The organism is Kitasatospora sp. NPDC056273 (genome assembly GCF_042268845.1).
GTDB lineage: Bacteria > Actinomycetota > Actinomycetes > Streptomycetales > Streptomycetaceae > Kitasatospora.
This window is the reverse complement of record NZ_JBHJSJ010000067.1, coordinates 1-43772: the sequence shown is the minus strand read 5'-3', so window position 1 is coordinate 43772 and position 43772 is coordinate 1. Positions and strand designations below refer to the sequence as shown.

The 43772-nt window shown below is 73.2% G+C and carries 39 protein-coding genes; 24 read left to right on the top strand and 15 right to left on the bottom strand.

Going from position 1 to position 43772, the window contains the following annotated elements; genetic code table 11:
* Window positions 1–401 precede the first annotated feature (401 nt).
* The 14 genes from ACFCY1_RS36415 to ACFCY1_RS36350 all read left to right on the top strand — a co-directional run bounded on the left by ACFCY1_RS36415 (window position 402) and on the right by ACFCY1_RS36350 (window position 18174).
* The gene (locus tag ACFCY1_RS36415; RefSeq protein ID WP_375877311.1) at window positions 402–3764 is read left to right on the top strand and encodes a type 2 lanthipeptide synthetase LanM family protein; all 3363 of its coding nucleotides are present in this window, start codon (window positions 402–404) and stop codon (window positions 3762–3764) included.
* Window positions 3761–5989, top strand: a complete 2229-nt coding sequence (locus ACFCY1_RS36410) for a peptidase domain-containing ABC transporter (RefSeq protein ID WP_375877310.1) — start codon at window positions 3761–3763, stop codon at window positions 5987–5989. The genes ACFCY1_RS36415 and ACFCY1_RS36410 overlap by 4 nt, the downstream gene beginning before the upstream one ends.
* A 124-nt stretch (window positions 5990–6113) precedes the next feature.
* Window positions 6114–6305, top strand: coding sequence for a hypothetical protein (locus ACFCY1_RS36405; RefSeq protein WP_049659012.1), 192 nt, complete (start codon window positions 6114–6116; stop codon window positions 6303–6305).
* Between the two features lie 40 nt (window positions 6306–6345).
* Entirely contained in the window at window positions 6346–6534 is a 189-nt protein-coding gene (locus ACFCY1_RS36400) for a hypothetical protein (protein ID WP_074003145.1), read from the top strand.
* A gap of 37 nt (window positions 6535–6571) precedes the next feature.
* Window positions 6572–6763 carry a hypothetical protein gene (locus tag ACFCY1_RS36395; protein ID WP_074003146.1) on the top strand — a complete coding sequence of 64 codons (192 nt, stop codon included), beginning with the start codon at window positions 6572–6574 and terminating at the stop codon, window positions 6761–6763.
* 22 nt (window positions 6764–6785) lie between these two features.
* Window positions 6786–6980 (top strand): hypothetical protein, encoded by a 195-nt coding sequence (locus ACFCY1_RS36390; protein WP_375877309.1) that lies wholly within the window; start codon window positions 6786–6788, stop codon window positions 6978–6980.
* Between the two features lie 193 nt (window positions 6981–7173).
* The gene (locus ACFCY1_RS36385; RefSeq protein WP_049659008.1) at window positions 7174–7596 is read left to right on the top strand and encodes a hypothetical protein; all 423 of its coding nucleotides are present in this window, start codon (window positions 7174–7176) and stop codon (window positions 7594–7596) included.
* A gap of 79 nt (window positions 7597–7675) precedes the next feature.
* Entirely contained in the window at window positions 7676–8221 is a 546-nt protein-coding gene (locus ACFCY1_RS36380) for a hypothetical protein (protein ID WP_181970381.1), read from the top strand.
* A complete protein-coding gene (locus tag ACFCY1_RS36375; RefSeq protein WP_375877308.1) occupies window positions 8214–9413 on the top strand; it encodes an MAB_1171c family putative transporter in 1200 nt (399 codons plus the stop codon). Before ACFCY1_RS36380 ends, ACFCY1_RS36375 begins: the two co-directional genes overlap by 8 nt.
* A gap of 164 nt (window positions 9414–9577) precedes the next feature.
* The gene (dnaE, locus tag ACFCY1_RS36370) at window positions 9578–13144 is read left to right on the top strand and encodes a DNA polymerase III subunit alpha (RefSeq protein WP_117491196.1); all 3567 of its coding nucleotides are present in this window, start codon (window positions 9578–9580) and stop codon (window positions 13142–13144) included.
* A gap of 191 nt (window positions 13145–13335) precedes the next feature.
* The gene (locus tag ACFCY1_RS36365; RefSeq protein WP_049650233.1) at window positions 13336–13809 is read left to right on the top strand and encodes a nucleoside deaminase; all 474 of its coding nucleotides are present in this window, start codon (window positions 13336–13338) and stop codon (window positions 13807–13809) included.
* 109 nt (window positions 13810–13918) lie between these two features.
* Window positions 13919–14959 (top strand): zinc-binding alcohol dehydrogenase family protein, encoded by a 1041-nt coding sequence (locus ACFCY1_RS36360; RefSeq protein ID WP_375877307.1) that lies wholly within the window; start codon window positions 13919–13921, stop codon window positions 14957–14959.
* A 99-nt stretch (window positions 14960–15058) separates the two neighbouring features.
* The gene (locus tag ACFCY1_RS36355) at window positions 15059–16183 is read left to right on the top strand and encodes a DUF5954 family protein (protein ID WP_049650251.1); all 1125 of its coding nucleotides are present in this window, start codon (window positions 15059–15061) and stop codon (window positions 16181–16183) included.
* Between the two features lie 179 nt (window positions 16184–16362).
* On the top strand, window positions 16363–18174 hold the full coding sequence (locus ACFCY1_RS36350) for an FAD-dependent oxidoreductase (protein ID WP_375877306.1): 1812 nt from the start codon (window positions 16363–16365) through the stop codon (window positions 18172–18174).
* A 65-nt stretch (window positions 18175–18239) separates the two neighbouring features.
* Here ACFCY1_RS36350 and ACFCY1_RS36345 read toward each other — a convergent pair whose 3' ends face one another.
* The 3 genes from ACFCY1_RS36345 to ACFCY1_RS36335 form a co-directional block, all read right to left on the bottom strand.
* Window positions 18240–19523: a HEAT repeat domain-containing protein gene (locus ACFCY1_RS36345; RefSeq protein WP_375877305.1), complete on the bottom strand. Its 1284-nt coding sequence runs from the start codon at window positions 19521–19523 to the stop codon at window positions 18240–18242.
* A gap of 165 nt (window positions 19524–19688) precedes the next feature.
* A complete protein-coding gene (locus tag ACFCY1_RS36340; protein ID WP_375877312.1) occupies window positions 19689–20351 on the bottom strand; it encodes an NADPH-dependent F420 reductase in 663 nt (220 codons plus the stop codon).
* A gap of 135 nt (window positions 20352–20486) precedes the next feature.
* Window positions 20487–21149 carry a nuclear transport factor 2 family protein gene (locus ACFCY1_RS36335; protein ID WP_375877304.1) on the bottom strand — a complete coding sequence of 221 codons (663 nt, stop codon included), beginning with the start codon at window positions 21147–21149 and terminating at the stop codon, window positions 20487–20489.
* A 99-nt stretch (window positions 21150–21248) separates the two neighbouring features.
* Between ACFCY1_RS36335 and ACFCY1_RS36330 the strand changes: the two genes are divergently transcribed.
* A complete protein-coding gene (locus tag ACFCY1_RS36330; protein WP_074003155.1) occupies window positions 21249–21716 on the top strand; it encodes a nuclear transport factor 2 family protein in 468 nt (155 codons plus the stop codon).
* Between the two features lie 35 nt (window positions 21717–21751).
* Here the strand turns inward: ACFCY1_RS36330 and ACFCY1_RS36325 are convergent, their stop codons facing one another.
* Together ACFCY1_RS36325 and ACFCY1_RS36320 are read right to left on the bottom strand one after the other, a co-directional pair.
* Entirely contained in the window at window positions 21752–22495 is a 744-nt protein-coding gene (locus ACFCY1_RS36325; RefSeq protein WP_117485644.1) for an SDR family NAD(P)-dependent oxidoreductase, read from the bottom strand.
* A gap of 53 nt (window positions 22496–22548) precedes the next feature.
* Window positions 22549–23424 (bottom strand): SDR family NAD(P)-dependent oxidoreductase, encoded by an 876-nt coding sequence (locus tag ACFCY1_RS36320; protein ID WP_375877303.1) that lies wholly within the window; start codon window positions 23422–23424, stop codon window positions 22549–22551.
* Window positions 23425–23505: 81 nt separating this feature from the next.
* Between ACFCY1_RS36320 and ACFCY1_RS36315 the strand changes: the two genes are divergently transcribed.
* The 4 genes from ACFCY1_RS36315 to ACFCY1_RS36300 all read left to right on the top strand — a co-directional run bounded on the left by ACFCY1_RS36315 (window position 23506) and on the right by ACFCY1_RS36300 (window position 27738).
* A complete protein-coding gene (locus ACFCY1_RS36315; RefSeq protein ID WP_375877302.1) occupies window positions 23506–24231 on the top strand; it encodes a TetR family transcriptional regulator in 726 nt (241 codons plus the stop codon).
* A gap of 187 nt (window positions 24232–24418) precedes the next feature.
* The gene (locus ACFCY1_RS36310; protein WP_375877301.1) at window positions 24419–25963 is read left to right on the top strand and encodes an MFS transporter; all 1545 of its coding nucleotides are present in this window, start codon (window positions 24419–24421) and stop codon (window positions 25961–25963) included.
* Window positions 25964–26103: 140 nt separating this feature from the next.
* On the top strand, window positions 26104–26493 hold the full coding sequence (locus ACFCY1_RS36305) for an SCO5389 family protein (RefSeq protein ID WP_375877300.1): 390 nt from the start codon (window positions 26104–26106) through the stop codon (window positions 26491–26493).
* Between the two features lie 210 nt (window positions 26494–26703).
* Entirely contained in the window at window positions 26704–27738 is a 1035-nt protein-coding gene (locus tag ACFCY1_RS36300; protein ID WP_049650244.1) for an LLM class flavin-dependent oxidoreductase, read from the top strand.
* 89 nt (window positions 27739–27827) lie between these two features.
* Here ACFCY1_RS36300 and ACFCY1_RS36295 read toward each other — a convergent pair whose 3' ends face one another.
* From ACFCY1_RS36295 to ACFCY1_RS36250, 10 genes are all read right to left on the bottom strand, one after another.
* On the bottom strand, window positions 27828–28397 hold the full coding sequence (locus tag ACFCY1_RS36295) for a Uma2 family endonuclease (protein ID WP_375877299.1): 570 nt from the start codon (window positions 28395–28397) through the stop codon (window positions 27828–27830).
* A gap of 175 nt (window positions 28398–28572) precedes the next feature.
* Window positions 28573–30021 carry a WGR domain-containing protein gene (locus ACFCY1_RS36290; RefSeq protein WP_375877298.1) on the bottom strand — a complete coding sequence of 483 codons (1449 nt, stop codon included), beginning with the start codon at window positions 30019–30021 and terminating at the stop codon, window positions 28573–28575.
* Between the two features lie 192 nt (window positions 30022–30213).
* On the bottom strand, window positions 30214–31224 hold the full coding sequence (locus ACFCY1_RS36285) for a quinone oxidoreductase (RefSeq protein WP_375877297.1): 1011 nt from the start codon (window positions 31222–31224) through the stop codon (window positions 30214–30216).
* Between the two features lie 175 nt (window positions 31225–31399).
* Window positions 31400–31900: a hypothetical protein gene (locus tag ACFCY1_RS36280; RefSeq protein WP_375877296.1), complete on the bottom strand. Its 501-nt coding sequence runs from the start codon at window positions 31898–31900 to the stop codon at window positions 31400–31402.
* A complete protein-coding gene (locus ACFCY1_RS36275; protein ID WP_375877295.1) occupies window positions 31884–32819 on the bottom strand; it encodes a class I SAM-dependent methyltransferase in 936 nt (311 codons plus the stop codon). The genes ACFCY1_RS36280 and ACFCY1_RS36275 overlap by 17 nt, the downstream gene beginning before the upstream one ends.
* A gap of 129 nt (window positions 32820–32948) precedes the next feature.
* The gene (locus ACFCY1_RS36270; RefSeq protein WP_375877294.1) at window positions 32949–33404 is read right to left on the bottom strand and encodes a Pycsar system effector family protein; all 456 of its coding nucleotides are present in this window, start codon (window positions 33402–33404) and stop codon (window positions 32949–32951) included.
* A 155-nt stretch (window positions 33405–33559) separates the two neighbouring features.
* Window positions 33560–34537 carry a hypothetical protein gene (locus tag ACFCY1_RS36265; RefSeq protein WP_053111989.1) on the bottom strand — a complete coding sequence of 326 codons (978 nt, stop codon included), beginning with the start codon at window positions 34535–34537 and terminating at the stop codon, window positions 33560–33562.
* Window positions 34534–36729 (bottom strand): hypothetical protein, encoded by a 2196-nt coding sequence (locus tag ACFCY1_RS36260; RefSeq protein ID WP_375877293.1) that lies wholly within the window; start codon window positions 36727–36729, stop codon window positions 34534–34536. The genes ACFCY1_RS36265 and ACFCY1_RS36260 overlap by 4 nt, the downstream gene beginning before the upstream one ends.
* Window positions 36726–37673, bottom strand: a complete 948-nt coding sequence (locus ACFCY1_RS36255; protein ID WP_375877292.1) for a hypothetical protein — start codon at window positions 37671–37673, stop codon at window positions 36726–36728. Before ACFCY1_RS36255 ends, ACFCY1_RS36260 begins: the two co-directional genes overlap by 4 nt.
* Before the next feature lie 146 nt (window positions 37674–37819).
* Window positions 37820–38512, bottom strand: coding sequence for a Crp/Fnr family transcriptional regulator (locus tag ACFCY1_RS36250; protein WP_375877291.1), 693 nt, complete (start codon window positions 38510–38512; stop codon window positions 37820–37822).
* Window positions 38513–39005: 493 nt separating this feature from the next.
* Here ACFCY1_RS36250 and ACFCY1_RS36245 point away from each other — a divergent pair, with 493 nt between their 5' ends.
* From ACFCY1_RS36245 to ACFCY1_RS36225, 5 genes are all read left to right on the top strand, one after another.
* The gene (locus tag ACFCY1_RS36245) at window positions 39006–40688 is read left to right on the top strand and encodes an ATP-binding protein (protein ID WP_375877290.1); all 1683 of its coding nucleotides are present in this window, start codon (window positions 39006–39008) and stop codon (window positions 40686–40688) included.
* Between the two features lie 17 nt (window positions 40689–40705).
* The gene (locus ACFCY1_RS36240; protein ID WP_181970384.1) at window positions 40706–41092 is read left to right on the top strand and encodes a roadblock/LC7 domain-containing protein; all 387 of its coding nucleotides are present in this window, start codon (window positions 40706–40708) and stop codon (window positions 41090–41092) included.
* Between the two features lie 78 nt (window positions 41093–41170).
* A complete protein-coding gene (locus ACFCY1_RS36235; RefSeq protein ID WP_049660856.1) occupies window positions 41171–41533 on the top strand; it encodes a DUF742 domain-containing protein in 363 nt (120 codons plus the stop codon).
* Window positions 41514–42131 carry an ATP/GTP-binding protein gene (locus ACFCY1_RS36230; RefSeq protein WP_375877289.1) on the top strand — a complete coding sequence of 206 codons (618 nt, stop codon included), beginning with the start codon at window positions 41514–41516 and terminating at the stop codon, window positions 42129–42131. Before ACFCY1_RS36235 ends, ACFCY1_RS36230 begins: the two co-directional genes overlap by 20 nt.
* An 89-nt stretch (window positions 42132–42220) precedes the next feature.
* Window positions 42221–43729, top strand: coding sequence for a cytochrome P450 (locus ACFCY1_RS36225; protein WP_375877288.1), 1509 nt, complete (start codon window positions 42221–42223; stop codon window positions 43727–43729).
* Window positions 43730–43772: the final 43 nt, after the last annotated feature.

Below are 43772 nucleotides of genomic sequence, written 5' to 3'. Positions count from 1 at the left end.
GCTCCTCGGCGAGGAGCCGCCGGGCGCCGGCGGGCCGCGGACGCTGTTCGTGAAGGACACCCCGGGGCTGAGGTCCACCATCGCTCGCGGCCCTGCCGCCCCGTCCGTCCGGTCCGTCGCAAGGTCACGGACGCTGCTCAACGTCCGGAGCAGGTGGCGTGGTTCGGCCGTCACGGTGCGACCGGACGGCTCCGGGTGACAGCTGAGATGAATGACTCGGGCATTGCCGTTCACACCACTTGACGGGCCGCCGCAAGCCGAGCAGACTCGCATCGCGGCACCAGCTGACATGAATCCTTGAAAGACAGCCATTCACACCAGCTGCCATTGCCTGCCCGTTCCCGGCAGCGTCCGCCTGCCCGCCTCCGGATCGCCCGTCCTCCGCGCCCCAGGAGTCCAGCATGCCCTCGAACACCCCGCCCGATGCCGCGGCCGCCGCCCCGCCCTGGTCGCGCGTCAACCGCTCACCCCTGACCGGGAGTTGGTGGGCCCGCGGCCTGTGGCTGGCCGAACGCCTGAGCGGCGAGGGCGACCCGCCCGCCCCGGTCGCCGACAACCCGGCGGAGGGCAGCCTCGGCTGGCGCGCCGACCGCCGACTGGCCCGCTGGCGCTCGGCGTTCACCGACCACGCGCCGGACACCGCCGAAGCCCAGGCCCGCGCGCTCGGCATCGACCCGCCCCTGCTGCGCCGACTGCTCGCCGAACACCCCGACAGCCTGGCCGCGCGCACCGTCAAACCGGCCTGGGCCCGGTTCGTCGAGGACGTCGTCGCCCGCGCACCACGGCTGCCCCCGGCGCCCGACGGGGAGGACACCACGGAACACGACGAGGGGCACGACGGAACGCACCGGCACGGCTTCGCCGACTTCGCCGCCGTCGTCGAACCCTTCCTCGCCGAGGCCCTCCACCTGCTGGAGGCACCCGCCCGCACCGCGGACGCCACCGAGCCCTCCGCCGCCGTCCTCGCGGCCGTCCGGCGCTCGCTCACCGCCGGCCTGCGGGACCAGCTGGTGTCCGTCCTCGGCCGCACCCTCGTCCTCGAACTCCATGTGGCCCGGCTGTCCGGCCAGTTGAGCGGCGACACCCCGCAGGAGCGCTTCCACGCCTTCATCGCCTGGCAGCGGGAGCCCGAGCGGCTGGCCGCGCTGCTGGACGAGTACGCCGTCCTGGCCCGGCTGCTGGCGTGCGCCACCCGGAACGCCGTCCACGCGCACCGGGAGTTCCTCGACCGCTTCACCGCCGACCGGCCCGCACTGGTCGAGCGGCTCTTCGCCGGGCGCGACCCCGGCGAGCTGACCGAGGTGCGCACGGGCCGCGGCGACGGCCACGAGGCGGGCCGCTCGGTCGCCCTGCTGACCTTCTCCTCCGGCGCCCAGCTGGTGTACAAGCCCCGGCCGCTGGCCGTCCACGAGCACTTCAACGCCCTGGTCGACTGGTACGACACCGTCCTGCCGGGCCCCGGCCCGGGCACCGTGGCGGTGTGGGACCGGGGCGGGTACGGCTGGATCGAGTACGTGGAACCGGCGCCGTGCGCCGACCACGCGGCCGCCGAGCGGTTCTACCACCGCCTCGGGGCGCTGCTGGCCCTGCTCTACGCGACCGCCGCCACCGACTTCCACTTCGAGAACGTGATCGCCGTCGGGGAGCACCCGGTCGCCGTCGACCTGGAGTCCCTGTTCCACGTCGGCGTGCCCCACCTGACCGGCAGCCCGCTGATCGACGACGACCCGGCGCAGCACCTGCTCGCCCACTCGGTGCAGCGGGTGGGCCTGCTGCCCTCGGTACTGGTCGGCGACGGCGGCGCGGTGCTGGACGTCGGCGGGATGGGCGCCGACAAGGGCGCCGTGATGCCCTTCAAGTCGCCCACCTGGGAGGGCGACGGCACCGACGAGATGCGCCTGACCCGGGTGCAGCGCGCCTTCGAGGGCAGCGCGAACCGGCCGCGACTGGACGGCCGGGACGTCGACCCGGCCGACCACCTGGCGTCCCTGCGGGCGGGGTTCGAGGCCGGCTACCGCGCCATCGCCGCCCACCGCGAGGCGCTGCTCGCACCGGACGGCCCGCTGGAGCGCTTCCGCGAGGACACCTGCCGCACCATCGTCCGCGCCACCCGGGTCTACGCCCACCTGCTGGGCGAGAGCACCCACCCGGACGTCACCCGTGACGCGCTCGACCGCGACCGGGTGCTCGGGCTGATCTTCGCCCAGTCCGCCGGGAACCCCGACCAGCGGCCGCTGCTGCGGCTCGAAGCCGAGGACCTCTGGAGCGGCGACGTCCCGCTGTTCCGCTCCGTCGTCGGCTCCCGCGACCTGCGCACCCACCGCGGCCGGTCGCTGCCGCGGGCACTGCCCGAGTCGGGGCTCGACCGGGCCCGGCGGATCGTCGCCGCCATGGACGAGCACGACCTGGCCACCCAGGACTGGATCATCCGGGCCGCCTTCGCCGCCCGCGCCACCACCGGGGGAGCCGACGGTGCCGCACCCGCGGGCACCGGCCCGCGCCCGGCCGGGCCCGCCACCGGCCCGGACCGCTCCCCCGGCGAACGCGCCCTGCGCCTCGCCCGGTCCGTCGCCGACCGGCTGCTGGCCGACGCGCGCCGCGACGGCGGGCGGGCCGGCTGGCTCGGCCTCGACCTGAGCCGGGACCAGTGGCGGGTCACCGCCCTGCGGGACGACCTGTACGGCGGCTACCCCGGGACGGCGCTGTTCTTCGCCCAGCTCGCCGCCGTCACCGGGGAGGAGCGCTACGCGCGGTGGGCGCGGCGGATCCTGGCACCGTTCCCGGAGCACCTGGCCCACGTGCTGCGCCACACGCCGAACCGCTCCTGGGGGGCGTTCGGCGGCCTCGCGGGCACCGCGTACGCGCTCGACTGCGCCGCCGTGCTGCTCGACGACCCCGCCCTGGCGGAGCCCGTACCGGGCCTGTTCATCGCGGCGGCCGGCGCCCTGGACGACGACCGGCAGCTCGACCTGATCGGCGGGGCGGCCGGCTGCCTCGCCGTGGCCGAGGCCCTGGCGCACCGGTACGGCGCCGCCGCGCACGACTGCGCCCGGCGCTGCGCGCGGCTGCTGGTGGAGAAGGCCGAGGCGCACCCCGGCGGCACCGTCGCCTGGCGCACCGCGATGCCCGCCGCACGGCCGCTGCTCGGCATGTCCCACGGCGCCGGCGGGATCGGCTGGGCGCTGCTGCGGCACGCCGCCCGCACCGGGGACGCGGCCGCGCTGCGCACCGGCCGGGCCGCGCTCGCCTACGAGGAGGCCGGCTACGACCCCGAGGTCGACAACTGGCCGGACTACCGGGAGCAGGCCCCCCGGCCCTGGCGGGCCACGCCTCCCCCGGGCACCTTCGCGGCCGTGCACGCCTGGTGCCACGGCGCCCCCGGCATCGGACTGCTCCGGGCCGACCTGCCCGCCGGGACCCGCACCCCGTCGAGCGACCGGGCGCTGCTGCGCGCCGTGCGGTCCACCGCCGACGCCGGCCCGATCGGCGACGACAGCCTCTGCCACGGCACCCTGGGCAACCTGGAGCTGTTCACCGCGGCGGCCCGCGCCGGGGTCGCCCGGGCCCGGGACGACCACTCCCGGACCCGCGACGCCCTGCTGGCCGCGATCGAGGAGCGCGGACCGGTCTGCGGCACCCCGGGCGGCATCGTCACGCCCGGCCTGATGACCGGCCTGGCCGGCATCGGCCACGGACTGCTGCGGATCGCCGCGCCCGAGCGCGTCGCCCCCGTGCTGCTGCTCGCCCCGCAGGAGGCCCCGTGAGCGCCGCGACCGACCCCGCCCGGCCAGCCGCCCCCGCCCGGGAGCGCTCCCGGCGGCGCGCCCACCGGGTGCCCCAGCGGCTGCAGTTCACCCGGACCGAGTGCGCCGCCGCCTGCCTGGCCATGGTGCTCAGCCACTACGGACGGGACTCCACGGTGGCCGACTGCCGCCCGCTGCTCGGCGCGGGACGCGACGGCGCCTCGGCGGCCGTGCTCGTCGACGCGGCGCGGCAGGCCGGGCTGACCGTCCGCGTCGACCGCGGCCCCGCCGCACTGGAGCAGCCGCTGCGCGGCCCGGTCATCGCCTACCTGCGGACCCACCACTTCGTCGTCCTGGAGCGGGTCGACCGCCGGTCGGTCCGCCTGGTCGACCCGGCCGGCGGGCGCCGCCAGATCTCCCGGCAGGACTTCGACGGCCTGTACGGCGGCGTGACCGTCGCCCTGGAGCCGGGCGAGTCCTTCGAGGAGCGGCACACCCCGCTGCGCGACCGCCCGATGGTCCGCTACCTGCGGCGCTTCCTGGCCGCCCCGGGCGGCCGCTCCCTGCTCGCCCTGACCGCCCTGGTCACCGGGCTGCTGCAACTGCTGGGCCTGGCCGTCCCGTTGCTCACCCGCACCGTGGTGGACTCGCTCCTCCCGCAGCACCGCACCGACCTGCCCGTCCTGCTGGCCCTGTCCGCCGTCGGCATCGCCCTGCTCACCGGACTGCTGACCGCCCTGCGCGCACTGGCGCTGCTCGCCCTGCGCCGGCGCGGCGACCTGGTGCTCACCCGCTCCTTCGTCGAACACCTCTTCCGGCTGCCGCTGCGGTTCTTCCTCGAACGGGGCCGCGGCGACCTGCTGATGCGCACCTCCAGCGTCTCCAGCACCCGGGAGACCCTGACCCAGCAGCTGATGACCGTGGCCCTGGACGGCGTCCTGCTGGTCGGCTACCTGGTCGCCGTCGTGCTGCTGCAGCCCCTCTACCTGCTCGCCGTCGCCCCGCTGTTCCTGCTCCAGCTGCTCCTGGTGGCCCACGCCCACCGCCGGCTGCGCAACCTCGCCCAACTGGAGCTGGTCGCCAAGGCGGAGGAGCAGAGCTACCTGGTCGAGGCGCTGGAGGCGATCCTGCCGCTCAAGGCCAACGGCGTGGAGAGCCGCGCCGTGGAGCACTGGCAGGGGCTGTTCACCCGCTACCAGGGCGCGATGCTGCGGCGCGGCCGCGCCACCGCCGGGCTCTCCGGGGCGCAGCGGGCGATGACCTCGCTCGGGCCGCTGCTCATGCTCGGCGTCGGCGCCTGGATGGTCATGACCGGCCGCTCCACCCTGGGCACCATGCTGGCCGCGAACAGCCTGGTGCTGTCCGTCCTGGCACCGCTGGAGACCCTGTCGACCACCGGCCAGCTCTACCTCACCGTCAACGCCCAGGTGGAACGCCTCTTCGACGTCCTGGACGCCCCGGCGGAGACCGGCGGCCGGCTGCGGCTCACCACCCGGAAGGCGACCTCCGTGGACGTCCGCGCGCTGACCTTCCGCTACCAGGCGTCCGGCCCGCCGGCCCTCAGCGGGATCGACCTGTCCGTCCCCGCCGGCGGCAAGCTCGGCATCGTCGGCCGCACCGGGTCCGGCAAGAGCACCCTGGCCCTGCTGCTGCTCGGACTGCTCCCGCCCGACGAGGGGACGGTGCGCCACGACGGCGTGCCGATCGACCGGCTCGACCTCGCCGACCTGCGCGCCCACTGCGGCGCCGTCCTCCAGGAGCTGAGCCTGTTCGGCGGCAGCATCCGGGACAACCTGACCCTCGGGCGGCCCGACGCCGAGGACGCCGAGGTGGTCCGGGCCGCGCGGATCGCCGGGCTGCACGAGGACGTGCTGGCCCTGCCGATGGGGTACGACACGCCCGTCGGCGAGAGCGGCTCGGCGCTCTCGGCCGGCCAGCGCCAACGGGTCGCCCTGGCCCGGGCCCTGGTGCACCGGCCGCGGCTGCTGCTGCTCGACGAGGCGACCAGCCACCTCGACCCGCAGACCGAACGCCATGTCGACGGCGCGCTCGCGGAGCTGGCCGTCACCCGGATCGTCGTCTCCCACCGGCTGAACGCCGTGCGCAACGCCGACCAGATCCTCGTCCTCGAACACGGCCGGATCGTCCAACGCGGCCGCCACGACGAGCTGATCGAGCAGGAGGGGGCGTACCGCCTGCTGTTCGGCGCGGCCGACACCGACGTGCGCCCCGCCGCGAGCCGCTGAAGCCGACGGGCCACCGTTCCGACGGGCCACCGTTCCGACGGGCCGCTCGACGCCCGTCCCCACGAACCCCGGTCGGCCGCCCGGCCGTCCGGTCGAGGAACCACCACCGAGAGGCAGGAACGCCATGAGCGACAACAGCACCGCCCGTGCCTGGAAGGACCCCGAGGACGCGGCCCGCGCCGTCGCCCCCGCCCACCCGTCCGGCGAGGTCGACCTCGGCCTGTTCGTCGGCGGCCTGTCCGACGAGGAGGGCGGCAGCGAGGCCCTCGGCACCGGCGGCTGCTGCCCCACCTGGGCCACCGGAACCCACTGCTGACGGCCCGTACCCCCCGACCCGGAGCGGAAGGAGCCGAACCATGAGCGACGAGGAGACCGTCCGGTCCTGGAAGGACCCCGAGACGGCCCGCACCACGCCCGGCCACCCGCTGGGCGAGCCCGACCTCACCGCCCTCAGCGGCGGCGAGGAGCCGGTGACCGTCTTCGAGATGTGCACCGGCCAGACCGCCTGCGGCACCTGCGGCGGCTTCACCTTCGGCTGCTGCTGAACACCCCCCTGCCGAACGACCCCGAAGGAGTCGAACCATGAGCAACGAGGACATCGTCCGGTCCTGGAAGGACCCCGAGACGGCCCGCACCGCCCCCGGCCACCCGGTCGGCGAGCCCGACCTCACCGCCCTCAGCGGCGGCGAGGAGCAGATCACCGTCTACGACATCTGCACCACCAACCAGACCGGGTGCGGCACCTGCGGCAGCTTCAGCTTCGGCTGCTGCTGAGCGGCCCGGAGGGAGTCGGACCATGAGCGACGAGGAGACCGTCCGGTCCTGGAAGGACCCCGAGACGGCCCGCACCGCCCCCGGCCACCCGCTGGGCGAGCCGGACCTGACCGCCCTCAGCGGCGGTGAGGAGCCCTTCACCAACAACGACGTCTGCAACAGCACCGACCAGAGCTGGTGCGGCACCTGCGGCAGCTTCAGCTACGGCTGCTGCTGACCCGCGAACCACCTCGCACCATTCCGCACCGGGCGTCGGGTCCGGCCCTCCCCCGAGGGCCGGACCCGCGTTCGTCCCCCGGGGACGGCACCGCCCGACGCCGGGGCGACGCCCGAAGCTACGATGGTTACCCGGTGGCCGGCCCCGCGTTCCAGTGCCGCCGGGACCGGCAGTGGCGGCGCAGGAGGCGGAGATGGCGGAACCCGGGGCGAGCACGCTCGCCGAGAAGATCGAGACACTGTTTCGCACGGTCCGGCGCCCCAACCGGGAGCAGTACAGCAACGAGGACGTGGCGCGCGCCTGTCGCGAGGCCACCGGCGAGACCTTCTCGGCCACCTACCTGTGGCAGCTGCGCACCGGCAAGCGCGACAACCCGACCAAGCGCCATCTGGAGGCGCTGGCCGGGTTCTTCCACGTCTCCCCCGCCTACTTCTTCGACGACCGCTCCGAGGAGATCGTCGCCGAACTCGCCCTGCTGGAGGCGCTGCGGGACGCCGGCGTACGGAACATGGCGCTGCGGGCGGTGGAACTCTCGCCCGAAGCCCTGGACACCGTCTCCGATGTGATCGAGACTATCGCTCGCCGGGAGGCTGCCAGGGGGAAGCCCTCCCCGTGAGCACGACGTGGTGCCGCCGAGGGGACACCCGCAACGGCTGACCGGCCACGTCGGCCCCGGCGGACTGGGGAGGCGCGCGTTGCGATGGATCCGACGCCACGGCGGACTGATGCGGCGATGTCGCGCGATCAGCGAATCACTGGACCTGCCCGACCCGTTCGACGCCGCCGAGCTCGTCGCCCGCCTCGCCCGCGCCCGCGGCCGTCCGATCGACCTGATCGCCGTGCCCGCACGGCCCGGGGCACCCTGCGGGCTGCTGGTGACGACCGGCCAGGCCGACTACATCGTGTACGCCGAGGACACCAGCGAGGTGCACCGCCAACACATCCTGGTGCACGAGTACGCCCACCTCCTGCTGGGCCACGCCGACGGCCCCTCGCCCGACCCCGGGCTCACCCGCGGCCTGCTGCCGCACCTGTCCCCGACCCTGGTCGGGAAGGTCCTGGGCCGCACCGTCTACCTCGAACCCCAGGAGCGGGAGGCCGAGTTGCTCGCCTCGCTGATCCTCAAACGCGCCCTGCTGCCCGGCGGCCGGGCGGCCAACGCCCAGTCCCGCGACGCCGAGTGGGCGCAGCGGCTCTCCCCGCTGCTGGGCCGGCGCCGCCCGACGGGCCCGCATGACTGACCCCGTCCTCGCCTGCGCCGCGGTCTTCCTGCTCGGGCTGAGCACGTACCGGTTCTTCGCCGGACGGCACCGCGGCACCACGCCGGCCCTGCGCTACACCTGCTGCTTCGCCTGGTGCTTCGGCGCCTCCCTGGCGCTGATGGCCGGCCGGACGGGGGCGGACATCGACCACGGGACCGGCCTGGCGGGCCTGTCCTGGATGCTCACCGACCACCTCAAGATGGGCTCCGCCGGGTTCCTCGCCCTGGCCGCCGTCTCGCTGCGCCGCCCCGCCGCCGACGCCCGGGCCCTGCGCCGCCGCCAGGCCGGCGTCGCCCTCGCGGTCCTCGTGGCGACGGTCCTGTTCCTGCTCGCCCGGATCACGGAGGTCGACGGCCAGTTGGTGGCCACCGGCGGCGCCGGACCGGCAGCGCTGGCCGGCTACGACCTGGTCAGCGTCGGCTACGTGGTCGGCTGCCTGGTCACGCTGCTGCGCCAGACGCTGTCCTGGACGCGCCAGGCCGACACCGCGGCCCTGCGCACGGCCCTCGTCCTGATCACGCTCACCGCCGCCGTCGGGCTGCTCTGGACGGCGTGGGGGCTGGACGACGTCCTGGGCGCCCTGCGCTCGGGCCGCCAGCAGAGCACCGAGGACCCCGTCTCGCTGGCGCTCGGGCGGCTGTGCGCGGTGCTGCTGCTGGCCGGTGCGACCACCCTGCTGTGGGCGCGCGCCGGTCGCGCCGCCCGGCGCTGGCGGGCCGCGTACCGCAGCTACCGGTCGCTCGGCCCGCTGTGGCGGGCCCTGCACGCGGTCTTCCCGCAGATCGCCCTCGCCGCCGGCCCGCTGCCCTTCGCCGACGCCGAGCTCGCGCTCTACCGCCGGGTCATCGAGATCCGGGACGGGCTGCTGATCCTCCGCCGCTACCGCACCGGCGAGACGCCCCCGGCGGGGCCGGAGCAGCCGCGGGGCGACGGTGCCCGGGCCACCGACGCCGCCGCGCGGGCCGAGGCCGCCCGGATCGCCGCCGCCCTGGTCCGCGCCCGCGCGCGGGCGGACACGCCCGCCGACCCCGCCGAGGCCGCCGACCCGCCGCAGGCCGAGCCGTCCCTGCCGCCCAGCGCCGGCATCGAGGCCGAGACCCGCTGGCTGACCCAGGTCGCCCAGGCCCTGCGGACCATGCCGCCGCTGCCCGTCGCCCGCACGGCCGGCTGACCGGAGCGGGGCCGGCCGCACTGGCCATGATCCCGTCAAGGAACCGACAGGGCCCCGTCAAGATCGCGGCGGCGGGCCCGCGGGGCTGCGCGTCGGCGTCGCGGACCCGATAGGGTGGACCGCTTCCCCGTCCGCGTCCCGTCCCGTCCCAGGAGCACAGCGCCGTGTCCGACAGCTTCGCGCACCTGCACGTCCACACCGAGTACTCGATGCTGGACGGCGCCGCCAAGAACGGCAAGCTGTTCGCCGAGGCGGAGAGACAGGGCATGCCCGCCATCGCGATGAGCGACCACGGCAACATGTTCGGCGCGTACGAGTTCTTCCACGCGGCCGCCAAGACCGGGGTGAAGCCGATCATCGGCATCGAGGCGTACGTCGCGCCGGCCTCGCGCTTCCTGAAGAAGCAGGTGTTCTGGTCCCCCGGCGGCCAGCGCCCGACCGGCTCCGACGGCGAGGGCGGCAAGGACGTCTCCGGCGGCGGCCGCTACACCCACATGACCATGTGGGCGCAGAACGCCACCGGCCTGCGGAACCTCTTCAAGCTCTCCTCGCTCGCGTCGATGGAGGGCTACTACATGAAGCCCCGCATGGACCGCGAGCTGATCGCCGCCAACGCGACCGGCATCATCGCCACCACCGGCTGCCCCTCCGGCGAGGTCCAGACCCGGCTGCGCCTCGGCCAGTACGAGGAGGCCGTCAAGGCGGCCGGCGCCTACCAGGACATCTTCGGCAAGGAGAACTACTTCCTGGAGCTGATGGACCACGGGCTCTCCATCGAGCAGGACGTCCGCGAGGACCTGCTGCGCCTGGCCAAGCAGCTGAACATCCCGCTGCTGGCCACCAACGACTCGCACTACGTCACCGCCGACCAGGCCGACGCCCACGACAGCCTGCTCTGCGTCGGCGTGGGCAAGAACAAGGACGACCCGAACCGCTTCAAGTTCAACGGCAGCGGCTACTACGTCAAGACCGCCGAGGAGATGCGCGAGCTCTTCCGCGAGCTGCCGGAGGCCTGCGACAACACCCTGGCGATCGCCGAGCGGGTGGAGTCGTACGAGGAGGTCTTCACCTACGTCGACCGGATGCCGCAGTTCGACGTCCCCGAGGGCGAGACCCAGGCCTCCTTCCTGCGCCAGAAGATCGCCGCCGGCCTCCAGCACCGCTACGGCGACAACCCCAGCCAGGAGGTGCTGGACCGGGTCGAGCTGGAGATGGGCGTGATCACCCCGATGGGGTTCGACGCCTACTTCCTCGTGGTCGCCGACATCTGCCAGTACGGCCGGGACAACGGCATCCCGGTCGGCCCGGGCCGTGGTTCGGCGGCCGGCTCGATGGTCGCCTACCTGACCGGCATCACCCAGCTGGACCCGCTGGAGCACGACCTGCTGTTCGAGCGGTTCCTCAACCCCGAGCGCATCAACCCCCCGGACGTCGACATCGACTTCGACGACCGCCAGCGCGACCAGATGGTCCGCTATGTCACCGACAAGTACGGCTCCGCCTACACCGCCCAGGTCAACACCTTCGGCACGATCAAGGCCAAGGCCGCCGTCAAGGACGCCAACCGCATCCTGGGCTACCCCTTCGCCATGGGCGACCGGATCACCAAGGCGATGCCGCCGGACGTCATGGGCAAGGGCGTGCCGCTGGCCGACCTGTTCAACGACAAGCACCCGCGGTACAACGAGGGCACCGAGATCCGGGCGCTCTACGACAACGAGCCCGACGTCAAGAAGATCATCGACACCGGGCGGGGCATCGAGGGCCTGATCCGCGGCACCGGCGTGCACGCCGCCGCCGTCATCCTCTCCTCCACCCCGCTGCTCGAACTGATCCCGCTGCACATGCGGGACAAGGACGGCGTGATCATCACCGGCTTCGACTACCCGTCGTGCGAAGCCATGGGCCTGATCAAGATGGACTTCCTGGGTCTGCGGAACCTGGGCATCATCGACCACTGCATCAAGATCGTGAAGGCCAACCGGGGCGTCGACGTCGACATCGAGAAGATCCCGATCGACGACCCCACCACCTACCAGCTGCTGGCCCGAGGCGACACCCTCGGCGTGTTCCAGCTCGACGGCGGCCCCATGCGCGCCCTGCTCAAGCTGATGAAGCCCACCGAGTTCGCCGACATCTCCGCCGTCTCCGCGCTGTACCGGCCCGGCCCGATGGGCATGAACTCGCACACCAACTACGCCCTGCGCAAGAACGCCCAGCAGGAGATCATCCCGATCCACCCCGAGCTGGAGGAACCGCTCAAGGACGTCCTCGGCCCCACCTACGGCCTGATCGTCTACCAGGAGCAGGTGCAGCGAGCCGCCCAGGTGCTGGCCGGCTACTCGCTCGGACAGGCAGACCTGCTCCGCCGCGCGATGGGCAAGAAGAAGAAGGAGGTCCTGGAGAAGGAGTTCGTCCCCTTCCACGCCGGCTGCAAGGAGCGCGGCTACTCCGACGAGGCCATCCAGGCGGTCTGGGACGTCCTGGTCCCGTTCGCCGGCTACGCGTTCAACAAATCGCACTCCGCCGCGTACGGCCTGGTCTCCTACCAGACCGCCTACCTCAAGGCCAACTACCCCGCCGAGTACATGGCCGCCCTGCTCACCTCCGTCGCCGACGACAAGGACAAGATGGCGATCTACCTGGCCGAGTGCCGGCAGATGGGCATCAAGATCCTCTCCCCCGACGTCAACGAGTCGGTGGTCGACTTCACCGCCGTCGGCAGCGACGTCCGGTTCGGCCTCAAGGCGGTGCGCAACGTCGGCGTGCCGGTCATCGAGTCCCTGGTCGGCACCCGCGAGGAGAAGGGCAAGTACACCTCCTTCGCCGACTTCCTGGACAAGGTCGAACTGGTGGTGTGCAACAAGCGCACCGTCGACTCCCTGGTCAAGGCGGGCGCCTTCGACTCGCTCGGCCACACCCGGCTCTCGCTCAGCAGCGTGCACGAGAACGCGATCGACGCCGTCACCGGGCTGAAGAAGCAGCAGGCCATCGGACAGGACGACCTGTTCGGCGCCCTCGACGCCGGCGAGGGCGGCGGGCCCGGCATCGGACTCGACTTCCAGCTCACCGAGAACGAGTGGCCCCGGCGCCAACTCCTCGCCCTGGAACGCGAGATGCTCGGCCTCTACGTCTCCAGCCACCCGCTGGACGGCGCCGAGCACATCCTCTCGCAGAACCGCGACAGCTCGATCGCCCAGCTCCTCGACTCCGGCCGCTCCGAGGGCGAGGTCCGGCTCTCCGGGCTGATCACCGGCGTCGACCGGCGGATCAACAAGGCCGGCAACGCGTGGGCGATCATCACGCTCGCCGACCGCGACGGCTCGGTCGAGGTGCTGTTCTTCCCGGCGACCTACAACCTCATGGCCGAGCAGATGATCGAGGACAACGTGATCTCGATCCGCGGCCGGCTCAACGAGCGCGACGGGTCACTGAGCGTCTTCGGCCAGGAGATCACCACCCTCGACGTCTCCTCCGCCGAACTCGGCACCAAGCCGCCCGTCCAGATCACCGTCCCGGCCGCCCGGATCAACCCCCAGGTGGTCGCCGAGCTCAAGCTCGCCCTCCAGAACCACCCCGGCGACGTCCCGGTCCGGCTGCGCACCACCAACTGGGACAAGGACACCCTCTACGAGCTCGGGTTCCGGGTGAACCCGGACAACGGGCTCGCCTCGGACGTCAAGACCCTCCTCGGCAACCGCTCCTGGGCGGGGGCGGTCGTCCGCTCCTGACCGGCGCCGGTCGGCCCGGTCCGCTCCGTTCCTCGGAGCGGGCCGGGCCGGTCGGCTGTCCGGCCCCTGCCGGGGACCGGGTTCGGTGGTGCCATGGAGGTGGGCGGACGGCCGGGCCGACTCGCCGGCCTCCCGCCCGCCCCGCCCCAGCCGCTCCCACCCCGCCCGCTCCACGCCCGAGGAGTACGCCGATGCCCGACCACACCCGCACCCACCTGCTCGCGGCCATCGAACTCGCGGCCTCCGCCCGCGCCCACGGCAACCACCCCTTCGGCGCACTGCTGACCGACGCGTCCGGCGGCGTCCTGCTCACGGCCGAGAACACCGTACTGACCGACCACGACGTCACCGCCCACGCGGAGACCAACCTGGTCCGGGCGGCCTGCCGCGCCCTCGCCCCGCACCAGCTCACCGAGACCGTCCTGTACACCAGCACCGAGCCGTGCGCGATGTGCGCCGGCGCGATCTACTGGAGCGGCATCCGGCGGGTGGTCTACGCGCTCGCCGCCACCGAACTGAACGCCATCGCGGGAGCGGACCCGGACGAACCGGTGCTCGACCTGCCCTGCCGCCTGGTCTTCGCGGCCGGCGGCAACACCGTCGAGGCCTCCGGCCCGCACCTGTTCGACGAGGCCTCCGCCGTCCACACGGGGTACTGGGGCTGACCGGCCACGCCGTGCGCGGCCTGGCGGGGCGGGGCATGGGACACCGTGGGTACATACGGAGCGTGACGCCGGGCGGTCCGCGTGCCCGGCGGACCGGCAGGAGGCCGCGATGACCACGAGGGAACCCCTACCGACGGAGACCGGAGCCTGGGTGGTGGACCGCCCCGGGCCGGTCGGCGGGCCGGGACCGGGCCCGCTGGTCTGGGAGCGCCGACCGCTCGACCCGCCCGGGCCGCAGGAGATCCTGGTCGAGGTGGAGGCCTGCGGGGTGTGCCGCACCGACCTCCACCTCGCGGAGGGGGACCTCTCCCCCAGGATGGCGAGGCGCACACCCGGGCACGAGGTGGTCGGGCACGTGCTGGCGGCCGGGTCCGAGGTCGGGGAGTTCACCGTCGGGGACCGAGCCGGGGTGGCCTGGCTGGCCCGCACCTGCGGCAGCTGCGGGTACTGCCGCAGCGGGCGCGAGAACCTCTGCCCCGACTCCCGGTACACCGGCTGGGACCGGCACGGCGGCTACGCCGGGCACGTCACCGCGGACGCCCGCTACGCCTACCGGCTGCCCGAGGGCCCGCCCGCCGAGGAACTCGCCCCGCTGCTGTGCGCCGGGATCATCGGCTACCGGGCCCTGGAACGGGCCGAACTGCCGACGGGCGGGCTGCTCGGCATCTACGGCTTCGGCGCGTCCGCGCACCTGACCGCCCAGATCGCCCTCGCCCGGGGTGCCCGGGTGGCCGTGTTCACCCGCTCCGAGGCGGCCCGACGGCTCGCACTGGAACTCGGCGCCGCCTTCGCCGGCGACTCCTACGATCCGCCCCCGCAACCGCTGGACGCGGCCGTCCTCTTCGCCCCGGTCGGCGGCCTCGTGCCCGCCGCCCTCACCGCGCTGGACCGCGGCGGCACGCTCGCCGTGGCCGGCATCCACCTCACCGACATCCCGTCGCTGGACTACCAGCGGCACCTCTTCCAGGAGCGCACGCTGCGCAGCGTCACCGCCAACACCCGGGCCGACGGCCTGGCCTTCCTGGCAGAGGCGGCCCGCGCCCGCCCGGTGGTCCACGTCAGCCGCTACCCCCTGCGCCGGGCGGACGCGGCGCTCGCCGACCTCGCCGCGGACCGGGTGACGGGCGTCGCGGTGCTCGTACCCGAGTAGCGCGCCACCCGGAGCGGCACGGCGGTGACCCGCCCCTTCGGAGTGACAGGAGGGGCCGTTTGACTGCGCTCGGTGGCCGACCGGTTGCATCATGTGCGCATGGTGAACTTCCCTGACGATGTCCCCGGTTACCTCTCCATCAGGATGGCCGCCCCCACCGAGCCCGTGGCGGGGATGGCGGACGTCGAGGCGTGGACGGCCCGCGACAGCTATCCGCAGATCCTGTCGGCCGGGAGCAGGGCCTTCGGCGTCGCCCGTGAACTGCCCACGGGCGGCTGGGCCCTGCGCACCTCGATGGCCGAGGTCTACCCGCAGTCGGCCCGCGACGACCTGGGCATGGTCTGCCGCGAGCAGGCCGGCCGGGCGGAGCAGGCCGGCGACACCGCGGCGCAGCAGCGGTACCTGGCCGCGGCCGGGCGGCTGGAGTGGGAGAAGCTCGACGAGGTCGAACTGGACGTCCGCTACCGCGTGGTGCGGGCCGAGCGGTACATCCGCAGCGGTCCGGACGGCCCGGAGCCGCCGCGCTCCACCGACCCCGACGACCACCGCAAGCGCCCGCTCGCCGAGGCCCTGGACCCGGCCGCCGGCTTCGTCATGGACCCCGCCCTGCCGACCGGGCTCTCCACCGGCATCCTCAAGACCGACCTCATCCAACTGGTGCCCACCGCACGCGACTTCCCGCCCGAGGTCCGCCGGGACGCACTGCGCTCCAGCACCACCCACCCGGGTGTGGTGCTGCTGCCGGCCGCCTTCGGCGTCGCGGAACGGGTCGACGGCCGGTGGCGTCCGGTCGGCGTCATGGACGCCCCCACCCCCTTCCGCGCCCGGGACATCCTGTCGATGCGGCTGCGCGTGACCGAGCCGGTCGAGCGCCGGCTGAGCGACCGGCAACGGGCCCGCTACGCCGAGGCGGCGGACCGGCTCGAAGCCGAGCAGGGCTTCGAACTCACCGTCGAGGACCGGCTCCTGCGGATCATCCGGGTGGAACGCGCCGTCCGCTTCGGCCCGGACGGCCCCGAGGGGCCCCGCCCCTCCGACCACGACCCCGAGGACCCGATCCTGGTGATGGACCAGAAGCTGCGAGCGCAGGGCATCGTCCCCGACGAGGACGATGACGAGCCGATCGTCCTCGACGAGTCCGCGCGGGAGTTCCAGCGCCTCTTCGAGGCCGAGATGGCCCGGCGCGGCACCCCGCTCCCGCGCTTCGAGGACGACGGGGCGTAGGGCGGCCCACCCCCGTCGAACACCCCTCCACCACCCTGGTCCGTGACGGGTGACCGGCACCCGTCCCGCTCGTTGCACACCGGGGGGTCATCCCAACCGCTCGGGGTGACCAAGGAGCCGGAGGTGCGCGCAGCATGGGGTTGGCCGAGGGTTCACAGGACGGTTCGCACGAGGATGCGGTGAGCGGGCGGACCCGACGCCAGTTCCTCACCCGCGCCGCCGCGCTGGGCGGGGCGCTGGCCGTCGGTCCCACCGCGGGCGCCGCCGCGCTCCCGCGTGGCGCGGGCGCCGGTGCCCGCGGCGGCTCCGGCTCCGGGCGGACCGTGGCGGTCCTCGGCGGCGGGGTGTCCGGGCTGAGCGCGGCGCACGAACTGGCCGAGCGCGGCTACCGGGTGACGGTGTACGAGTACTACGCCGCGCTCGGCGGCAAGGCCCGGAGCATGGACGTGCCGGGCGGCGCGCGCGGTGGACGCCGAGCGCTGCCGGGCGAGCACGGCTTCCGGTTCTTCCCCGGCTTCTACCGCAACCTGCCGGACACCCTGCGCCGCATCCCCTACCCGGGCAACCCCGGCGGCGTCCACGACAACCTGCGCGACGCCACCCAGGCGCTGCTGGCCTTCGACGCCCCGCGCCCGGGCCTGCTGCTCCCGTTCCGGACCCTCACCCGCCGCCCGCTCGACCTGGGCGACCTCGCCCCGGACGCCCTGCGGCGGACCCTGACCGGCGCGCTGGACGAGGTGCTGCACCTGCCCGCCGACGAGCTGGCCTACTTCGTGGACCGGGTCCTGGTCCATCTGACCAGCTGCGACCTGCGCCGCGAGCAGCAGTGGGAACGGGTGCCGTGGTGGGACTTCATCAGGGCCGGGCGGATGTCCCACGACTACCAGCGCCTCCTCGGGGTCGGCGTGTCCCGGGACCTGGTGGCGACCCGGGCCGAGCAGGCCAGCACCCGTACGGTGGCCCGCACCATCATCGAGGCCTTCCTGCTGAACGGCCTGCTCGGGCGCGGCGTCGACGGACAGCTCGACCGGGTGCTCAACGGCCCCACCAGTGAGGCCTGGATCGACCCGTGGGCGGCCCACCTCTCCGCACTGGGCGTCGAGTTCCGGACCGGCACCGAGGTCCGGGAGGTCCTGTACGACGAGGGCCGGATCACCGGGGTCCTGGTGGCACCGGCCGGCGGCGGCGCCCCGGAGACGGTGCGGGCCGACTACTACCTCAGCGCGCTGCCGGTCGAGCATGCCCGCACCACCTGGGGTCCGCGCCTGCGCGCCGCCGATCCCCAACTGGCGCGCTGCGACGCGATCGGCACCGACTGGATGACGGGCATCCAGTTCTACCTGCGCCGCCCGCTGCGGCTGGTGCACGGCCACGCCATCTGCCTGGACTCCCCGTGGTCGCTCACCACGGTCAACCAGGCGCAGTTCTGGGACCGCGACTTCGCGGCCGCCTACGGCGACGGCACGGTGCGCGACTGCCTCTCGGTCTGCGTCTCGGAGTGGGACCGTCCCGGCATCCTCTACGGCAGGACGGCCAAGGAGTGCACCCGCGAGGAGGTGGCCCGCGAGGTCTGGGCGCAGTGCCGGCGGGCCCTCGACCGGCCGGGCGCCGGTTGGCCGGCGGACGCGGACGTGCACTCGTGGTTCCTCGACCCGGCCGTCACCGGCCTGGGCGGACCGGCCCCGGCCAACCGCGAGCAACTCCTGGTCCACCCCGCCGGCACGCTCTACCACCGGCCCTCCGCCGCCACCGCCGTCGGCAACTTCTTCCTGGCCGGCGACTACGTCCGCACCGACGTCGACCTGGCCACCATGGAGGGCGCCAACGAGTCCGCGCGCCGCGCCGTCAACGCCCTCCTGGACGCCGACGGTTCGCCCGCCGAACGCTGCCGGATCCAGCTGCTCTTCCGTCCCCCGGAGCTGGAGCCCCTCAAGCTGGTCGACGAGGCCCGCTACCGCCTCGGCCTGCCGAACACCTTCGACCTCGGCTGACCCGGCCCGCCCGGACACAAGGGTATGGAGCGGCGGCGATCCAACAGGTCCCGCGCGGGCGTTCCCTACCCAGCGGTGGCCGGCGCCTCCAACTCTTTCCGGCGCTGCTCGTACCGCGAGGGCGCGCCGAGTATCCAGGACCAGGCCTCGTACTCGTCGACGGTCCCGACCCGGGCGGCGCCGTCGACGCAGCGCGGATCGTCCCGTTCGGCGAGTCCGAAGACGGCCCAGATGCGGGTCACCTGGTCCTCGTCGTCGAGCAGTTCGGCGAGGACCTCGCCGACCGCGCTCGCCGGTTCCCCGCTCTCCGCGAGCTGATGGGCGACAAGTCGGCGAACAGCGGCGTCGTTGTCCCGAGCCAGTACTCGCATGGCATCCAGCCCCTCGGACGCGTAGGTCCACCGCCCCGAACGGTCCGGGACCGTGTGCTCCAGGGTCGCGGGCACTCGGGCGCGCACCTTCGAGGCGGGGTGCGCGAGAAAGGACAGGCCGAGGGGCTCGATCCTCGGGTCCTCGTGGTGGCTCAGGCCGACCAAGACCTCGGCCAGGACGTCCGCGTGGTCCCCCTCCGCCGCCCAGTCGAGGAGGAACTCCAGCGTGCGCTGCTCGAACGGGCTCGGGTCGGCGGACATGGGGTCACCGAGGAAGAGGGATGTCAGGAGCTCCGCACCGAAGCGGCGACGCAGGGGATCGGGGTGGGACCGCAGTGCCACCGCGGCCTCCCACGTCTCGTCGTCCTGCCTCTCGGCAAGCGTGCTGATGATCTCCCCCCAGACGGCGTGCTCCCGGTCGGGGTACGCGAGGGCGCACGCGCGGCCGGCCAACTCGTCGACTCCCAAGCGGAGTCCGAGATGCTTCTCGAGGAGAGTGAGGATTCCTGTGTGGCCGTCGCGGACGGTCGTTTCGCCGAGTCGGATCTCGTGGTAGTCGGTGGACCATTCCCTGTCCCGGACCCGGACCCACTCGACCGGACCCGAGGAGCCGGTCCGTTCCCGCAGCATGCCGACCGCGCCCGTCTCGTGCCACTGCCGGGCACGTGCCAGCAGTTCCGCGCGAGTGTCCTCACCGAGCAGCGCCGCCTCGCCGAGCAGGCCGTGGGCAAGACCGACGGAGCCGCTGTCGACGGCCCGCAGCCGCGGGGTGGTCCCGTCGGGCAACCGACGGTCCACATCCGCGCCGCCCTCCACCAGACAGTCGGCTGCCAACGAGTCGAACGCGGCGATGGCCAGGCAGAGTGCAGGGGTTCCCTGCTCGTCGACGGCATTGGGATCCGCCCCGTCCTCCAGGAGCATCCTGACCGCGTTCTCGTCCCCTCTCCGCACCGCCGCGATGAGTGGATCCTCGCCCATACCCCTAAGCCCCCGTTACTCTCGATCGCCGGCCGTCAGAACAGCAGCAGGCCCGCAGGGGCGTGGTCGGCCAAGAGCTTCCACACGCCCCGGGCCGGAGCCAGGGTGACGGACAGGCCGACGATGTCGCCGCCCCTGGCGGGACAGTCTGTCACGGCCGGTCCTTCACCGGTCCGCCGTGATCGCCGCTCGGGCCTGGTCGGCGCCGATCACTTCGCCGTCGAGGCCGGACTGGTGCAGGTCCCCGCCGGGGGCTTCGATGCGTCCGGCGTCGGCCAGGCCGCCGGCCTTCACCGGGTCGAATCCGGCCGTGCGGATCAGCCGCTCGGCGGCCGCCGCGGCGTGCTCGTCGTCGGTGGCGTAGAGCAGCGCGGCCCGCTGCGGGATGCGGTTCGCGCTCGCGGCGAGCGCCTCGGCGGCGAGGGTGCCGAACGCCTTGACGTAGTGGGCGCCCCCGGGCAGGAGCGCGGCGACGACGGATCCGGCCGACTGCCCGTCGGGCAGGGACCGCACCATCCGGCCCTGGTCGTCGAAGGCGATCGGGTTCGACGGGTCGACCACGACCTTGCCCACGAGCTGCGGCGAAACCTGCGGGATCAGCTCCTTGATGGTGTCGAGCCAGACGGCGAACACGACGGTGTCGGCCTCGGCGACGGCGTCCCGGACGGTGGCGGTGTGCGCGAGCGGTCCGAGCTCGTCCGCCAGCTCCTGGGCCCGCGACGCGCTCTTCCCCGTCAGGACGATGTGCTCTCCTCCGGCGACCAGGTGCCGGGCGACCGCGCCGCCGATGTTGCCCACGCCCACGATTGCGGTGGTCATGTTCCTCAGCCTTCCTCTCCGCGAATGTAGGGGTCAGGTGTTCCTCGGATGCCCCGGAGGTTGTCGGGCAGTAGCCCGAATGCCTGAGACGCCACCCGGTCGAGGGTGGTGGGGTTCCCGGCGAGGAGGCGGGTCCGATGGCTCCTACGCGCGGCCGCCCTGCGGCCAGCCCTGGGCGTCGAACACGGCGGTGGGGTCGAGGTAGTCGCGCCAGTGCGCCACCTTGCGGTCCCTGACGGTCACGACGGAGACGAAGCGGTTGTCGTAGGGCCGCCCGGTGTGGACCGAGGTGCCGTGGACCTCGTACTCCAGGACGACCACCGAGGTCTCGGGGTCGCGGTGGACGCGGAGGTTGTCCGCGCCGTGCAGCGTCACGTAGTCGCCGTAGTCGCTGTACAGGTCGACGATCGCCTGGCGTCCCTCGACGCGCCTGGGGTATCCCGGCACGGTGATCACGAACTCGAAGACCACGTCCTCGGCCAGCAGGTCGTAGTAGTCCTCCCCGTCGACCAGGCCGTCCAGCCCCTCCTTGACGATGCGGAAGAACGGGCTGTTCGCCCCGACCAGGGGGGTGTCGTCGTCGACGGTCCTGCTCACTTCTCCTCCAGGGTCCACGTACCGGGCGTGGCGCTCGGCGAACTCGCGGACGGTCGTGGCCAGCTGGCCGGTGACCTTCTCGGTGTCGCCGGTGGGCGTGGCGCCGTTGCCGGCGATGACGGCGATGGCGGCGATGCCGACGCCGGTGAGCCGGCGCAGCACCAGAGCGTAGTCGGCGGAGATACCGGCGGCGACCGCGCCGTCGACCACGCCTCCTGGTCGGTGTCCTCGTGGCGGACGGGGCGCGGTTGAGGAGCCCGGCCTCCGGTGCTCTGATTCAGGTGTCGCACCCGTCCGGAGAGAGTCACCGTGTCGCCCCACGATCCGATCCCGCCCCAGGAGGCCGCGGACCGGCTGGCCATCCGGGAGCTCGTCGACGCCTACGCGCACTGCGCCGACCGCCGTGACGCCGAGGGGCAGATGGCCCTGTTCACCGAGGACACCCGCTTCCTGGTCTTCATGGACGCCACTGCGGCCGAGCCGACCCAGGAACTGCGCGGCCGCGACGCCCTGGCCCCGGTCTTCGACAACCTGAACACCTACCGGGCCACCACCCACTTCAACGGGCAGAGCACCGTGGTCCTGGACGGCGACCGGGCGAGCGGCGAGAGCTACTGCCTGGCCCACCACGTCTCCTACGGCACGGACGCCGAGCGGTCGATCATGATCGCCTCGATCCGCTACCTGGACCGGTTCGTCAAGCGCGACGGGGAGTGGTTCTTCGCCGAACGACGGCTGATGGTCGACTGGACCGAGACCCGCCCCAGCACCCCCTGAAGCAGGCAGGCCGGGGCGCGGCGGGCCTCGTCCCGTCAGGCGAGGAATCCGCCATCGACGGCGAGGTGGCTGCCGTTGACGTAGGCGGCGTCGTCCGACAGCAGGAACGCGATGGCGGTGGCGATCTCGCGCCCGGTACCGACCCGGCCCATGGGGATGCCGGTCCCGGCGACCCGCCTGGTGTCCTCGGGGTTGGCCCGGGTCATCTCGGTGTCGATGACGCCGGGTTGGAGTTCGTTGACGCGCACTCCCTGGCCGCCGAACTGGATCGCGGCGGTGCGGGTCAGGCCGCGGATGCCGTGCTTGGCGCTGGAGTACTCGGCGGTGGGGCCGCCGCGGTCGGCGAACACGCTGGAGACGTTGACGATCGCGCCGCCGCCCGAGGCGAGGATCGCCGGGATCTCGTACTTGATGCCGTAGAAGAGGCTGTTGAGGTCGATGTCGACGGTGCGCCGCCACTGCTCGGGGGTCATGTCGGGCAGCGGGGTGAAGTCGCCGGAGACCCCGGCGTTGTTGACGGCGTAGTGCAGCGCGCCGAACGCCTCGACCGTACGGGCGACCGCCCGCTCGTTGTCCTCGGGGCGGCTGACGTCGCCGGGGACGGCGAGGGCCCGCCCGCCCGCGGCGGTGATCTCGGCGACCACCTCGGCGAGCCGGTGCTCGCGGCGGCCGACGACGGTGACGGCGGCGCCGCGCCGCGCCAGCAGGATCGCGGTGGCGCGGCCCATGCCCGAGCCGGCGCCGGTGACCAGTGCGGCCTTGCCGTGGAACGGTCGCATGTCCGGGTTCTCCCTTCGGGACCTTGGGACTTCGGGACTTCGCGGCGGGCGTCTCAGCCGTTGGCCGGCAGGTCGACGGGGTAGGCGGCGCCGGTGTCGGCGGACGCGGAGACGGCCTGCCAGGCGGTGGCCTCGGCGAGCTGGCCGCGGGAGTAGTCCAGCGCCATGTCCGCGGCGCCGGCGCCCAGGAGCAGGTGGGTGGGCAGCCGGTCGGCGTGGACGATCCGGACGAGGATCTGCGCCGCGCGGTCGGGGTCGCCCACGGCCGCCCCGCCGCCGCGCAGGAGGTCGGCGAGGGCGCCGACGGTGGCGCGGTAGTCGGCGGGTACGTCGTCGACCTCCATCGAGGCCCCGGCCCAGTCGGTGGCGAACCCGCCGGGCTCGACGACGAGGTAGCGGATGCCCAGCGGCGCGGTCTCGGCCGCCAGGACGCGGGTGAAGCCGTCCACGGCGAACTTCGCCGCCTGGTAGGAGCCGAGCCCCGGGGTGGCGCCGACGCGCCCGCCGACGGAGGAGAACTGGATCACGATGCCGCCGCCCTGTTCCTTCAGCAGCGGGATCGCGGCCTTGGAGACGTGGTAGACGCCCCAGAAGTTGGTGTCGAACTGGCGGCGGAAGTCCTCCTCGTCGGCGGTCTCGACCGGGGCGAGGTTGGCGTACCCGGCGTTGTTGACCACGACGTCGACGGAGCCGAAGGCCGTACGGGCGGCGGCGAAGGCGGCCTGGACCGCGGCCGGGTCGGTGACGTCCAGGGCGACGGGCAGGACGCGGTCGCCGTGGCGGGCGACCAGGTCGTCGAGCTGCTCGGGCTTGCGGGCGGTGGCGACGACCCGGTCACCGGCCGCCAGGGCGGCCGAGGCCAGGGAGCGGCCGAAGCCGCGCGAGGAGCCGGTGATGAACCAGGTGCGGGTGTCGGTGTGGGTGCTCATGGATTTAGTGAAACACCGTTGCGCTAATAACGCAACGCTGGATCGTTATTACCGCAACCACGTTTCGCTAGACTCGACGGCGTGACCGACTCCGACTTCCAGCGCGCCCGCACCCCCGAGGCCAAGCGCGCCCGCGAGGACGCGATCCTCGCCGCCGCCGCCCGCCTGGCCACCGCCAACGGCGTCCGCGAGGTGACCGTGACCGCCATCGCCGACGAGGTCGGCATGCACAAGTCCGCGATGCTGCGCTACTTCGAGACGCGGGAGGACATCTTCCTGCGGCTCGCCGCCGAGGCCTGGCAGGACTGGTCGGCCGAGGTCCGCGACCGCCTCGCCGCCCTCACCCCGTGCGAGACCGCCGCGGGCCCCGAATGGGCCCACGGAGCCCTCGCGATCGCGGGCGTCCTGGCGCAGTCGCTGGTGGCCCGCCCGCTCTTCTGCGACCTGCTCGCGCACACCCCGTTGAACCTGGAGCGCAACGTCTCCCTCGACACGGTCCGCGCGTTCAAGGTCCGCGCCATCGCCGAGGTGGACGCGGTCGGCGCGGCCCTCGGCCCCGTCGCCCCGCTCGGCGCCGACCAGGCCCGCAGCGTCGTCACCACCGCCACCTCGATGGCCGGCGCCCTGTGGCAGATGGCCGCCCCCGGCACCCGCCTGCGCGCCTTCTACGAGACCGACCCCGAGCTCTCCCACTCCGTCGTCGACGTCGAGCCCCGCCTCACCGACATCCTGGCCGCCCTGCTCACCGGCTACGCCGTCGCCGCCACCCGGCACGCGGACGACGGATGGCCCCACGACACGCCCTGACCGCCGCGCCGCTCCACCCCGGCCTCCACCGCGGCCCGGCCTCGCACCGGTGCACGGAGTGACCGGGAAGCAGGTGCCTGTCCGTAATGAACGATTGTGTTCCCTATGCCCCGGGGATACCGTCGGTAGTGGTGAACGAATCCGTCCCCTTCCCGTCGTTCACCCCCGAACCCTTTGGGGGACCGCCATGGCCACCTCGCGCGCCCTGGCCGAGGCTTCGCCCGCGACCGCACGTCGGGGCCAGCACCCGGGGATTGCACTCACCGTCATCGCGGCGACACAGCTGATGGTCGTCCTGGACATCACGATCGTGAACATCGCGCTGCCGCACATCCAGCAGGCGCTGAAGTTCAGCACCACCGACCTGTCCTGGGTCATCAACGCCTACACCCTGACCTTCGGCGGGCTGCTGCTGCTCGGCGGGCGGGCGGGCGACATCCTCGGGCGGCGGCGGGTGTTCGTCGTCGGCGTGCTGGTGTTCAGCCTGGCCTCGCTGCTCGGCGGCGTCGCGCAGTCCTCCGCCTGGCTGCTGGCGGCGCGGGCCCTGCAGGGCGTGGGCGGGGCCATCGCCTCGCCCACGGCGCTGGCGCTGATCGCCACCAACTTCAAGGAGGGCCAGGAACGCAACCGGGCCTTCGGGGTCTACTCCGCCGTCGCCGGGGCCGGTGGCGCGATCGGCCTGCTGCTCGGCGGCATGCTCACCTCCTGGCTGTCCTGGCGCTGGGTGCTCTTCGTCAATGTGCCGATCGGCATCGCGATCGCGCTACTGGCGCCGCTCTACATCAACGAGTCCGAACGCCACCCCGGCCGCTTCGACCTGCCCGGCGCCCTCACCGCCACCGCGGGCATGGTCTCCCTGGTCTACGGCTTCATCCGCGCCTCCGACCACGGCTGGACGGACCCGGTGACGCTCACCGCCTTCGGCCTCGCCGTGGTCCTGGTCGCGGCGTTCGTGGCGAACGAGCGGCGCGCACGCCAGCCGATCATGCCCCTGCGCCTCCTACGGGACCGCAACCGCTCGGGCGCGTACGGACTGCTGCTCTGCGTGGCCGCGACGATGTTCAGCATCTTCTTCTTCATCACCCTGTTCGTCCAGGAGATCCTCGGCTTCAGCCCGCTGCGGGCCGGCTTCGCGTTCCTGCCGATCAGCGTGGCCATCGTCGGCGCCGCCCAGTTCGCCGCCCGCAACCAGCTGCGCTTCGGCCCCAAGCCCTTCCTCGTCGCCGGCTCGCTCCTGGTGCTGGGCGGGGTCGCCTGGGCGACGCAGATCGACATCGACAGCAGCTACGTCGGCGGCATCCTCGGACCGACCATGATGTTCGGCTTCGGCATGGGCTCGATCTTCGTCCCCGCCACCCTCACCGTCGTCTCCCACGTCGCCCCGCACGAGACCGGCGCCGCCACCGGCATGCTCAACACCACCCAGCAGGTCGGCGGCTCGCTCGGCCTGTCGATCCTGGTCACGGTGTACGGCACGGCCAGCCGCGCCGAGGCCCGGCAGCAGGCCGGGGCCTTCCTCCGGCAGGCCACCCCGCAGCAGGCCGCCCAGTTCCGGGCCACCGGCCGGCTCCCGGAGCCCTACTCCTCGCAGGTTCTGGTGCACGGCATCGCCACCGCCTTCCAGCTGGGCCTGGTGTTCGCCGCGCTGGCGGTGGCGATCGCGGTGTTCGTCATCAAGGTCAGCCGGGTGCCGGTGCCGCCGGCCGTCAGCCCTTCGGGGGGAGGTGCTTGACAGGGCGTCAGGGTGACCGGGAGAGTCTTCCCCGTAATGGTTTTCATCTTCGATAACCGTTGCGGGTGACCCCTGCCCGCCACGGGTCGAAGCCCGACCCGTTCCCGAAACCCCGACGCCCCCCCCGAAAGAGGACACCCATGTCGCTCGACGTCTCCCCCGCCCTCCTCGCCCAGGCCCAGCAGGGCCGCGTCGACGAGGCCGAGTTCCTCGACACCGTGCGCGCCTCGCTCCCGTACGCCTACCAGGTCGTCGCCGGACTCAGTACCGAACTCGCGGCCGGCGACGCGGAGTTCACCACCGACAACACCACGCCCAGCGACGAGCAGCGCGCCCAGCTGCTGCGCGCCCTCGCCAGCAACGCGATCCGCGGCAGCCTGGAGAACCACTTCGGGGTGAAGCTCGCCTTCGTCAACTGCCACCGGGTCGGCGCCTTCCGCCTCGGCACCGAGGACGGCGCGGCGTACCGCGAGTTCACCTCGCTGCACAACCAGATCCGCAACCAGAGCCCGGAGCTGCGCAGCTGCTGACGGCGACCCGGTGCGGCGGCTCCCACCCGGCCCGACGGGGTGGGAGCCGCCGCCGTACGTGTCGCCGTGTTGCGCACCGTTGCGGGCCGTTGCGGGCCGGTGTCCGGATCGCGCGTCGATCTTGTCGGGCGGCGCGGCGGCTGCGTACGTTCGAAACGCACCACCCGACCGGCCCGCCCCCGGGCCGCCCCTCACCCCGCGGAGCCCACCATGTCGCCGAACCCCCGACCGCTGCGGAAACTCGGCTTCCTGACCATCGGGCTCTTCGACGAGACGGACCCGCGCCGCGGCCACGAGTCCACCCTCGACCTCATCACCCTCGGCGAGCGGCTCGGCTTCGACAGCGCCTGGCTGCGCCACCGCCACCTCCAGTACGGCATCTCCTCCCCGGTCGCCGTGCTCGCCGCCGCCACCCAGCGCACCAGCCGCATCCAGCTCGGCACCGCCGTCACCCCGCTCGGCTGGGAGAACCCGCTGCGGCTCGCCGAGGACCTGGCCACCGTGGACGTGCTCTCCGGCGGGCGGCTCAACCCCGGCTTCAGCGTCGGCCCGCCCACCCACTACGCGCACCTGCGCGACGCGCTCTACCCCGACACCGGCGACCAGGAGGACTTCAGCCCCCGGCGCGCCGAGCGGCTGCTCGCCCTGGTCCGCGGCGAGGACGCCTCCGACTTCGCCGGCACCGAGGGCATCGAGGTGTACTCCCGCCGTGTCCAGCCGCACTCCCCCGGGCTGGCCTCCCGGCTCTGGTACGGCGCCGGCAGCCTGCGCTCGGCCCGCTGGGCCGGCGAGCAGGGGCTCAACCTGCTCACCAGCAGCGTCGTGAAGGCGGAGGGCGACGACGCGGAGCCGCTCGACTTCGCCGCCATCCAGGCCGCCCAGATCCGCGCCTTCCGCGAGCGCCACCCCGACGGCGACCGTGCCAGGGTCTCCCAGGGCCTGGTGGTCATCCCCACCGACAGCGCCACCCCCGAGCAGCGCGCCAAGTACCAGGCCTACGCCCTCGCCCGCGCCCCGCGCACCCTCGCCCCGCAGGGCCCGGCCCGGCTGCTGTTCGCCCCCGACCTGGTCGGGACGACCGAGGAACTCGTCGAGCGGCTGCACGCCCACGCCGGCTACCGCGAGGTCGACGAGGTCGCCTTCGCGCTGCCGTTCACCTTCGAGCACGAGGACTACACGCAGATCCTCACCGACCTGGCCACCCGCCTCGGCCCCGCCCTCGGCTGGACCCCCGGCCAGGACTGACCGACCGCACGACTCCCGGGGGAGCACCATGGACGTCGACACCCTCGACACGACCGGCGGCTACGGCCACCTCGTGAACCGCCGACGGCTCAGAACTCGCTGGTGTCCACGTCCAGTTCGAACGGCTCGGGCAGCCGCACCGGCACCCCGAACGGGTGCGGCCCCTCCACCCTGGTGTAACCGAGCGCACCCGGCTGGGAGAACAGCGTGCACGCCCGCTCCTGCCGGTCCACCAGGAGGTAGAGCGGCGCACCGAACTGGGCGTAGCGGCGGCGCTTCACCGTCCGGTCGGTGTCGGCGTTCGACGGGGACGTGACCTCGACCACGAGGACGGTCTGATCGGGAAGCAACGCACCGGGGTTGTTCACCGCCAGTTTCACCGGCACAAGGGCCAGGTCCGGGATGTAGTAGTTCTCGGTACCGGGCAGGTCGAGGTTGCCCGAGCCTGAACGCAATCCGAGTTCGCGCTGGCGGGGTCCGATCTGCAAGCGGATCAGATCGACGGTGTTCTCATGCTCCCAGGACAGCGACACGGGAGTGATGACTCCCTCAACGATCTCAACGCGTTCACCCGCGATGTACTGAATCGCATACTTGAGGGCTTGCTCCGGGTTCGGCACGTGGCTGTAGTCGCCCGGGCCGATGTGCGCTGTGCTCACGTAGTGCTCTCCTGTCCGGCGCTGGTCTCAACGCTCAGGGGCTGCCCGGCGGAAAGACTACCGGGGTAACACCGCCGCATATGCACGCGCCACCAGACCTACCCGCCAGAACCGGACAACCTCGGGAAGCCGCCGCCCCGAGCCGGATCACCGTCACCAGGCATCAAGTCACCGGTCAGAGCAGGCGCTTGATCTCGCCGCGTGCCCGGTAGAAGCCGCCCGAGGCGGACTCCCGGACCTCGGCGACCAGGTAGCGGGCGCCGGGGATGCGGATGTCCTTGGGGAACTGCACGCGCCAGGACGGGTCGTAGCCCTGCGAGAGCACCCGCACGCGCAGCCGGGTGCCGTCCTGGACGCACTCGACCTCGACCTCGCCGCCGGTCCGGGCGGTGGCCACCGCGACCGTCTCCAGCCCGGCGCCGGCCCGCACCGGCTCCCAGCCCGCGCCCTTGACCTCGGCGGTCTTCGGCAGCGTGCCGTCCTCGGCCGCCCGCACCGCCTGCTCGCCGGCGTCCAGGCAGGCCAGCGAGCCGTCCGTCGTCACCAGGTAGAGCCGCCCCTCCCGGTACTGCATGCTGTACGCCGAGCCGCAGCCGGTGGCGAGCTTCCACAGCCGCGTCCCGTCGGCGGCGAAGCAGTACACCGAGGAGTGGTTGTCCCCCGCGAAGACGTACTCGCCGTCCGGGGAGGCCGCGCAGGAGAACACGCCGGCGTCGCAGCGGTAGGCGGCCACCTCGGCGCCGTCCGACTTGCGCAGCCGGTGCACCCAGCCCTGCCCGGTGCCGGCGAACACCTCGTCGGCCTCCTGCCAGCCGAACAGCACCCCGCCCCGGGTGGGGGTGTACCAGCGCTGGTCGCCGCTGCGGTTGTCGTAGCGGGCGACCCCGCGCGAGTGGCCGTGGTAGACGCCGTCGGCGTCGCAGCGCACCATCCAGCCGGACCGGCCGTCGGCCTGGCGGCGCCACTGGAACTCGTCCTCGTGGTCCACCGTGGTCAGCCCGCCCCGCTCGTCGGCGACGCCGAGCACGCCGTCGTGGATGTCGAGCCAGAAGATGTCCACGTCCTGGGCTATCTCGTACGCCACCCGCGGGATCTTGCCGCCCAGGTCGTACACCTTGCCGTCGTCGCAGCCGGCGTAGATCCACCAGTCGTCCGCGACGATGCACTTCACGCCGTCCGGCAGGCCGTAGCGGGCCGTCACCTCGCCGTCGTGGGTGAGGGTGTAGACGTCGCCGCGCTCGTTGCCGACCCAGGCGTGCTCCTCGCCGACGAAGATCCCGAAGGCGGGCGAGCCGGAGCGGAAGCGCCACAGCAACGGCGCCTGGCGGGCGGTCGAGCGGCTGCTGACGATCTGCCGCCTCGTCACCTCCCGGCGCTGGCGCACGCCCCGGACGGCCGGGGCGTAGCCCTTGCGGACCTTCTCGCCGATCTTCTTCGCCGCCGCCGAGGCCGCCTTCTCCGGGCTCGGGTACGTCGTCGCCTTGCTCTGCCCGGGCTCGCCGATCCGCCCGTACCGTACCGTCACCACCTGGCCGGCGAGCCGCACCTCGTAGAACTTGTGCGCACTCCCCTCGTCCTCGGACAGTTCGAGGTACGTGACCTGCTCTTCCACGGCGACGGACACGGCGCGGTCCCCTTTCGGGCGACGGAGATTTCGGGCAAGGGAAACGGGGGCCGGCGGGACCCGCCCGCCGACACCCCACAAGCTACGACCGGGCACTGACAGTCGGCTCCGGTCACGGGCGGGACCCGTGAGATCAGCCCGGGTCGGCCCGGAGGGCGCAGCCTCCAAGATCCCCGACCTCGTCACCCGCGATCAGCTCTGCGTCTCCTCGCGGCGTCCGACAGCGGCCGCATCGGGCACGACGAGCAGCTTGCCAGTGGTACGCCGAGCCTCCAGATCGCTGTGGGCCTGGGCGGCCTCGGACAGTGCGTAGCGGCCCGTCACGGTGACCTCAAGCGCCTTGGAGCGCACCCACTCGAACACATCGGCGGCCCGTCGGAGCAGTTCGGACCGATCGGCGATGTAGTGCCCGAGGCTGGGCCGGATCAGGGTCAGCGAACCGCCGTGGGCGAGCCGAATCGGATCGAACGGCGGCACGGCACCACTTGCCGCGCCGAAGAGCACGAGATGGCCGCGGGTCCGCAGGCTGGCGAGGCTCGCATCGAAGGTGTGCGCGCCGACGCCGTCGAAGACGACCGGCAGTCCCTGACCGCCGTTGAGCCGCCTCACCTCGGCTGCGAGATCGTCGACCGCGGAGGAGAGGATCACCTCGGCGGCCCCGGCACGCTTCGCCAGCTCGGCCTTCGCCGTGGTCGACGTCGTGCCGATCACCCTGCCGCCGAGATGGGTGATGAGCTGGGTCAGAAGCAGCCCCATGCCACCGGCAGCCGCATGCACGAGAACCGTGTCGCCCCCCTGAACCGGGTAGGCGTCCTTGACGAGATAGTGCGCGGTCATGCCTTGGAGGAGCACGGCGGCGGCTGTCTCGAAGCCGATGTCGTCGGGCAGCGGCACCAGCCGGGAGGAGTCCACGACGGCCCGCTCGGCGTACGCGCCGGGAATCTCCACCCAACCGACCCGGTCCCCGACTGCGACGTCAGCGACGCCGGGTCCGACTTCGACGACCGTTCCGGCGCCCTCGGCGCCCGGGGTGAAGGGCAGCGGGACGCTGTACCGGCCTTCGCGGTGGTAGACGTCGAGGAAGTTGACCCCGGATGCGGCGACCTCCACGACCGCTTGGCCCGGGCCCGGCGTCGGTTGATCGATATCGACCAGTCGCAGCACCTCGGGACCGCCCACTTCGGACATCTGAATCGCTCGCATGACCCCTCCTGAAACGGCAGACTTCCCTCACCGAACTCCACTCGTGGCGATCTTATTTCCGCTCGCGGTGAGGTGCCGTAGCCGTCACGTCCAGGTCAGCGACATGAAGCCGACCGTGCCGCGGCAACTGCCCTGGAGCCCGCGGCTGCGGCCGAGCATCGTTCAGCGTGCCCGCTCAGGAGGTTCGGTGGGCCTGTCGAAGGAGGTGTTCCCGCTCGGAGCGGCTGGTGGTCTGCTCCGCGGCCGCGCGACAGTGCGTGACTGCGGCCTCGTGGTCACCGGCCAGGTCGAGCAGTTGGGCCCGCACCGCCCCGCCCTCCCGCGTCCGGCCGACCGCCCAGGCGGCGGCGTCGCGGGCCACCGCCATGCCGTAGAGGGTGGCCTTGTGCCGTTCCTGACTGCGGCTGGGCACCTTCAGGCCGGCGGTGCCGACCAACGCGCCTCTGCCGCGTGCGGCAGCGGTGTTGTCGAAGGCGCCGATCAGGGTGCCCGGCCCGTCCTGGGCCTCGGCGAGGCGGCGCAGCGTCGCGGCCAGGGGTTTGCCGGCCTCCTCGGTGTGGCTGGAGGTGAAGGCGCTCGGTGTCTCGCGCAGCGCGGCCAGTCGGAAGCGCCGGTACGGTTCGGCGTCGGCGACGCCCAGCGGGCGGAGGGTGATCAGGTCAGCCGAGGCGGACACGGGTGCACCTCGTCACGTACGGGAGGGCGATCTCCTCGCGGTCGGCCAGGTCCGGGTGGGTGGCGAGCAGCTGTTCGACGTCGGCCAGCAGGCGGACCCGCTCGTCCTCGGGCAGCGCGATCACATAGCTGCGCGAGGCGACCATGTCGACGATCCCGGCCCGGGTGGTGACGTGCTCCCAGCGGATCTCCAGCCGCTCGGGCGCTCCGAACGGCGCCGGGAGGGCCGGCCGGGTGTCGATCCGCTGCGGCGTCGAACGGTGCATCAGCACGCCCAGGGCTGCCGCCCACGGCTCGGACTCGTCCCGGACGTTCCACACCAGCGCGAGCGTCCCGCCGGGGGCGAGCACCCGGGCGATCTCCGGCACGGCGGCCGCCTGGTCGAACCAGTGCCAGGCCTGGGCCACCACCACGGCGTCCACGCTGCCGTCCGGCAGCGGGATGCGCTCGGCCGAGCCCGCCCGGACGGCCGCCTTCGGCACGGCCGCGGCCAGCCGGGCCCGCATCCCCTCGTCGGGCTCGACCGCCACCACGTCCAGGCCCGCCTCGACCAGCAGTCCGGTCAACTTGCCCGTCCCGGCGCCCAGGTCGAGCACCCGACGGGCCTCCCGGGGCACCGCCGAGCCGACCAGCGCCCGGGGGTAGCCCGGCCGACCGTGCTGGTACGCGTCCGCCGCCACGCCGAACGACCGCGCCCGCAGCCTGCCGGCCCACCGCCTGGTCGCCCCCTGCCGCGTCATCCCGCAGGCCCGCCCGATCTCCTCCCAGGTCGCCTCCCGCCCGCGCCGCAGTTCCTCCACCAGCTCCGTCCGCCGCTCCTCCAGCGCCTCGATCACCCCCGACAGCCGCCGCAGCCCCTCCACGCCGCCGCCACCGGCCACGTCCTCCGCCACCCGCCGACCAAGATCACCTGTCTCCATGGCCCGGCACTGTACGGAGCTTCGGCGGAGGTCGTCAACAGCTATTGCCTGATGGCGCAACACCTGTTGCCTCCGGCCGCGTCACCGGCCCCGGCCGTGGTGCGGCCGGGGCCCGTCAGCCGCCCGCTGTCACAGCGGCCGGAGGGTGAGCGCGAACTGCGGAAGCGTCAGCAGGAGCAGGGCGGTGCCGGCCTCGATCCAGCGGTACTTCGCGCGGATGATCGCACTGGTACCGGCCAGCGCCGATAACAGCGGACCCGCCGGGTCGTGCCCGGCCCGTTCGAAGGCACGGCGCAGCCGCTCGGAGCCCGCCCCCGGCGCGATGTGCTCGAAGTACCCCGGACCGTCCGCACCACCCCGCCGCCCCTTGCGGTGGCGCGGCACCAGCGCGGAGGCGAAGCAGCCGACGGCCAGCAGGGCGCTGGCCGTGGCGCTCCACCGCAGGAGCGGGACCAGCCAGGCCAGGGAACCGGCGCCGGCACCACCGTCCAAGGGGATGAAGGTGGCGAGCACCGCACCGGTGAACGCCAGGAACACGGCGGCCTTGGTGTCGGCCCGGACGAGTTCCGCGCTGTTGGCCGCCATCAGGCGCTCCATCGCCGACACCGAGGGCGGGCTGGACGCCGCCGTCGGCGCGGTCGGCCGGCGGCTCCTGCCCCTGGGGCGCCCGCGCGGCCCGGCGACCGTGCGCCGCCGCGACGGCTGCCGACGCACACGTATCCGCACACGCGCCGCCCCGGTCACCGCGGGCTCCCGTTCGGCACACCGCCGGACCAGCCGTTGACGTTCGAGTGGAGCTTGACGAAGTCCGGCCCCGGCCCCGGGGGCTGCGGGGGTTGCGAGGGGTACGAGGCGGGCCCGGGGACCTGCCGTCCGAGGGCGACCAAGCGGTCGCGCAGCATCTTGGACAGCTCCTGCTGCTCCTGCCCCGTCAACTTGCCCAGCATGAGCGCCATCTGGTCCTCCCAGGTGGTCTCGCCCCGGAGCAGGTCGCCGTTCTTGACCACCCAGTCCAGGACGTCGCGCACCTCGTCGGGCTTCCTGGCCAGCCAGAGGGCCGCGAGGGCGACCGGTCCCTCCTGCACCTGGCGCCGGCAGAACGCGTACTCCTCCTCGCTCTTGACCGTCCAGTCGAAGGGCACGTCCGTCACGTCCGGTTCCCCGAGGCGCAGTTCATTGCCATGCTCGGAGGCGGAGACGTCCGTGACGCGGTAGCCGAGGCCGTAGTGGGGCAGCACGTACGGAGCCGCGAGGTACTGCACCAACTCGTCGGGGCCCAACCTGGTGCCCGAGGCGGCGAACTGCTCTCTGAGCTGGCGCAATCGGACGTCGAGGTCCTTGCGGACCGGCAGCCCGCCCCGGTTGGTCCGGGTCTGCACGACCCGCGCGGCATCGTGGACCCACCACAGGAAGTGGACCTCCAGCGGTTCCGTGCCGTACGAGGTGCGGAGACGGACCGTTCGCACGCCCGGCCGCTCGTTGAGGTCCACCAGGTACGCCTGGTCGAAACCGCGCAACCCCAGCCGCGCGGCGACCCCGTCCTCCGCCCCCATGCCCGACGGTCGCGGGCGGCCCTTCCCCAGCTGCTGGTAGAGCCCGTGGCGGTCCCCCAGCACCAGGGCGCAGTCGCGCCGACCGGACCAGCGGTGCCGGAGGATCTCCCGCCAGGGGGCACGGGTGGCCTGGGTGTAGACGGGCGGGTCGGTGTCGACGGTCATCGGGGGCCTCCGAAGGCAGGGGCGGAGCGGAACGGCTGCGGCTCGCCACGCCGCCAGGCCTCCAGGGCACGGTGGGCGATGTCGCGGCCGACGAGGTCGGGGTTGTCACTGCTGTCGATCTCGACCAAGAGGCCCAGTTCGCCGGGACGCACGTCTTGTACGAGAGCGATGAGCAACGTCTCCACAGCGGCTCGGCCAGGTTCGTCCCAGACCCCTTGACGGCACCAGCCGAGCAACATAGTGGTCATGGCCTCGCGCATGTTGCTGTTAAGGCATCGCCGCACGAAGGTGATCACGTGCCCCGCGAACTCACCCTCAGTGATGAGCTGTTGATGGAACCAGGACGGGACACGCATCAACTCGAGGAAGACCCTGAAAGCGAGCTGGGCGTCCTGCCCCGGCCGGTTGGTCCACTCCACGAGTTGCCGGAATACGACCTGCTGGTGTCCGACTACGAACAGCTGCCGCAGCGCCCTCCGAACGGCCACGGTGACCGTTCTCTCCTCTCCCTCGCCTCCTCTGAAGCACCGTCGCAGCAAGGTGATCGCGCGTTCTGGTCGAGCCGCCCCGAAGTCCCCGCCACAGGCCTCCGCCACGGTGGATCGGAGCCACGCACTGTTGCGCAGGCTCCATTGGCCCAGCCGGTACTTCACCTGGCTGGCCAGCACCGGATCCTGTGCCGCGATGCCCAGCGCACGGGCGGCCGCACTACGGCTCTGGGCACGGTCCGACTCGGCCAAACCCTCGATGTGCGCCAGCGCATGACGGCCCCCGCTCCAGCCGGCAGCCAATCCCATCACGCGGCCCACGGGGCCGGCCAGTTCGGGCTCTTTGCTGGGCGCCTTGTCCATCCACTCGGTCAACATTTCCGACACGTCGCCGTACTGCCGCCACACATGTCGCAGCACCATCTCCGCCTGCCGATGCCGTTTGAAGCGGACCGGTTCCACCATGTAGGAGAAGGTCGGGGATTCCCTCAGCTCACTGGGCAGGCACTCGGCACGGATGGTCACCAGCAGTTCATCCAACGAGCGTCGGAAAACGAACCGAGGGTTCGACCGAGAAGCCTCGCCTCGTTCGTACCGCCCCTGCTCACCGTCCGCGTCCATGCCGTGCCTCAGCACCGCGTCGAGGCGGCCGTCGGCAAGTCCCAGCAATCGGTCGGTCTCCTGCCGGACGATACGGCGGTCGAGGCCCTCCAGGACACTCGTCACCAGCAGCAACGCCAGCGCGTCCGGGTCCTCGCGGATCTCCTTCAGGAGGTCGGGGACCTCCGTCTCCGCGAGGAAGCTGAGCCGCTGGCCGAGGTCGGCCGGGTCGGGGCCGTCGTCTCCGGACCGGCTCACCTCATCGACGAGTTCGGCGACCTGGGCCGGCATCAGCTCGGGCGCCAGCAGTTCGTCCAGGTCCGCTTCCAGCCGATGGAGCAGCGCCCGGCGTCGTCCCTCGTGGGGCACCACGGCCTCCAGGCGCGCGTCGAAGACCGCACGCGGCGACGGAGGCTTGTAGCGCACCGGGCTCAGGTCCAGATCGCGGGCCACGCCGCGCAGCCGGTCGGCGTCGTCCGGCAGCATGACCACCATGAAGGCGTCGGCGTCCTCCAGCCTCTGGCGCAGCTTGGCGATCGAGGCCGGTCCGAGCCGGACCGTGGGCGAGAGGCCGTGTACCAGGTAGCCGCGTGCCTCGGCGTGCGTCGGCCGCCAGGACGACAGGTCCGAGTCGCTGTCGAGCGCGCGCAGGGCCAGGCTGTTCCCGCTGCTCTCGACCAGCAGGTTGAGGGCGGTGGTCCGGCGCCCGGTGCCGGGTTCACCGGCAAGGAAGAGCAGGCGGGTGCCGAGCGTGCGCAGCGCCTCGGGGAAGCAGTCCGGCCTCGCGAATCCCGCCCGGGCGGCGAGGACCTCCATCCCGGAGATGGGGCCGTCCTGCGCCTCCACCCGATCGCCGCCACCGGGGGCGGCCCCGGCGGCGCCGTTCTCGACGCGCTGGTCCCCGTGCACGGAGCCGGTGTTGATGTTGCCACCCGGCGCGTAGATGAACGGGCGGTCCGATCCCCACGCGGCGAACCGGTCCGTGAAATCGCCTTCGAGGTCGTCGGGGTCGAGGTCGGGGTCGAGGCCTCGGTCGTAGTCCCGGTCACGGTCGCCCGGTGCGCCGGACGGCCCCTCGATGGCCGGGCGCTCGTCGGGGTTCACCGGCGGTGCTCGTTCTTGTCGCCGTGGACGATGTCGCCCAGGTTGCCGTTGACCGTCCCCACCTTGTGCCCCTCCACGCGGTCGCCGCCGTAGGAGTCACCGCGCACGTTGGTGACGGTCTGACTGCCGTGCACCGTGCCGGCGTTCAGGTTGCTGCCGTTGCCCCGCTGGTTCACCGCCGTGCGCGGCGCGCGGCGCTGCTCCGTGCTCCCGTCCGCTGTCCGCTTCGCCCGTCCTTCCTGCTCCTCCACCACCGCGTCGCCGAGGATCCTGCGGTCGTACAGGTTCCCGGACGGCGTGGGCACGTACAGCCATGCCCGCTGGTCGAAGCGCTTGCCCTCGACGGTGGCCGGCACCTCGATGAAGTGGTCGGGGTGGCGCCCGGTGAAGCCGCCGGCCACCGCGTCCTGGTAGCAGCGGTCGGACAGGATGGCGGCGACCTGGGTGATGCTCTCGTTGGAGGCGGCCAGCATGGCCTTCACCGGACGGGAGTCGAGCAGCCGGTGGGTGTCGTTGCGCGGGGTGCCGTTACCGTCGAACTCGCCGCCGTCGTCCGGGAGCGGGCCGATGTTGAGGCTGACCCGCAGCCGGATGCGCACCGTCCCGACCGAGTGCACGTTGAACTCGGTGAGCACCTCCTGGAGGGTGTTCAGCCAGGGGTGGATCAGGAAGGGCATCCAGGCCGGGTCGAAGCCGAACACGTACCCGTCGCCGGTCGAGTTGGGGAAGCGCCGGTCCTTCCAGACCTCGCCCAGTCCGGCCCGCTCGAAGGACAGTCGGAGCAACTGCGGCACGTTCGCGCTGATGGTGCCGTGCTCGATCGCCGGGTACCCGGTGAAGTCCTTGGCGTCGACGGCGACGATGCCCCGGTACGGAGGGAGGTGCCGGCTGCGGCTGTACGGCAGGGCGCTGGCCTCGGGCATCGGCTGGTCGAACTCCGTCATTCTCTGCTCCTTGTCGTTCCCGTGCTGACCTTGCGCCACCAAGCTTCGCGATCCGGCGTCGCACGGTGTGCTCGCTCGGTGCGGTACGCGAGTGACGGATGTCACATCCGAGGCCGCGCGGGTCAAAGGAGTGCTGGGACGGAGCGTCAGTCGCGTGGAACGTCAGCCGCGCGGCGGAGTGCGGGGAGGTCGTCGAGGGCGATGGACTTGCGGCCGGCTTCGACGCGGTGGGCGGCCAGGGCGGTGAGGCCCGCGGTGACGGTGTTCCGGGAGACGCCGAGGTGCTGGGCCAGTTCGTCTCGGGTCAGGGCGAGTTCGATCCGGCGGCCGGCCGTCGGCGCGGGGCCCGTGGAGAGGTCGGCCAGGGCGACCAGGGCGGCCGCCAGCCGGGGGACGACGTCGCCGCCGATCCGGGCCAGGTCGGATTCCCGCAGCCGGCCCATCGCGTAGCGGACCATCACGGGGAACAGCCCCCGCTCGGCGACGAAGCGCAGGAAGGCCTCCTTGGTGAGGACCGCGACCGTGCAGTCCGAGATCGCCTGGACGCTCGCGGAGCGGACGCCGTCGTCCAGGACGGCCACCTCGCCGAGGAGTTCGCCCGGGCCGCGGAAGGCCAGCAGCCGGACGTCCCCGTTGCGTTCCCGTCGGCTGACCTTGGCCACGCCGGTCCGCAGGGCGAGGACGTGGGTGCCCGGTTCGCCCTGGCGCAGCAGGGTGGCGCCGATCGGGTGCCGGCGCTCGAAGGCCTCCTCCAGCATGCCCGCCCACACCGCGTCGCCCATGAGGTGGCGCAGGGTCCGGCCCAGCGCGGCCGGTGTGCGGCTGTCGTGATCGTTCATGCGACGACCCTAGGAGGGGCGGCGCACCGCACGCAGCGGAATCGGGCTCGCGCGGTGCGGCTCGCCGGGCCCGGCTGCGGTTCCCCTTCCGGGTGATTGCCGCGCCTCCGGTTGACCGGAGTCACCGCGCTTAGCACGAACTCGGCGCGATACGCGGGGACTTGGCGCGGAAACCCTTCGCATGAGCGAATCCGGCGCGGGTCGGCGGCGCGCGGGCGGCGCGACGAGAAGCCTGGTGGGTGGGCGGTGGCCGCTCCGGTTGCGACTGGCGTGCGAAATGTCGGGACTGTCCGGCAGATTGCCACAAGTCGGTTGCGGGACGGTATTTTTGACTTTCGGTCAGGATGTCCTGAACTTGGCTATGCTGCACCACCACGCCTCCGGAGCCGCTCCCCCCGCTTTTGTCCGTACTGTTCCGATCGTTTGAGGATGCTGAATGCTTCGAGCTGGATCGTCACCCGCCAGACGGCGCCGAGCGCCCCTGCTCGGCTGGTTGTTGCCGACGGCCGTGATGGCGGCGGCCGTGGCGGTCGCCGCGGTGGCGGTGTCCGCCGGGGCCCGGGCCGGGGTGCTGTGGTGCGGGGCGACGGGCACCGTGCTGGTGGCCGTGGTGGCCGCCGAGTCGGCCCGCCGGGGGCGGGCCCTGAGCGAGTCCCGTGACCTGCACGCCCGGCAGGTGGAGGAGTGGCAACGCAGGTTGGCCGGGCAGGAGGACGAGCTGGACCGGCTCGCCCGGGTGGAGATGCGCAGGGTGGTCGCCGGGGCCCGGTACGGGTACTCCTTCGACGTCCTGACCCGCCCGTTCGAGGAGAGCGAGGCTCCCGTCTCGCCACGGTTCCGCCGCTCCCTGGTGGCCGTCACCGAGGCCGTCGCCAAGGCCGTCGACGACGAGGTCAGCCGGCGCGACTCGGCCGAGCGGGCCTTCGTCAACATCGCCCGCCGGGTCCAGGCCATCATCCACCGGCAGGCCAAGGACCTGCGGGAGATGGAGGACCGGCACGGCAACGACCCGGCGGTCTTCGACGACCTGCTGCGCCTGGACCACGGCAACGCGCTGAGCGGCCGCCTGGCCGACAGCATCGCCGTCCTGTCCGGCGCCCGCCCCGGCCGCCAGTGGACCCGTCCGATCGCGCTCTACAGCGTGCTGCGCGGCGGCATGTCCCGGATCCTGGAGTACCAGCGGGTGGACCTGCACCCGGTGGCCCAGATCTCCGTCACCGGGCCGGCCGTCGAGCCGCTGATCCACGCCGTCGCCGAGCTGCTCGACAACGCCACCCGCTACTCCCCGCCGCACACCCACGTGCACCTGAGCGCCTCCGAGGTGCAGAGCGGGATGGCGATCGAGATCGAGGACGGCGGCCTCGGCCTCACCGACGAGGCCCGGTTCCGCGCCGAGCGCTCGATCCGCGAGGCGATGGTCTCCAAGGACTTCGACGACCTCACCGAGTCCCCCCGGCTGGGCTTCGCCATCGTCGGCCGGCTGTGCCAGGCGTACGGCTTCCAGATCTCGCTGCGCCGCTCCGCGTACGGCGGCGTGCGGGCGGTGCTGGTCGTGCCGCAGGAGCTGCTCACCACCGCGCCGCCGACCGGGCGGGCACACGGCATCGGCGCCTTCTCCGGCCCCCGCCCGCTGCCCGCGAACCCGCCCCGGCACGCGGCCGCGGGCCGCCCCTGGGGCACCCGGACGACCTCGGCCGGCGTCGGGCCGTCCTACGGCTCGACCAACCCGTGGGGGCCCTCCGGCCCGGGCGCCGGGGACGACGAGGTGATCGTGACCGAGTGGACGCCCAACGGCCTGCCGCAGCGCCGGCGGAGCCGTCCGATGATGCCCCGGGGCAGCTTCGGCGCTGCCGCGCGCCCCGCCCAGCGCGGCACCGCGCAGCCCGGCGGGCCGACGGCGCAGCCGCCCGGTCCGCTGGCCGGCCCGCCGGCCCAGGCGTCGCGCCCCGCCAAGGAGCCGAAGCAGCCGGGCCTGTGGCTGGAGGCGTTCATGGACGGCATCAAGGGGACCGGGCCGAGCCCGTCCGGACCTGCGGGCGCCGGGCGCGCCACGGACGCCGAACAGACCGGTGCCGGACGAACGGACGCCGGGCAGACGGACGCCGGGCAGTCGGGTGCCGGACGCACCAGCGCCGCACACACCAGTGAAGAGACGGCAGGGAAAGGCGAGCAGTGATTCCGCACCGCAGCAACATGGACTGGATCCTCAACGACCTCGCGCACAGCGTCCCGTGCGTGCGCCACGTCATCGTGCTGTCCGCCGACGGCCTGCGGATCGCCCAGTACGGCACCGACCCGGACACCGCCGACCGCCTCGCCGCCGCCTGTGCCGGGCTGCAGAGCCTGGCCGGCGCGATCGGCCACGAGTTCCCGCACGGCGACGGCTCGATGCGGCTGGTGGTGATCGAGGTGGACGGCGGCTACTTCTACCTGATGGCCGCCGGTGACCGCGCCTACCTCGCGGTGCTCGCCGACGAGGGCGTGGACGCCGGGCTGGTGAGCCACCAGATGCGCGACCTGGTCGCCCGGATCGGCGAGCACCTGTCCACGCCGCCGCGCAACCCCGAGGCGGTCGCGTGAACCGCCACCCGTCCCGCCCTGCCGCGCCGAGCTCCGGCGGCGGGACGGGCACATGAACGAGCACAGTGAGGCGGTGGCATGACGGCCGCGCAGGGCGGCTGGGACGGCCCCGAGCCCGACCGGCTGTACGTCATCACCCGGGGCCGCAGCGGCCCGTCGGGGCCGGGGGTCTTCGACCTGGTCACCCTGATCGTCTCCCGCGCGGAGCCGACCCCCGCCCACCAGCCGGAGCACGCCGCGATCCTGCGGCTGTGCCGCTCCCCGCTCTCGGTCGCGGAGGTCTCCGCCTACCTGGAGCTCCCCGTCAGCGTGGTCACCGTGCTGCTGGCGGACCTGCTCGACGACGGGCTGATCGAGGCCCGCAGCGCCGCCGTGCCCGCGGCGGAACTCCCCGACCGTGCCCTGTTGGAGGCGGTGATCCATGGACTTCAGCGGCTCTGACACGGTGGTCGGGCCGGCCGGGGCGGACCTGCTGCCGGACTCCGTCACCACGGCGGTCAAGGTGGTGGTGGTCGGCGGCTTCGGCGTCGGCAAGACGACGCTGGTCAGCGCGGTCAGCGAGATCCGCCCGCTGACCACCGAGGAGACCATGACCCAGGCCGGGGTCGGGGTGGACGACCCGACCGGCGTCGAGCAGAAGACCTCCACCACCGTGGCCATGGACTTCGGCCGGATCAGCATCAGCGACCGGCTCGTGCTGTACGTCTTCGGCACCCCCGGGCAGGAGCGGTTCTGGTTCCTCTGGAACGGCCTGTTCGAGGGCGCCCTGGGCGCGGTGGTCCTGGTGGACACCCGGCGGCTGGAGGTCAGCTTCGAGGTGATCGGGCGGCTGGAGGAGCGCGGTGTGCCCTTCGTGGTGGCCGTCAACAGCTTCCCGGAGGCCCCGGCCGTTCCGCTCGACGAGCTGCGGAGCGCGCTGGACCTGCCGTCCGAGGTGCCGATCGTCAGCTGCGACGCGCGCAGCCGGGAGTCCAGCCGGGACACCCTGATGACCCTGATGCACTACCTGTACGAGCTGGCCGTCCCGGCCACCGGCTGAGCCGACACCCGCGCCGGCTCAGCCGGCCACCCACCGTCCGCCCGAGCCCGTCCGCTCGTCACCGAACCCCACCCGCGACCGGAGACCCCGTGACCACCCCGATCCCCGAACCCGCCGGCCCCGAACCCGTCGGCTCCGCGCCGGCCACCGCCCCGCCGCCCGGCTGCCCGGCCCACGCGGGCGGCGGCATCGCCCCGACCGGCCCCGGCGGCCTGCGCCGCCTGTACGGCCCGGAGGCCGAGGCCGACCCGACGGTCCTGTACGACAAGCTGCGCGCCGAGCACGGCGAGGTCGCCCCGGTGCTGCTGCACGGCGACCACCCGGCCTGGCTGGTACTCGGACACGGCACCAACATCACCGTGATGCGCACCCCCACGCTGTTCTCCCGGGACTCGCGCCTGTGGAACGCCTTCCGCAACAACGAGGTCCCGCCCGACTCCCCGCTGCTGCCGGTGGTCGCCTGGCAGCCGATCTGCGTGTTCGCCGACGGCGACGAGCACCGCCGGCTGCGCGGGGCCCTGCTGGACGGCCTGAACGGCTTCGACCGGCGCGGCATCCGCCGCCACGTCCGCCGCTTCACCACCGACCTGGTCCAGGTGGTCGGGCCGACCGGCCAGGCCGAGCTGATCTCCCAGTTCGCCGAGCACCTGCCCATGCTGGTGATGACCAAGCTGCTCGGCATGCCGGACGAGTACGGGCCGCAGCTGGTGACCGCCGCCCGGGACCTGATGAAGGGCACCGAGACGGCGATCGCCAGCAACGAGTACGTGGTCGCCGGTCTGCGCCGGACCATCGCCCTCAAGCGCGAGCACCCCGGCGACGACCTGACCAGCCGTCTGCTGGCGCACCCGGCCGGGCTGACCGAGGACGAGGTGATGGAGCACCTGCGGGTGGTGCTGCTCGCCGCGAACGAGACGACCGTCAACCTGATCGCCGACTCGCTGAAGATGGTGCTCACCGACCCGCGCTTCCGGGCCCACCTCTCCGGCGGCCAGATGACCCTGGGCGAGGCGCTGGACCAGGTGCTCTGGGACTCCCCGCCGATGTCCCTGGTGGCCGGCCGCTGGGCGACCGCCGACACCGAGCTGGGCGGCCAGCAGATCCGGGCCGGGGACCTGCTGCTGCTCGGGCTCGCGGCGGCCAACGTCGACCCGGTGGTCCGCCCCGACCTGGCGGCCCCGCTGTACGGCAACCGCTCCCACCTGTCCTTCGGCGCCGGGCCGCACGAGTGCCCCGGCCAGGACATCGGGCGGCACGTCGCCGAGGCCGGGATCGACATCCTGCTCACCCTGCTGCCGGACGTCCGGCTCGCGGTGCCCGAGGAGGAGCTGGTCTGGAGCTCGGCCTGGATCTCCCGGCACCTGACGGCGCTGCCGGTGGAGTTCACCGCCCGCGACATCGAGCCGGACCCGCTCTCGGTGGCGGAGGCGGAGCTGGCGGAGGCCGACGCGAAGGCGGAGGCGGAGACAGGGGTGGAGACAGGGGCAGGGGCGGAACAGGCGAAGGCGGCGCCGGAGCGGGGCGTCCCGGCGGCCCCGACGATCCCGGCGCAGCGCCGCGGCTGGTGGGACGTGCTCACCGGCCTGTTCCGGCGCTGACCGGCACCGCCACTGACCGACACCGGCGCCGGTGTCGGTCAGT

Excerpts from the sequence above, each read along its gene's own strand:
- ACFCY1_RS36415 (WP_375877311.1), top strand. The coding sequence starts at position 402 with ATGCCCTCGAACACCCCGCCCGATGCCGCGGCCGCCGCCCCGCCCTGG.
- ACFCY1_RS36405 (WP_049659012.1), top strand. The coding sequence starts at position 6,114 with ATGAGCGACAACAGCACCGCCCGTGCCTGGAAGGACCCCGAGGACGCG.
- ACFCY1_RS36400 (WP_074003145.1), top strand. The coding sequence starts at position 6,346 with ATGAGCGACGAGGAGACCGTCCGGTCCTGGAAGGACCCCGAGACGGCC.
- ACFCY1_RS36395 (WP_074003146.1), top strand. The coding sequence starts at position 6,572 with ATGAGCAACGAGGACATCGTCCGGTCCTGGAAGGACCCCGAGACGGCC.
- ACFCY1_RS36390 (WP_375877309.1), top strand. The coding sequence starts at position 6,786 with ATGAGCGACGAGGAGACCGTCCGGTCCTGGAAGGACCCCGAGACGGCC.
- ACFCY1_RS36385 (WP_049659008.1), top strand. The coding sequence starts at position 7,174 with ATGGCGGAACCCGGGGCGAGCACGCTCGCCGAGAAGATCGAGACACTG.
- ACFCY1_RS36375 (WP_375877308.1), top strand. The coding sequence starts at position 8,214 with ATGACTGACCCCGTCCTCGCCTGCGCCGCGGTCTTCCTGCTCGGGCTG.
- ACFCY1_RS36365 (WP_049650233.1), top strand. The coding sequence starts at position 13,336 with ATGCCCGACCACACCCGCACCCACCTGCTCGCGGCCATCGAACTCGCG.
- ACFCY1_RS36360 (WP_375877307.1), top strand. The coding sequence starts at position 13,919 with ATGACCACGAGGGAACCCCTACCGACGGAGACCGGAGCCTGGGTGGTG.
- ACFCY1_RS36355 (WP_049650251.1), top strand. The coding sequence starts at position 15,059 with ATGGTGAACTTCCCTGACGATGTCCCCGGTTACCTCTCCATCAGGATG.
- ACFCY1_RS36345 (WP_375877305.1), bottom strand. The coding sequence starts at position 19,523 with ATGGGCGAGGATCCACTCATCGCGGCGGTGCGGAGAGGGGACGAGAAC.
- ACFCY1_RS36325 (WP_117485644.1), bottom strand. The coding sequence starts at position 22,495 with ATGCGACCGTTCCACGGCAAGGCCGCACTGGTCACCGGCGCCGGCTCG.
- ACFCY1_RS36320 (WP_375877303.1), bottom strand. The coding sequence starts at position 23,424 with ATGAGCACCCACACCGACACCCGCACCTGGTTCATCACCGGCTCCTCG.
- ACFCY1_RS36310 (WP_375877301.1), top strand. The coding sequence starts at position 24,419 with ATGGCCACCTCGCGCGCCCTGGCCGAGGCTTCGCCCGCGACCGCACGT.
- ACFCY1_RS36305 (WP_375877300.1), top strand. The coding sequence starts at position 26,104 with ATGTCGCTCGACGTCTCCCCCGCCCTCCTCGCCCAGGCCCAGCAGGGC.
- ACFCY1_RS36300 (WP_049650244.1), top strand. The coding sequence starts at position 26,704 with ATGTCGCCGAACCCCCGACCGCTGCGGAAACTCGGCTTCCTGACCATC.
- ACFCY1_RS36285 (WP_375877297.1), bottom strand. The coding sequence starts at position 31,224 with ATGCGAGCGATTCAGATGTCCGAAGTGGGCGGTCCCGAGGTGCTGCGA.
- ACFCY1_RS36275 (WP_375877295.1), bottom strand. The coding sequence starts at position 32,819 with ATGGAGACAGGTGATCTTGGTCGGCGGGTGGCGGAGGACGTGGCCGGT.
- ACFCY1_RS36270 (WP_375877294.1), bottom strand. The coding sequence starts at position 33,404 with ATGGCGGCCAACAGCGCGGAACTCGTCCGGGCCGACACCAAGGCCGCC.
- ACFCY1_RS36265 (WP_053111989.1), bottom strand. The coding sequence starts at position 34,537 with ATGACCGTCGACACCGACCCGCCCGTCTACACCCAGGCCACCCGTGCC.
- ACFCY1_RS36255 (WP_375877292.1), bottom strand. The coding sequence starts at position 37,673 with ATGACGGAGTTCGACCAGCCGATGCCCGAGGCCAGCGCCCTGCCGTAC.
- ACFCY1_RS36250 (WP_375877291.1), bottom strand. The coding sequence starts at position 38,512 with ATGAACGATCACGACAGCCGCACACCGGCCGCGCTGGGCCGGACCCTG.
- ACFCY1_RS36240 (WP_181970384.1), top strand. The coding sequence starts at position 40,706 with ATGGACTGGATCCTCAACGACCTCGCGCACAGCGTCCCGTGCGTGCGC.
- ACFCY1_RS36235 (WP_049660856.1), top strand. The coding sequence starts at position 41,171 with ATGACGGCCGCGCAGGGCGGCTGGGACGGCCCCGAGCCCGACCGGCTG.
- ACFCY1_RS36230 (WP_375877289.1), top strand. The coding sequence starts at position 41,514 with ATGGACTTCAGCGGCTCTGACACGGTGGTCGGGCCGGCCGGGGCGGAC.